Origin of the sequence: Bradyrhizobium sp. WYCCWR 13022, assembly GCF_030435535.1 — a bacterium.
Taxonomy (GTDB): domain Bacteria; phylum Pseudomonadota; class Alphaproteobacteria; order Rhizobiales; family Xanthobacteraceae; genus Bradyrhizobium.
In genome coordinates this window covers 621,131-675,916 of sequence record NZ_JAUIZJ010000002.1, presented here as the reverse complement: position 1 = coordinate 675,916, position 54,786 = coordinate 621,131, and the positions used below count along the sequence as shown (strand labels likewise).

Genomic DNA, 54,786 nt, shown 5'->3' with positions numbered 1-54,786 from the left:
AGTACTCGACGGTGCAGAACTGGTACCCCGGCAATTCGGAAGGCAAGGGCGGCATCTACAATTTCGTCACCAAGCGTGGCGACTGCCGCGGCAACAATTCCAAGATCTCCTGGACCCAGGTCGAAACAGGTTCGGCGATCACCTGGAAGTATCCGAGCTGCATCCTGCGTGGCGACAACTCGCGCGGCGAGTTCTACTCGATTGCGATCTCGAACGGCTTCCAGCAGGTCGATTCGGGCACCAAGATGATCCATCTCGGCAAGAACACGTCGAGCCGGATCATCTCCAAGGGCATCGCCGCCGGCAGGTCGCAGAACACCTATCGCGGCCTCGTCACCGCGCATCGGAAAGCGACCGGCGCCCGCAACTTCACCGCCTGCGATTCCTTGTTGATCGGCGACAAATGCGGCGCGCACACCGTGCCGTACATCGAGGCGAAGAACTCGTCGGCGACGTTCGAGCACGAGGCGACGACGTCGAAGATTTCCGAGGACGTGCTGTTCTACTGCATCCAGCGCGGTCTTTCGCAGGAAGAGGCCGTCGGCCTCGTCGTCAACGGCTTCGTCAAGGACGTGCTGCAGCAACTGCCGATGGAATTCGCGGTGGAAGCGCAGAAGCTGATCTCGATCTCGCTTGAAGGGTCGGTCGGTTAATTGCCGACCCTCGCGGTGCGCAACTCGCGCTCCAACATCATCTGAATAAACTGGATACCAAGATGGCTTTGCTTGAAGTGAAAGACCTCAAGGTTCGTGTCGAGGAGCGTGAGATCCTCCACGGGCTGACGCTGACCGTGAACGAGGGCGAGGTGCACGCGATCATGGGGCCGAACGGCTCCGGCAAATCGACACTCTCGCACGTCATCGCCGGCAAGCCCGGCTATGAGGTCACCGACGGCCAGATCCTGTTCAAGGGAGAGGATCTGCTGGAAATGTCGCCGGACGAGCGCGCCGCCAAGGGCGTGTTCCTGGCGTTCCAGTATCCGGTCGAGATCCCCGGCGTCGCCACCATGACCTTCCTGCGCACCGCGCTGAACGCACAGCGCAAGGCCCGCGGCGAGAGCGAATATTCGACACCCGATTTCCTCAAGAAGGTCCGCGAGGTCTCGAAGTCGCTGAACATCCCGCAGGACATGCTCAAGCGCGGCGTCAATGTCGGCTTCTCCGGCGGCGAGAAGAAGCGCAACGAGGTGCTGCAGATGGCGCTGTTCGAGCCCAGCCTGTGCATCCTCGACGAGATGGATTCCGGCCTGGACATCGACGCGCTGCGCATCGCGGCAGACGGCGTCAACGCGCTGCGCTCGCCGGGGCGCGCGATGGTCGTGATCACCCATTATCAGCGGCTGCTGAACTACATCGTGCCCGACGTGGTGCACGTGATGTCGAAGGGCCGCGTCGTGAAGAGCGGCGGCAAGGAACTGGCGCTGGAGCTGGAAGCGTCCGGCTACGCCCAGTTCGAGGATGCCGCGTAAGGAATTTTGCGATGAACGTTGCTGTGGCAAAGACCGGGAACGGCCGCGCGGTGAGCGATCTCTTCGCCAGCGCCGAAGGCCGCCTGCCGGGTTCGCCTGATGTGCTCGCGACGCGCCGCGAGGCGTTCGAGACCTATGAGCGTCTCGGCCTGCCGCACCGCCGGATCGAGGAATGGAAATACACCGATTTGCGCGCGCTGGTCGGCGAGGTGCTGCCGCTGGCAGCTGCGCCCGATGCCGCCGCGCTGAAGCGCGCCGCGGACGCCGTGAAGGCGCACGCGATCGAAGGCGCCCGCAAGCTGGTGCTGGTCGACGGCGTGTTCGCGGCTGATCTGTCCGACGTCAAGGCACTCGTCGTTGAAGCAGGCTTCAAGACGCTGCGTGAGGCGCTCGAGAAGGATGCTGGCCTGCTCGAGACCGCGTCCACCGATGCGGTGATTGCGCTCAACGCGGCGATGGCGACCGACGGCGTTGTGCTTGGTATTGCCGACGGTGCGCAGCTGTCTGCGCCGATCCAGATCCTCCACATCGCGACTGCGGCTTCCGCGTCCAGCTTCACCCGCTCGCAGGTCGCGATCGGGAAGGGCGCTCGCGCCACCATCGTCGAGAGCTTCGTCGCGGCCGGCGCCGAGGCCTATCAGGTCAATGACGCCGTAATTGTCACGGTCGGCGACGATGCCGATGTCGCGCATATCCGCCTGATGGACGATGCGCCTGACGCGGTGAACATCTCGTCGCATTTCGTGACCATTGGCGCCAATGTGAAGTTCAACTTCTTCAACATGACGACCGGCGCGGCCGTCAGCCGGCTCCAGGGTTTCATCACGCTGGCGGGCGAGGGCAGCGAGCTCTCGGCCAACGGCGTCAACCTCCTGCAGAAGACCGAGCACGGCGACACCACGCTGGTGGTCGACCACGCCGTGCCGAACTGCGTCAGCCGCGAAGTCTTCCGCGCGGTGATCGACGATCGCGCGCACTCGGTGTTCCAGGGTCGTATCATCGTCCGCCCCGACGCGCAGAAAACCGACGGCAAGATGATGACCCGTGCGCTGTTGCTCTCGGACGAAGCCGAGGCCGACAACAAACCTGAGCTCGAGATCTTTGCCGACGACGTCTCCTGCGGCCACGGCGCCACTGCCGGCGCGCTCGACGACAGCCTGCTGTTCTACCTGAAGGCCCGCGGACTGCCGGAGAAGCAGGCCCAGGCGCTGCTGATTCAGGCGTTCGTCGGTGAAGCGATCGAGCAGATCGCCGACGATGGCCTCCGCGATCACGTGATCGGCATTGCCGAGCGCTGGCTGGAGCGGCGGTCATGAGCACGCATCCCGCGGTCAGGAACGGCGCCTATGACGTCGAACGCGTGCGCCAGGACTTTCCTGCGCTTAGCCTGCAGGTCTACGGAAAGCCGCTGGTCTATCTCGACAACGCGGCCTCGGCGCAGAAGCCCAGCGCCGTGCTCGACCGCATGACGCAGGCCTATACGAGCGAATACGCCAACGTCCATCGCGGCCTGCACTATCTCGCCAACGCTGCGACGGAGGCCTATGAGGGCGGTCGCACCAAGGTCGCGCAGTTCATCAATGCGCCGCGCACCGAAGAGGTGATCTTCACCCGCAACGCGACGGAGGCGATCAATCTGGTCGCATCGTCCTGGGGCGGGCCGAACATCGGTGAAGGCGACGAAATCGTCATCTCGATCATGGAGCACCACTCCAACATCGTTCCCTGGCATTTCCTGAGGGAGCGCCAGGGCGCCGTGATCAAGTGGGCGCCGGTCGACGACGAGGGCAATTTCCTCATCGAGGAGTTCGAGAAGCTGCTGACGTCGAAGACCAAGCTGGTCGCGATCACGCAGATGTCGAATGCGCTCGGCACCATCGTGCCGGTCAAGGACGTCGTGAAGATCGCCCATGCCCGCGGCATTCCCGTGCTGGTCGACGGCAGCCAGGGCGCCGTGCATCTGCCCGTCGACGTCCAGGACATCGGCTGCGACTTCTACGTCTTCACCGGTCACAAGGTGTACGGCCCGACCGGCATCGGCGTGCTCTGGGCCAAGTCCGACCACCTCGTCGCGATGCGCCCCTTCAACGGCGGCGGCGAGATGATCCGCGAGGTCTCGCGCGAGACCGTCACCTATGGTGATCCCCCGCACAAATTCGAGGCGGGCACACCGGCGATCGTCGAAGCCGTCGGCCTTGGCGCCGCCATCGACTACGTCAACTCGATCGGCAAGGAGCGCATCGCCGCGCACGAGCACGATCTCACCGCCTACGCCCAGGAGCGCTTGCGCGAAATCAACTCGCTGCGGCTGATCGGCACGGCGCGGGGCAAGGGGCCGGTGATCTCCTTCGAGCTCAAGGGCGCGCATGCCCACGACGTCGCCACCGTGATCGACCGCCAGGGCATCGCGGTGCGCGCCGGCACCCATTGCGTGATGCCGCTTTTAGAGCGGTTCAACGTCACGGCCACCTGCCGTGCCTCGTTCGGCATGTATAATACGCGGGAAGAAGTCGATCATCTGGCACAGGCGCTGCTCAAGGCGCGGGATTTGTTCGCATGAGTGACACGGCCGAAATCAAAGCCAATCCGATGGAGACCCTCTCGGCGCTGCCGCCGGAGGAGACCGAGCGTCTGACCCGTGAGATCATCGCCGGGCTCAAGACCGTGTTCGACCCCGAAATTCCCGCCGACATCTACGAGCTTGGCCTGATTTACAAGGTCGAGATCAAGGACGACCGTTCGGTCGACGTGCAGATGACGCTGACGACGCCCAATTGCCCGGCCGCCGGCGAACTCCCGACCATGGTCGAGAACGCGGTCGCCAGCGTCCCCGGCGTCGGCGTGGTCGACGTCAAGGTCGTCTGGGAGCCGGCCTGGACGCCGGAACGCATGAGCGACGAGGCGCGCCTCGTCCTCAACATGTGGTGACGCGTAACCTCGATATTGAATTCGCTCCGCAACGGACCACATCAGTGACATGACCCAGATCTCGTCAGGCTCGACACCGGCATCCACTCCAAAACCGCGGCGCCCGCGCCCGCAGGTGATGCGGCTGACGGACGCCGCTGCCCAGCGCATCACCGAGCTGACCCAGCGTGCCGATTCCGAGATCGTGGGCCTGCGCGTCGGCGTGAAGAACGGCGGCTGCGCCGGCCAGTCCTACACGGTCGAATACGCCCACGAGATCCGCCCGACCGACGAGATCGTCGAGGACAAGGGCGTCAAGATCCTGGTCGATCCCAAGGCCGTGTTGTTCCTGCTCGGCACCGAGATGGACTACAAGGCCGACAAGATGCAGGCCCAGTTCGTCTTCAACAATCCCAATCAGATCTCCGCCTGCGGTTGCGGCGAGTCGGTCGAGCTGCGTCCGGCCAAGATCGACGGATAAGCCCAGCTCTCGCGTCTTACTCCGCTGTCGTCCCGGCGAGCGCCGGGACACATACCGCGTGATCCCCCCGGTGATGGGTGGTGCCGGTACCAAAGCTGGCGCGACTGAGAGTGTTCGCTAAACTCCTCCCTGTGGTTATGGATCCCCGCGTTCGCGGGGACGACATTGGGGAGAGAGTTGGGCCATGGACCGCGAATTCCTGATCGACCTGTTCGCCGATTTCGGCCCCGTCGCCATCCGAAAGATGTTCTCCGGCTACGGCATCTCCGCCGACGGCATCAATTTCGCGCTCGCCTTGCGCGCCGGCCTGTTCTTCCGCGCCGACGAGGTGACGATTCCGGACTTCGAGGCCGAAGGCTCAAAGCCGTTCCAGTACTCGACCCGCGCCAAGACAGTGCTGGTCAATTCCTACTGGGAACTGCCTGCGCGCCTGTTTGATGATTCCGAGGAACTGGCGCAATGGGCGAGGGCGGCGCTCGCTGCCGCCCAGCGCGCCAAGGTGAAGAAGCGGCCGAAGGGGAAGAAGGCGGCAACGAAGAAGGTCGCCAAGCCCGGGAAGATGCCGAAAAAGGCGACCAAAAAGGCGGTGAGAAAGCGCGCCAAGCGGAAGGCTTGAGGATCAATCCGCGGCCTTGGTCAGGCCAACCCGCATGTCCTTCGCCACGAAGACAGATACACCGTCTGCGACCACGCGGCCATCGGCAATGCCGAGCACCAGCTTGCCGCGCCGGACCATGCGCATCGCGACCTGATAGCGCACCGATCGCGTTTCCGGCGTGATGACCCCCGTCACCTCGACCTCGCCGACGCCGATGGCGCGGCCCTTGCCGGGCGAGCCCGACCAGCCGAGCCAATAGCCGACCATCTGCCACATCGCGTCCAGTGCAAGCGTCGGCGGCATGATGGCGTCACCGCGATAATGGGAATCGAAGAACCAGTGCGCAGGCGCAATGTCGAGCTCGCCGACGATATGGCCCTTGCCGAACTCGCCGCCATCGAGGCTGATCTCGGTGATGCGGTCCATCATCAGCATCGGCGGCGCCGGCAATTGCGCATTGCCCGGGCCGAAATAGCCGCCTTCGCTCGATCTCAGCAGTTCGTCCCTGGTGTAGGACGGCTGCGGCGCGTGAAAATCATGAGGATTGGGCACGACGACGAGTCCCCGATGCGAATTGGCGAGGAAGATGTCGTTCGTCAGATCAGGTTGTCAAGCATAGCTGGTTGCACTTGCAGGTCGAGCGGTCGTGGCCGCTACTTTTGCGCGCGGGAGGCCGAGGCCCGGCGCTTTGCAGGTTGGGGCCGCCCGTTCGCCGTTTTCATTTCCGGGGTGTTCGGCGGTCGTCGTATGACGGTGTCGCTGGGACCGAGAATGCGCCCGTCCTGCGCGCGCAATTCCAGCCGGCGTACGGGAAGAGCGGATTTCTTGTCCACCAGCAGCACGTGAGTCTCATCGGGTGCGAAGAAGAAGTCCTCACCCCACTGCCTGAGCGCTGCAAGAACCAGAAACAGCCCGCGTCCTTTCTCGGTCAACTCATACTCCTGATAGGGGCCTCCTTCTGCCGCGGGTACGGCGTCCATGATGCCGTGAGCGACGAGATTGCGCAGCCGGGCCGACAGGATGTTCTTGGCAAGCCCGAGGCTCTTCTGAAACTCGCCGAACCGCCGCGAGCCGCCGAAGGCATCGCGCACGACCAATAGCGACCACCAGTCACCGATCGCATCCAGGGGACGTGCGACGCCGCACAGCGAGTCTTTGTGGCTAACTCTCTTGCCCATCGTGACGGCCCGCCGCTCCTCTGCGCCTCGGTTCGTGCGCAGCCCGGTATAGTGGTTGCAAATTAAAACCTCAAGCGCTATGTGAATAGTGGTTGCAAAATGAAACCAAATGCCCTCGAGGAACCCATGATCCGGTCCGACGCCACATTCGGTGGCACCTTCGCCTTCGCGCCGTACTTCACCAATGCACCGGCTTTCCAGATGCATTTCGTCGACGAGGGACCCCGCGACGGCGAGGTCGTGTTGTGCCTGCATGGCGAGCCGACCTGGGGCTATCTATTCCGCCACCTGATTCCGGTGTTGAGCGCGACGCATCGCGTCATCGTTCCGGACCACATGGGATTTGGGAAGAGCGAGACGCCGGCGACGCGCAGTTACTGGCTCCAGGACCACATCGACAATCTGGAAAAACTCGTTCTCGGGCTCGACCTGACCGACATCACGCTCGTGATGCACGATTTCGGCGGTCCGGTCGGCATGGGGCTCGCTGCTCGGCATCCGGACCGGATCCGCCGGTTCGTCTCGACCAATGCTCCGACACCGTTCGGCCAGGCGGATCTGCTCGCGCGCGTCACGGGAAATGCTGCTGTTTCGCCCTGGTTTCGCTGGATTGCGCAGGCCGAAGCCGAGGGCAATCTCGAAGCCGTGCTCGGGCAGCTCGGCTTCAATATCCTGAGCACGTTAAAGCTGAATGGTTTCGAGAACAACGCGATCATCACCGATGACTGGCTTGCCGCCTATGGCGCGGCCTTTGCCAGCCCGGCCGAATGTCTCGGGGCGATCGGCTGGGCTAAAGGTTTTGCGATCGGCGCTCACCGGTTCGAGGCGCCTGACGCGGCGGCAGCTCGCGCTATCCGCCGCAGGCCTGCGCTGGCGATCTGGGGCGACGCGGACCGCACACTTCATGCGGCGCACTTCCTGCCGCTCTTCGACGCGGTTTTTCCCGGCGCGCGCGTCCATCGGCTCGCCGGAGTTGGCCATTATTGTCTCGAGGATGCTCCCGAGATCGTCAATCCCCTGATCTCGGCATTTCTCAGTCAGACCTGATCCTTGCCGGAGAAGCTCCGGCCGAAGGCACCCCTTATTGCGCGGGACGCGATCGCAAGAGGTTTCACGTCGAAACTAGGTTTGCGGCGATAACTCACGCCACGCGGTTGTGCGTCTCGACCGTGTATTCCGGATCGACCTCGCAGATCACGCGGTTGCGACCGTTGCGCTTGGCGGCGTAGAGGCAGGCGTCGGCGCGCTCGATCAGCGCGTCGGTGTCGTCGCCCTGCTTCAGCATGGAGACGCCGACGGAAATGGTGACGCGGCCGAGGATCTCGCCGGTCGACTTTTTCTTCAATTCCTTCGCCATCACCGCGCGGCGGATATGGTCGGCGACGGTGAGGGCCTGGCGCAGCGCGGTGTTGGGCAGCACCACAGCGAACTCCTCGCCGCCATAGCGCGCGGTGATGTCCTGGCCCTTGATGGTCTGCTTCAGCGACAGCCCGACGAGCCGGAGCACCTGGTCGCCGGTGAGATGTCCGTAGGAATCGTTGAACGATTTGAAATGGTCGATGTCGAACAGCAGCAGCGACAGCGGCTCGCCGCTCGCAAGCGCGCTCTGCACCGCCGTGCCGATCATGCGGTCGAAATATTTGCGGTTGCCGAGGCCGGTCAGCGGATCGGTCAGGCTCTCGGCGCGGATCGCCTCCAGGCTCTGCTGGAGATTGCTGATCTCGTTCTTCGACAGCGACAGCCGGTCTTCCAGCGCCTTGTTTGTCTCGCGCATTTCGCTGGTCGAGCGCAGCAGCGTTTCGACGATCGTCTTGAGCTGATCGCGGCTCTTGGCCGAGGACAATTGTTCGGTCGCGCCCGACAGGCTGGCGCCATAGGTACCGGTCATGCCGAGCGCGTCGCTCAGGACCCTCATCACGTCGTCGATTTCGCCGATGACGCGGGAGCCGACCTTGTCGATGCGGTCGGTCGTTTTGATGTGGGAGAGGTAGGTATCATAGATCTGCTCGAGATCGGCTTCGCTCAGCTTGCCGTTGCGTGCGAGCGTCTCGTTGATGATCTTGTTGAGCGGGGCGTTGTAGCCGGTCGCGTAAACGTACCAGATCTCGTAATTGCGGGGAATCGCGGTCTGCTTCAGCGATCGGATCTGACCGAGCGCCACCTCGGCGAACGCCATCGTGCGTTCGTGTTCGTCGAGAACCTTGACCACGGAACATACCCCACGACGGTCGATGCGCCGTCGACCGCAGCAATGCTTAAATTATGTTCGTAGGCTAATGGACGTTTGTGAACGGCCAGTAAATATACGGGGGGCGATGCCGCACAAAAAGTGTGGGGCGCCTCGGCTCGGACCTGAGGCGCCTTGCAGCATCAGGCGCCGGCGGGGGAGCGGACCGGCCGGAGAAGGAATGCCGGGAGGTGCGAGTGATCTCCGGGCTCGGTGTCGATCTCCCGCTGGCGGCGCGGCTCGGGGCGGCCTATCGACGGCACGTGCGAATTATTGGCCTGCGGACGAGAGCCGTGACGCGCCTCCGACCCCTGCCGGGCTTCGCGCGGAGGCCTTGCCTCGCGGGCCGGGCGCGCTTCCCGGGCAGGCCGTGCTTCGGCAGCCGGCTTAGCATCCGACGAAGGCGCTACATCGGCGGCGTGTCGCGCCTCGCGCGGCTCGTGGCTGCGCTCACGGTCGCGACCGCGCTGCGGCTTGCCGCGACCGCCGCGGGAACGATCGCGATCGCGGCCGCGCGATTCGCGCGGGCGATCACCCTGCTCGCCGCCGTCAGCATGCACTTCGTAATCGCCTTCGGCGCGGGGAATGCTCTGGCCAATCAGCTTTTCGATCGCGACCATCGATTTCTGGTCGAGCGGCGTGACGATCGAGATCGCAGTGCCGGTGCGGCCCGCGCGACCGGTACGGCCAACGCGATGGACGTAGTCGTCGGGATGGTGGGGGACGTCGAAATTGAAGACGTGGCTGACCTCGGGAATGTCGAGGCCGCGGGCGGCGACGTCGGAGGCGACCAGCAGCGGCAGCTCGCCCTTGCGGAATTGCTCCAGCGCTGCCATGCGCGCCGGCTGGTCCATGTCGCCATGCAGTGCGCCGACGCTGAAACCGTGCTTCTGAAGTGACTTGTGAACGATCGCGACCTCGCGCTTGCGATTGCAGAAGATGATCGCGTTCTTGAGGTCCTTGGCCTCGCGCAGCAGCCGGCGCAGCAGCTCGCGCTTCTCGTGCGCCTCGCGTCCGGCGGGTACCTGCGACTGCGTGACGGTGACGGCGGTGGTGGCGGGCTTGGAGACTTCGACCTTCTGCGGATTGTGCAGGAAAGCCTCGGTGATGCGCCGGATTTCCGGCGGCATGGTCGCGGTGAAGAAGAGGGTCTGCCGCGTGAAGGGGACGAGCTTGCAGATGCGCTCGATGTCGGGAATGAAGCCCATGTCCAGCATGCGGTCGGCTTCGTCGATGACGAGCAGTTCGACACCGGTGAGCAGCAGGCCGCCGCGCTCGGTATGGTCGAGCAGTCGGCCCGGCGTGGCGATCAGCACGTCGACGCCGCGCGTCAGCTTGGCATCCTGGTCGCCGAAGGAGACGCCGCCGATCAGGAGGGCGACGTTGAGTTTCTGGCCGGCGCCGTAGCGGTCGAAGTTTTCCTTCACCTGCGCCGCGAGTTCGCGGGTCGGCTCCAGGATAAGGGTGCGCGGCATGCGCGCCCGGGCACGACCCTTTTCGAGGATGGTGAGCATCGGCAGCACGAAGGCTGCGGTCTTGCCCGTGCCGGTCTGGGCGATGCCGAGCACGTCCTTGCGTGCGAGGACGTGGGGGATCGCCTGTTCCTGAATGGGGGTGGGGTTGGTGTAACCGGTGGCCGCCACTGCGGCGAGGACTTTTTCGGACAGTCCGAGATTGGAAAAGGACATTGAGCCTCTGGTCGAAACCGCCGTTCGGAATCGAGGGTAAAAAGGCTATCGCGTTCCACCCCGAAACGGCGCGCTCTCAAAGAAGCTGGGGGTGCTGACTCACGCGAACAAAGCGCCAGGCTCAGGAATCGCTTTTCGATCTGAACCGCGTCGACCCGGAACATAGGGCGGAATCGGCCAAAGTCAATGGAGCAGGCGCGGGAAGGCCCTAAAAACCCTCAGGTTTTTACCCAAACAGCGGGTACGGCTCGGCTTTTCGCCGCCGCGGCGAGCCGGGTGGTTAACGCCCACCTGCAGCTTGGGCCCGGAAATCGCCGGGCGCCATGCCATAGGCGGCGTTGAAGACCCGGTAATAGGTCGCCAGGCTCTCGAAACCGCATGCGGCGGCGATGTCGGCGATCAGTCGCTCCGGCGCTTCCCGCATCAGGCGGCGGCTTCTCTTCAGCCGCTCCTCCGTCACGGTCTGGGAGAAGCTGCGCTCGGCGACCTCGAACAACATGTGCAGGTGTCGCACGGAGACGCCGAGCAGGTCTGCCACCCGTCCCGGCGCCAGATCCGGGTCTTGTAAGTGGCGCGCGATCAGACGCCGCGCCAGCGACAGGCGGGCGGTCCGCAGCGCGGCCTGTCCGCGCCGGCTGCCCGGCCTGACGACACCGCGCTCGATCAGCGCGAGCTGCCCCAGCGCCTGCACCAACGGCACGGCATCGGGCGCCCCCTCGACCGCCGCAGCCTCGCCGAGCTCGGCAAAGCAGGCCTCGAGCAGCGGAGCCAGAGCGGGGTCGCTGAAGGGTCTGGGCGCGAGCTCGCGCATGCGCTTGTCCTGGGTCGCAAGACTGCTGACGGGGATCTTCAGGATCCGCAGGTGAAAGCCGTCATCGCCCAGCGGCTTGGTACGGTAGGGCAGGTCGGTGTGGCTGGTCGCGAATCTGCCATTGGCAATGGCGAAATCGCTCGAGCGCATGCCGCCGAACCAGCCTCCGCCGCCGAGCTGCTGGTAGACGCAGATGCTGTCACCCGGCGCGTAGCCGATGTCGGCCTGGCTGCGTTCGACCGCGTAGGAAGACGCCTTCAGCTCCACCAGGCCGCCATTGCCGACCTGGCTCAGCGAGAATTCGCCGTAGAAGGCGCCGCGCCGTTCGCGCTCGAGTTCCGCGGTGACACCGAACAGCCCCTTGGCGCGGACCTCGCGCCAATAGTCGAAGCGGTCGTGCGGCTCGACCTCGTCGGTGCACCAGCGATACACGGCAGCCCCTCGTCTCGAACGGAAATCCGCTTGAAAAAAGCAGATTCCACCGGAATCTGCCATAGGCCAGATGCTGGAATGCGAATGCCGGACCGGTTGAACCGCCGTTACGGCTGGACCGACTATCACATCGACGGCATAGAGTTCCGCATGGAGCCCATGGGGAGCCGTTCTGAAGCGGGAATATGAAGATGACGCGTCGGGTTTTCAGGATTTTGTCGGCGCTTGGCCTCGCAGCCTGCCTCAGCGGCTTCGCAGGCGCTGCACACGCCGAAAAGCGCGTAGCGCTCGTGATCGGCAACAACGACTACAAGAACGTTCCCAAACTGCTGAAGGCCGTCAACGACGCCCGCACCATGGGCGACACGCTGAAGCAGCTCGGCTTCCAGGTGATGGTCGCCGAAAACCAGAACCGTCGGCAATTCACCGAGACGCTGCTCGCCTTCGACCGGGTGATCGAGCCCGGCGACACCGCGTTCTTCTTCTATGCCGGCCATGGTTTCGAGATCGCGGGCCAGAACTACCTGCTGCCGACCGATGTGCCGGCGGCGACCGAGGGCCAGGAAGAGCTGGTGCGCGATGCCTCCATTCTGGCTGACCGCGTCGTCGAGCGTCTCCAGAACAAGAAGGCGCGCACCTCGATCCTGGTGTTCGACGCCTGCCGCAACAATCCGTTCGAACGATCAGGCACGCGCGCAGTCGCAGGCGGCGGCGGCCTTGCGCCGATGACGCAATTGCCCGAGGGCGTGTTCTCGGTATTCTCGGCAGGACCGCGTCAGACCGCGCTCGATCGTCTCTCCAACGAGGACGCCAATCCCAATTCGGTGTTTACACGCACCTTCGCCAGGGAGCTGCTCCAGCCCGGCGAAAACCTCGTGCAGGTCGCGCAGCACACGCGCCGCTTGGTCAGCGAGATGGCCGACACCGTCAAACACAAGCAGGTGCCTGTCTATTTCGACCAGATGGTCGACGACGTCTTCCTCAGCGGCGCCGCGAAGGACGCGGCGGCGGCCGCAGCGCGTCCGGCCGATCCGCCGTCGCAGAAGGTCGCAGCGCTGCCGCCGGTCTCCGTGCCACGCGTGCCGAAGGAGGAGACCACCAATGCGCCGATCGCGAGCTTTTCCCGTCACAACGGCGGCTGGAGCGTGATGTTCTCCTTCGCCGATCCCACCATCGGCATTTCCTGGCGCATGGCCGGCAGCGGCGATTTCCGCGAAACCGGCTTCATCGACACGCTCGATCCGCGCACGCGCAAGCGGATGCCGAACCCGTCGATCGAGCTGCCCCCGGACGCGCAGGCCGGCACCATCGAGGTGCGCTACGTCGACGCCTCCGGTGACATGCAGGGCCCGTTCCCGATCAAGTTCGACCCGGAAGCGGCGCTGATACGCGACCAGCGCAAGATCCTCGACATGACCGCGACGAGTTGGTTGTCGTTCCGTCAGTTCAACGGGCTCCTGGTCTATTATTCCCATCTGGTGTCGTACCGCTGCGCGATCCGCGAGGCACGGATCGGTATCGATACGGCGGTGCCGGACAAGGTGCTGAAGCTGCCGCCCTGCGATCTCCGCGATCCCTCCGCCATCACGGCCGGGATGCTGCTCTACGAGAAGCTTCCCCCTGCGACGCAGTTCATGTCCGTCGAATTGACTTACCGTGACGGCAGCGTGTCGGAGGTGAAGAGTTTCCGCACGTCCAACCGCAGCAACAATTGAGCGGTTCCCAAGATTGAACATGCTCCCGATGCGCGGCAGCGCTACAGTCGCTCGACATAGATCGATGCCGCAGCGAGAGTCGGGTCATGGAACCAGCCAGGTCAGATCAAGCCGCGTCGCGCGTGCGCAAAGTCCGGTGCTGCGTCGTTGGCGGCGGTCCCGCCGGCATGATGCTCGGCTATCTGCTGGGGCGCGCCGGCATCGATGTCGTGGTGTTGGAGAAGCATGCTGATTTCTTCCGCGACTTTCGCGGCGACACGGTGCATCCCTCGACGCTCCAGGTGATGGACGAGCTCGGCCTGATCGACGGCTTCCTGAAGCTGCCGCATCAGCGCTTGCAGACGATGGATGGCATGGTCGGCGGCGCCAGGGTGCGGATCGCCGATCTCAGGCGGCTGGATACGAAGTACCCGTTCATCGCCTTCATGCCGCAATGGGATTTTCTCAATTTCCTGCGCGAGGCGGGCAAACGCTTCGCCTCGCTCGACGTGCTGATGAGCACGGAGGCCGTCGACCTGATCCGCCGCGGCGAGGCCATCGCCGGCGTGCGCGCCAGGACGCCTGACGGCGTCATCGACATCGAGGCCGATCTCACCATCGCCTGCGACGGCCGGCATTCGACGGTGCGCGAACGCGCTGGCCTTGCCGTCGAGGAGATCGGCGCGCCGATGGACGTGCTCTGGTTCCGCGTCGGCCGCAAGGCCGACGAGACCGAGAACCTGTTTGCCCGCATCGAGCCCGGCAGAATGATGGTCACTTTCGACCGCGGCGATTACTGGCAATGCGCCTACGTCATCGCCAAGGGGCAGTACGATGCGGTGAAGGCGAGGGGATTACAGGCGCTGCTGGACGATGTCGTGCGCATGGCGCCGGTCCTCAAGCATGGGATCGGCGACGTGAAGAGCTTTGACGACGTCAAGCTCCTTACCGTCGCGATCAACCGCCTGCCGCGCTGGACGCGGCCGGGCCTGCTCTGCATCGGCGATGCCGCGCATGCGATGTCGCCCGTCGGCGGCGTCGGCGTCAATCTTGCCGTGCAGGATGCGGTCGCGACCGCAAATCTGCTCGCGGACAGGCTGGGGCGCGGCTGTCCTTCCGAGGACGAACTCGATGCCGTCAGGCGCCGCCGCGCGTTCCCGGTGAAGATGACGCAGGCGATGCAGGTGATCGTGCAGAACAACATCATCAGCGGCGCACTGAAGGGCGCAGATCGGCCGCTCAAGGTGCCGCTGATCCTGCGTCTGATCTCCGCATGGCCGTGGCTCCAGGGCATTCCCGCGCGCTTCATCGCCATCGGCGTGCGACCCGAGCACGTGCATTCGAAAGCCGCGTCGGCGCCCTGAGGCAGCCAACTGATAGGGATAATGCCGCGTTAAATTGCGGCTTCCGCGTTGCGCGCGTGCAACAGCGCGGACGGATTCAAAGACAGCCATCGGCCATTCCGGCGCCTTAACTTTCTTGATTCAAATTTGAGTAAGAACTGCGTGTGAGCGTGCGCCCATCAAAGGACACGGGGTGTACCATGCGTAACAAGTTGATTGCCGCCTTCGCCTGCACGACCGCTCTGGTTTCGACCGGCGCTGCTTCCGCCGCCGATCTCGCCGCGCGCCCGTACACGAAGGCGCCCGCCTATATCGAGCCGCTGTTCAACTGGACCGGTTTCTATGTCGGCGGCCATATCGGCGGCGCATGGACCAACGAGCAGTTCATCAACAATGGCGTCGGCGCGGCGTTCGGCGATCTGACGCCGGGCCAGGGTTATCGCCAGCGCAACTCCGGTGTCATGGGCGGCGCCCAGATCGGCTACAACTGGCAGGCCAACAACTACGTGTTCGGCATGGAAGGCACGATCTCCGGCCTCGACAACAAGGGCTCGTTCACGAACACCGCTTTCGGTGCAGCGAACGACGTGTTCTCCTGGCGCGCCAATGTTCTTGCGACCGTCGTCGGCCGCGCCGGCTTCGCAGTCCAGAACAACCTGTTCTACTTCAAGGGCGGCTACGCCGGCGTCAACAACCGGCTCTCGGTCACGGATCCCGTTGTAACGGGTACGGGCGGTCAGACCCACTGGGCCAACGGCTGGACCGTCGGCGCCGGCTGGGAATACGGCATCACCCGCAACTGGATCGTCGGCCTCGAGTACAACTACGCGGCCTTCGGCAGCCAGACCTATCAGCTCGGCGGGACCGCGGGCAACTACACGTTCGATGCCAAGCCGCGCGACATCCAGTGGGCTGTCGTTCGCGCCAGCTACAAGTTCGACGCGCCTGTGATCGCGCGCTACTGAGCAACAAACGACCAATCAAAGAAAAGATCACGATCAATTCAAAAGCCCCGGTTTCCACCGGGGCTTCTTTTTGCGTGCAGCCGTGGCGGCGCCTCAGGCCATGACCGAGAAGCCGCCGTCGACGGGGATCGCGGTGCCCGTGACGAAGTTCGAGGCTGATGAGGCGAGGAAGACGGCGATGCCGGCGAAGTCGTCGATGTCGCCCCAGCGCCCCGCGGGCGTCCGCGCCAGCACGCGCTCGTGCAGGCCCGAGACCTCTTTGCGCGCGCCGCGGGTGAGGTCGGTGTCGATCCAGCCCGGCAGGATCGCATTGACCTGGATGTTGTCCGGTGCCCAGGCATTGGCGCAGGCGCGCGTGTACTGCACGATGCCGCCCTTGCTTGCCGCATAGGCGGTCGCAAAGCTCGCGCCGAAGATCGACATCATCGAGCCGATGTTGATCACCTTGCCGTTGCCCGATGCCTTGAGGGCCGGGTAGGCCAGCTTCGAGCAGACGAAGGCGCTGGTGAGGTTGGTGTCGATCACCTTGTTCCACTCGTCGAGCTCGAGCTCGTGCGGCGGCTTGCGGATGCTCATGCCGGCGTTGTTGATCAGAATGTCGATGCGACCGAGCTCCTTGACGACGCGGTCGATCATGGCTGCGACCGCGGCCTTGTCGGTGACGTCGGTGGTGACCGATATCGCCTTCACGCCGCGCGCTTTGAGATCGGCGACGGCCGCGGCCGACTTGGCTTCGTTGCGCCCGATCACTGCGATATCGGCGCCGGCGTCGGCGAGCCCGTGCGCGAGGCCAAGCCCGATGCCGCCGTTGCCTCCCGTGACGATCGCGACCTTGCCGCGGAGATCGAACCGGTTGGATGTCATGCTTTCACTTCCTGGTTTCTTCTATTGGTTGCTTTGCCAGATCAGGACCAGGCCGAGGCCGGCCATGGCGGCGCCATAGCCGGCCCATTGCAGCTGGTTGATCATGAAGCTCGATCGGGGCCACGCGACGGTGCCCGTGCCCTGTCCGATCCAGAGCAGCCCAACAGCGAGGGCAATCAGGCCTGCGACAAGCAGAAATCTGCGCATGCATTCCTCCCCATTGGACTGCTTTGTCGTGACCCACGGCAAGAACGATCGCCGCGGGCCGCGAAAACTTGTCGCAAGACTAGCCGCAGGTTCGGCTCAGATACAATGGCTGCGGACGCAAGGCCGCGGGGAGGACGCATGTCCGTGCGCAAGGGTGATTGGTCACCGCGGCTCGAGACCGCGATGTGGCGCGTCGGCGTTACGCGCCAACAGGCCTCACAACGAAAAAGCCCCGGGGATGCCGGGGCTTTGACGTCTGAGGTCGAGTTCAGATCGTATCAGTACTTGGCGACGACCGGGCCGGTCCAGTTGAAGCGGTAGACCAGCGAGGTCGAGATCGTCTGGTTCCAGCTGTTGGCACGGACGCTGTTCACACCGGTCGGCAGGTTGGTCGCGTCGGAGATTTCATCCCGGGTCTTCTGATCGTAGAAGGCCGAGCGGTATTCGGTCTTCATGAACCAGCCGGGCGAGGAGATGCCGAAGATGTTCAGGCTGTTCTCGACGCCGCCGCCAACGAACCAGCCGTTGCGGTTATAGCCGTTGAGGTGCAGTCCGGTCGGACCGCCAGCCAGGGTCGTGAAGGAGGTGCTGCCGAAGTGGGCGCCGGAGTAACCGCCGTTGACGTAGGACAGAACGTTCGGGGCGACCAGCCAGCCGAGGCGCACGCCGGCGGCCCAGGAGTCTTCCAGCTTCTGGCTGCCGGTGATCTGATTGATCGGATCCTGCACGGTGGCGCGGATGCTGCCGAACTGACCGTCGGCGAACACGCCGGCGACCCAGGTGCTGCTGAACTGCCAGTCGTAGCCGAGACCGACGGTGCCGAACCAGCCCGAACCACCCTGACGCTGGGTGATCGTGAGGGGCGTGCCGGTCGTCGTCGAAACGATGCTCTGGTCGGAGTTCGAGAGACCGCCGCCGGCGCCACCGAACACGTAGAAGCCGGTCCAGTTGGCAACCGGTGCAGCCATCGGAGCCTTCACGTACGGACGGGCGGCAAGGTCGGCGGCCGAAGCCGAACCGGTCATCGCCGCAATCGCGGTCAGTGCGAGAACAATCTTCTTCATGATAAAATCCCCAACCTTCGTTCGTAGCAGGCGCGAGCGCACTGAAGTCCGTGTGTTCTGATGCCCGGACTATAGACGGTTCTCGCCGAAATGCTGTTGCAGGGCAGGCACAGTCGCCGGAAAACGCCCCTCGGGCGGGTTTTTGAGTACTGTCACCGAACTTAGATAAAACCGTGCAAATTCAATGCATTGCGAGCTTTCTAGGTTCTTCTTTTTGGGTAAGTTTTCGTTAGGAATTCGGCTTTGTCTGAAATGGAGGCAATCCTGCCCCAGCCTTGGCGGCCGCACCGCCCGCTGTGAGTCGTTGGCCGAGTCGCGCTTTCGAGAGGCGGATCGCCCGGATCAGGCGCCGGAACACGGTCATCCTATCCCCAAAATGACAAAGCCCCGGCGTCGGGCCGGGGCTTTTGAGCGGGGATCGCGGCCTCAGACGTCGAGCAGCTCGTCGCTCGCGAACTCGGCCTTGTCGGAGATGAAGGCGAAGCGTGCCTCGGCCTTGGTGCCCATCAACCGCTCGACCGAATCTGCAGTGGTGTCGCGGTCGTCGGGCAGCAGCACCACCTTGAGCAGCGTGCGCTTGCTCGGGTCCATGGTGGTTTCCTTGAGCTGCGCCGGCATCATCTCGCCGAGGCCTTTGAAGCGGTTCACCTCGACCTTGGCGTTGGCGTTGAAGGCGCTCTTGATCAGCTCGTCCTTGTGCTTGTCGTCGCGTGCGTAGACCGACTTCTGTCCGTGGGTCAGCTTGTAGAGCGGCGGCACCGCGAGGAAGAGATGTCCTTCGTCGATCAGCTTGGGCATCTGCCGGTAGAAGAAGGTGATCAGCAGCGAGGCGATGTGCGCGCCGTCGACGTCGGCGTCGGTCATGATGATGATGCGCTGATAGCGCAGATCCTCTTCGCGATAGTGCAGGAGCTGGCCGCAGCCGATCGCCTGCACGAGGTCCGAGAGCTGGGCGTTCGCCGTCAGCTTGTCCTTGCCGGCGGAGGCGACGTTGAGGATCTTGCCGCGTAGCGGCAGCACGGCTTGAGTCTTGCGATCGCGTGCCTGCTTGGCGCTGCCGCCGGCCGAGTCGCCCTCGACGATGAACAGCTCGGAGCCTTCGGTGCCGGGGTCGGTGCAGTCGGCGAGCTTGCCGGGCAGCCGCAGCTTCTTGCCGGCGGTTTTCCGCGCGGTTTCCTTTTCCTGACGACGGCGCAACCGCTCTTCGGCGCGGTCGATCACGAAATCGAGCAGCCGGTTGGCCATGTTCGGATTGCCCGACAGCCAATGGTCGAACGGATCCTTCATCGCCTGTTCGACGATGCGCTGAGCTTCGGCAGTCGCGAGGCGATCCTTGGTCTGGCCCTGGAATTCGGGCTCGCGCACGAACACCGAGAGCATCACGGCCGCGCCCACCATCACGTCTTCCGAGGTGATGGACGAGGCGCGCTTGCCCTGGCCGACGCGCTCGGCGTGATCCTTCAGGCCGCGCAGCAGCGCGCTGCGCAGGCCGGATTCGTGCGTACCGCCATCGGGCGTCGGCACCGTGTTGGTGTAGGAGGAGAGGAAGCCGTCGGCGTCCGCGGTCCACGCCACGGCCCATTCGCAGGCGCCATGCGCGCCGTTGCGGCCCGACTTGCCGGAGAAGATGTCAGGATGCACCAGCGTGTCGGCATGGATCGCCGCCGCCAGATAGTCCTTGAGGCCGCCGGGGAAGTGGAAGGTTGCCTCCGCCGGCACGTCCTCGACGCCCTTGAGCAGCTCGGGCGCGCAATTCCAGCGGATCTCGACGCCGCCGAAAAGATAAGCCTTCGAGCGCGTCATTTTGAACAAACGCTGCGGCTTGAACGCGGCCTTGGCGCCGAAGATGTCGGTGTCGGGCTTGAAGCGCACGCGCGTGCCGCGGCGGTTGCTGACCTTGCCGAGATCCTCGAGCTTGCCCTTGGGATGGCCGCGCTCGAACGTCATGCGATGCAGCTTCTGGCCGCGCGCGACCTCGACCTCGAGGTGCGAGGAGAGGGCGTTCACCACGGAGATGCCGACGCCGTGCAGACCCCCTGATGTCTCGTAGACCTTGCTGTCGAACTTGCCGCCCGAATGCAGCGTGCACATGATGACTTCGAGCGCCGACTTCTTCGGAAATTTGGGGTGCGGATCGATCGGTATGCCGCGGCCGTTGTCCGTGACGGTGAGGAAGCCGTCAGCGCTGAGCTCGACGCCGATGAAGGTCGCGTGTCCCGCAAGCGCCTCGTCCATCGAGTTGTCGATGACCTCGGCGAAGAGGTGATGCAGCGCCTTTTCGTCGGTGCCGCCGATATACATGCCGGGCCGGCGCCGCACCGGTTCCAGGCCTTCGAGCACCTCGATGTCGGCGGCCGTGTAATCGGCCTCGCCACCGCTCGCGCGCGGAGCGGCTTTCGCGCGTCCCTTCGGCTCGTTACCCTCGAACAAATCGTCTTTGGCTTTCATCTTCAATTGCTTGGACATATATCTTGATGCGCCTTGAGGGCCGCGCGGGCGGCGAATCGGTTGCTGCGACTATGCCACGGCTGGCCGGCAAAGGTCACCGCCGGGCCGGCCCCGCGGCGTCGTTGGGAGCCAATCCCGGCGATTTTACGCCGCAGCCTGGCCAATTCCCGGCAATTTGACGCTGCCGTCTGCTCGGAGCCGGACTTTGTGACTTGATGTCACACAAGTCCCTGGCTTACCAGTGTTTTTCATCGAGCAGCACCTCACGGCGGGGCGGGAAGGCATTCTGGAATGGAGCAGTACGCGCACGCACTGGCCGATTTCGTGCGCCTTCACCAGGCCTGGGCTGCCCCGATCGTGTTCGTGCTGGCATTCGGGGAATCGCTCGCCTTCATCTCGTTGCTGATCCCGGCCTGGGGCGCACTGGTCGCCATCGGCGCGCTGATCGGTGCGAGCGGCATCAGCTTCTATCCGATTTGGATTGCCGGCGCGTTCGGCGCTGCCCTCGGCGACTGGGTCTCCTACTGGTTCGGCTATCGCTACAAGGAACACGTCGCGCAAATCTGGCCGCTGTCGCGCTACCCGGAAATCCTGCCCAGGGGCGAGGCGTTCGTGCGCAACTGGGGCGTGCCTAGCATTTTCATCGGCCGCTTCTTCGGCCCCTTGCGTGCCTCCGTGCCGCTCGCCGCCGGCATTTTCGAGATGCCTTACTGGAGTTTCCAGGTCGCCAATTTCGTCTCCGCGCTGGTCTGGTCGGCGGCGCTCCTGCTGTTCGGCGACGTGATCGCGAAGGTCATGGAATGGATCTGGCGCGTCATCTGACGCCGCAAACCTTGACGGGAACCGGATCTCGCTCTATAGCCGCGCGCCATGATCAACGCCGCGACCATCCTGTTCGCCCGTCGCCGCCGCCGCTCTTTAGCGGTTTGGGCGGTCGATCGCGTTTGAGATCATCGTCTTTGCCGCTGGACCCGATCCGCGGCATTCTCTCTCCTGTCAGCGCGATCTGATCCGGCGGCCCCCCAAGGAGGCCCAGCAGGAGACCACGATGTACACGCCACCCTTTTTCAAGCCGGATCGCGCCGCGAGCCTGAAATTCGCCGAGGAACGCGGTTTCGGCACGATGTGCGCCTTCGACGGCCACAAGCCGGTCGCCTCACCGCTGCCATTTTACTTGACCTATGCGGCCGATGGCACGCCGCAGGCCGCCTTTCATGTTGCCCGTCACAATCCGCTGGTAAAGCTTGCGGACGGCGCGACGTCCTGGCTGCTCGCGATCAACGGGCCCGATGCCTATGTCTCGCCCGACTGGTACGTATCGCCGGATCAGGTGCCGACCTGGCTCTATCAATCGGTGCATCTGGGCGGCCCGGTGCGGCCGATGTCGGACGATGAGCTGGCGGTTCAGATCGACACGCTCAGCGACATCTTCGAGAGCTGGCTGTTGCCGAAGACGCCGTGGACGTCGGCGAAGATGACGGCCGGCCGGTTCGAGACATTGAAGAAGGCGATCGTGGGTCTGGTGATGACCGTTGACGAGGTCGAAGGCAGCTTCAAGCTCAACCAGCACAAATCGGACGCCGACTATGCGGCGATCGCGACTGCGCTGGGCGAGCGCGATGCCGACGCCAGGCAGATTTCACGATTGATGCGGCAGGCAAGGCCGCAAGCGTTCGAAGATCAAGCGTTCGAAGATCAAGTTTTTGCGGATACGAACAAGCTCGAAAGGAGCGTGTCATGAGCCTCACCGAAACCACGAAAGCCCCGACATCAGGCGCGGCCAAGAAGCCCGCCAGCGTCTTCGTCGACGGCGGCTCCGGCACCACCGGGCTCGGCATCAACGAGCGCCTCAAGCTTCAGAACGATGTCGTTGTGAAGACCATCGCCGACGACAAGCGCAAGGATCCCGCGGCCAAGAAGGCGCTGATGGAGGAGGTGGATCTCGTCATCCTCTGCCTTCCCGACGACGCCGCCAGGGAAACCGTCGCGTTGGTCGACAGCATGGGCGCAGCGGGCCCGAAGGTGCTGGACGCCTCGACCGCGTATCGGGTCGCGCCCGACTGGGCCTATGGTTTTCCGGAAATGACGCCGGACCAGGTCGGCAAGATCAAGGCCGCGAAGAAGGTCTCCAACCCCGGCTGCTATCCGACCGGCGGCATCGCGCTGCTCCGGCCGATCGTCGACGCCGGCCTGTTGCCGCCTGACTATCCCATCACCGTCAACGCGGTCAGCGGCTATTCCGGCGGCGGCAAGTCGATGATCGCAAGCTTCGAAGACGGCAGCGCGCCGTCGTTCGAACTCTACGGCCTCGGCTTCGAGCACAAGCATCTGCCGGAACTGCAGCTCTATTCGAACCTGACGCGGCGGCCGATCTTCATTCCCTCGGTCGGCAACTACCGGCAGGGCATGCTGGTCTCGGTGCCGCTCCAGCTCGACACGCTGCCGGGCAAGCCCAGCGGTGCCGATCTGCAGGCCGCCCTTGCCAAGCGCTACGCGGGTTCGAAGTATGTCTCGGTGATGCCGCTTCAGAACGAAGCGACCAAGGGCGGCCGGCTCGAGCCGGAAGCCCTCAACGAGACCAACATGCTCGAGCTGTACGTCTTCGCCAGCGACAAATACCACCAGGCGGTGCTGGTCGCGCGGCTGGACAATCTCGGCAAGGGCGCCTCGGGCGCAGCCATGCAGAACATGCGGCTGATGCTGGGCCTGCCGGAAGAGTAGGGTAGTCTCGTGCCCCGGACGCAGCGCAGCACTTCTTCAGTGGTGCGCTGCAGATCCGTGGCCCATGCTTTCTCTATTTGGTGTTCCCTGGGGCCCGGCTCGCGCTTCGCGCGTCCGGCACACGAGACTTCATTACTTCGCGACGACCGGGCCGCCGAAGCGGTAGTTCTAGAACACCTTGAAGATCGCCAGCGCCAGCACGGCCTGGGCGGCAAAGCCGACGACGAAGGCGAGGGTGCGGAACACCGGTAGTCCCATTGCGTAGACGATGAGATGGGCGACGCGCGACCAGAAATAGACCGCGCAGGCGAGCACGGTCCATTTCGAGGAATAGTCGATCGCGTTCAGGATCAGCACCAGCGGTGCGAAGATCACGAGGTTCTCGACCGCGTTGTCGTGTGCGAACATCAGGCGCGTCGCCCACGGCGATTGGGGCTTGTCGCCGCGCGAGGGGTTGGCCATCGCGCCGGAGAGGCCGCGGACCTGGCAACGGTCGAGAATGTAGGGGACCCACAGGATGCCAGTGAAGATCACCGTACAGGTCAGCCAGAACAATTCGCGCGTCATAACCCGGTCCCCTCTAGAGTCGATGTCGTGAGCTTATACGAAAACCAGCGCTACGCGCGAACCCTGACGTAGCTGCCGGGGGCATCCTCGATCGGGGGCAGCGCCTCGGTGCCGACGCTACGCGCCGGCACTTCCTCCGGATCGAGCCCGCCCAGCCATTCGCGCCAGTCCGGCCACCACGAGCCCTTGTGCTCCACCGCGCCCTTCATCCACTGGGCGACGTTGACGTCCTTGATGTTGTCGTTGGTCCAGTACTGGTACTTGTTCGACGCCGGCGGATTGACGACGCCGGCGATGTGGCCCGAGCCTGACAGCACGTATTTCACGGGCCCGCCGAAGAATTGCGAACCGTAAAGCACGGACTCCGCCGGCGCGATGTGATCCTCGCGCGTGGCGAGGTTGTAGACGGGCACCTTGACCTTGGAGAGGTCGAGCAGGGTGTTGTCGAGCACCATCGTGCCGGTCGACAGCCGGTTCTCCAGATAGCAGTTGCGCAAGTAGTAGGAATGGTTCGCCTGCGTCATCCGCGTCGCATCGGAATTCCAGTGCAGCAGGTCGAACGCGCTCGGCTGCTGGCCCTTCAGATAGTTGCTGACCACGTAGGACCAGATCAGGTCGTTCGAGCGCAGCATGTTGAAGGCCATCGCCATCTTGGAGCCTTCGAGCACGCCGGATGTCTTCATGTCCTGCTCGAGCGCTGCGATCTGCTCCTCGTCGACGAAGACGAGGAGATCGCCGGCATGGGTGAAGTCGACCTGTGCGGCAAAGAAGGTCGCCGAGGTCACGCGCTGGCGCCGCTTCTCGGCGAGCCAGGCCAGCGTGGTCGCGAGCATGGTGCCGCCGACGCAATAGCCGGCGGTGTGCACCTTCATCTCGCCGGTGACCTTCTCGATCACGTCCATCGCCGTGAGCGGGCCTTCCTTCATGTAGTCTTCCCAGCTCTTGCCGCCGAGCTTCTTGTCGGGATTGACCCATGAGATCACGAACACGGTGATGCCCTGATCGACGCACCACTTGATGTAGGATTTCTCCGGCTTGAGATCGAGGATGTAGAATTTGTTGATCCAGGGCGGAATGATCAGCAGCGGCGTGCGCAGCACCTTCTCCGTGGTTGGCGCATACTGGATCAGCTGCATCATCTCGTTCTGGTAGATCACCTTGCCCGGCGTCGTCGCCATGTTGACGCCGACGACCATGTTGTCCGGGTTGGACTGGCGGATCTTCAGCATGCCCTTGCCGGCGGAGATGTCCTCCGCCAGCATGGTCAGGCCGCGCGCGAGGTTCTCGCCGCTGCTGGCAACGGTCTCGCGCAGCACCTCGGGATTGGTCAGCACGAAGTTCGACGGCGAGATCGCGTTGGTGACCTGCTGCACATAGAACTCCGCCTTGCGGCGGGTCGCCGGGTCGAGCTCGGCGTCGTTCACGAGCTCCTGCGCCCATTTAGCCGTGAGCAGATAGAGCTGCATCACGAAATCGAAGAACTGGTTCGACTTCCATTCCGGATCGGCAAAGCGCTTGTCGCGCGGCGAGGGCGCGATCGCGGGTTGCGCCTCCTGGCCGGCCATTCGCCGCGCCGCCGAGCCCCAGAGATCGAGATAGTCCTTGGCGAGCTTGGTCTGGAGGTCGGACGCACGCGACTGGTCCGACAGCCAATATTCGGCGACCGAGGTGAAGGTCTTCACCACCTCGGTGAGCTCGGCCGGCGGACGGTCCTGCACCTCGCCGCTTTCGCGCGGCTTCAGATACGCGGCGAGCGCCTTGCCGCCGCTCTCCATCGCCCGCGCGACATTCATCGCGAAGGCTTCCGCATTGAACTTCGTTTCGGGCTTTGACGTGGGCGTGTCGGTCGTGGCGGTACTCATGAAGGCAACACTACCGATTGATTCCGTATTCGTCACCGCGAAGCTCGCTGGTTTCGTGCCAAACAGGCGCGAAGATGTGCTGCACTGCGACAAGCCTTCTTGCTTTCGTCACAATCGGCGGGCACGTCTTGTGCCGTGGGCCTTGGATGATTTCTCGCTCGTACCATTTGTGGGCAGCAATGGTTTGAGCTTGGGCAGGTTGTTGGTTAAGTTGCCGGCAGCCTTGCGTTGGGACGGGTAGGGGATTTCCCAAGTGTTGGCGTTGTGGGACCTGCAAAAGTCGCTGCCGATTGCTGGCGCGCTGCTGATCGCGGCGCTCGCCTTGGGAGGGTGTTCGAGTCAGTTGGCTGACTACACCCCCACCGACGCGCAGGCCCATTCCAGGGATTCCGGCGGCTACCTTCCGGTACACGATCTGCCGCCGGATCGCGATGAGGCCATCATCCCACCGGACCAGCGTGCCAAGATCGAAGCCGAGCTTGCCGCAGCGCGCGACCGCCAGGCCGTCGCCGCAAAAGACGCCAAATAGGGGCGGCAAAAGGGAAGAGGACGGCCGGAGAGAGCCGCAAGGTAATCGCTGGCGCCCCCGCCACTCCGTGCTAAAAAGACTTCAATTCAGCCGAGAGTCAGGGCGAAGGAGTTCAGTCCTTGTCGCCGTAAATCGCTCCAAGTGTTTGATTTCGAGCGATTTTCGTGCGTCGGGCGCTGTCTCCTCGAAGGGGCGGTCATCTCCCCTCGATTCTGTCCTGACCGGTTGCCCGGAGCCCAGAGAGCCATGGAAGATTTTTACCGCATCCGCCGCCTTCCGCCTTACGTGTTCGAGCAGGTCAACCGGGCCAAGGCGGCCGCGCGGAATGCCGGCGCCGACATCATCGATCTCGGCATGGGCAATCCCGATCTGCCGGCGCCCCCGCACGTGCTGGAGAAGCTCAAGGAGACTCTGGGCAAGCCGCGCACCGACCGCTACTCGGCGTCCCGCGGCATCCCCGGCCTGCGCCGGGCTCAGGCCGCCTATTACGCCCGCCGCTTCGGCGTGAAGCTCAACCCCGACACCCAGGTGGTGGCGACGCTGGGCTCGAAGGAAGGCTTTGCGAACGTGGCCCAGGCGATCACCGCCCCTGGTGACGTCATCCTCTGTCCGAACCCGAGCTACCCGATTCACGCCTTCGGCTTCTTGATGGCGGGCGGCGTGATCCGTTCGGTGCCCTCGGAGCCGACGCCTCAATTTTTCGAAGCGGTGGAGCGGGCGATCGTGCATTCGATCCCCAAGCCCCTCGCGCTCGTGGTCTGCTATCCGTCGAACCCGACCGCCTATGTCGCGAGCCTCGACTTCTACAAGGACCTCGTCGCTTTCGCGAAGAAGCACGAGATCCTGATCCTGTCTGATCTTGCCTATGCCGAGGTCTATTTCGACGAGAACAACCCGCCGCCCTCGGTGCTCCAGGTGCCGGGCGCCATCGACGTCACCGTCGAGTTCACTTCGATGTCGAAGACTTATTCGATGGCCGGTTGGCGCATGGGCTTTGCGGTCGGCAACGAGCGCGTAATCGCGGCGCTCGCCCGCGTCAAATCCTACCTCGACTATGGCGCATTCACGCCGGTGCAGGTCGCCGCGACCGCGGCGCTGAACGGCCCCGACGATTGTATCAAGGAGATGCGCGACACCTATCGCAAGCGCCGCGACGCGCTGGTGGAATCGTTCGGCCGCGCCGGTTGGGAAATTCCGCCGCCGGAAGCCTCGATGTTCGCCTGGGTGCCGCTGCCGGAAGCGTTCCGCAGCGTCGGCAGCATGCAGTTCGCGACCCTCATGGTGGAGAAATCAGGTGTCGCGGTCTCGCCCGGCGTCGGATTCGGCGAGCATGGTGAAGGATATGTCCGCATCGCCATGGTGGAAAACGAGCAACGGATCAGGCAGGCCGCGCGCGGCGTGCGCCGCTTCCTTGAAAGCGGCATCGAAACGTTGCACAACGTCGTTCCGCTCGCCAACAGGCGCTAATTCTCTTCTGCAGGTTCACTAAAGCATCATGGTTGCACCCCTGAAAGTGGGCATAGCGGGGCTCGGCACCGTGGGCGCCGAAGTTGTCCGTTTGATTGAAACACAGGCGCGCGTGCTCGCGGGCCGCAGCGGCCGCGGCATTCGGGTCGTTGCCGTCACCGCGCGCTCGAAGGCAAAGAAGCGCGGTATCGATCTGCGCGGCGTCGAATGGGTGAGGGATCCGCTTGCGCTCGCCACGCATCCCGGCATCGACTGCTTCGTCGAACTGATGGGCGGCGCCGGCGACCCCGCGCTCTCCGCCGTCGAAGCTGCGCTCAACGCCGGCAAGTCTGTCGTCACCGCCAACAAGGCACTGCTCGCCAAGCACGGAATCAAGCTCGCCAAGGCCGCCGAAAAGCATGGCGGTGCGCTGAATTTCGAGGCAGCCGTCGGCGCCGCGATCCCTGTCATCAAGACCTTGCGCGAAGGTCTTGCCGGAACCGGCATCAATCGCGTCTACGGCATCCTCAACGGCACCTGCAATTACATCCTGACCCGGATGGAGCAGGAGGGCCTGTCGTTCGCCGAGTGTCTCAAGGATGCGCAGCGGCTCGGCTATGCCGAGGCCAACCCGTCCTTCGACGTCGACGGTCACGACACCGCACAAAAGCTCGCCATTCTCGCCAGCCTTGCCTTCGGCACGAAAGTTGCTCAAGGCGCAGTGTATGTCGAAGGCATCTCCTCCATCGCGCCTGAAGATCTTCGCGCGGCCGCCGATCTCGGCTACCGCGTCAAGCTGCTCGGCGTTGCCGTTCGCACCGCCAAGGGCATCGAGCAGCGCGTGCATCCGACCATGGTTCCCAAGACATCCTCGATCGCGCAGGTGATGGGTGTCACCAATGCGGTCACGATCGATGGTGAGGGCATTCCGCCGATCACGCTGGTTGGTCCCGGTGCCGGCGGCGCTGCAACCGCATCCGCCGTCGTCGCCGATATCGCCGATGTCGCGCGCGGCATCCGAGCCAATCCGTTCGGCCGGCCGATCGCGCATTTGCGCGACACCAGGAAGGCGCCGATGGAGCGACACGAGGGCGGCTACTACATCCGCCTATTGGCACGCGATTTCCCGGGTACTGCGGCTGCGATCGCGACCCGGCTCGCGGAGCAGAAGATTTCGATCGAGTCGATCGTGCAGCGTCACCCCAACGGCGGCGCTGCGCCGGCCGACGGCAAGGCGGTGCCCGTGCCCGTCATCCTGATCACGTACGCGACCCATGAAGACGCGGTGCGCCGCGCGCTCGCGGCCGTGCAAAAGGACAAGGTGATCAGCGGACGGCCGCAGGTCATCAGGATTGAGAAGAACTGAGCGAGAAAGACACGAAGCGGTTCGAACGAACTGCTGATGTTACGAGTTGATGCGGACGGAGATTTCCGTCCCAAACGTTTCGAAGGAGTGAGCCGATGTCGACCCATATTTCAGTGCCGCCGCAGGCGTTGCTCGAGCGTATTCTCACGCTGGAGATCGTGCGTGTGACGGAACGGGCGGCGGTGTCGTCGGCGCGGCTGCGCGGGCATGGGCAGGAGAAGGCGGCCGACCAGGCCGCCGTCGACGCCATGCGCCGCGAGCTCAACAAGCTGCCGATCCAGGGCACCATCGTGATCGGCGAGGGCGAGCGCGACGAGGCGCCGATGCTCTATATCGGCGAGCAGGTCGGCATGAAGGCGGGCCCCGAGGTCGATATCGCGGTCGACCCGCTCGAAGGCACCACGCTGTGCGCCAAGAACATGCCGGGTTCGATTGCTACCATGGCGATGGCTGACGGCGGCACGCTGCTGCACGCCCCCGACGTCTACATGCAGAAGCTCGCCATCGGTCCGGGCTACGACAAGGGCGTCGTCGAGCTCGACGCGAGCCCTGCCGACAACGTCCGCCGCCTCGCCAAGGCCAAGGGCGTCAAGCCCGACGGTATTACGGTTCTCGTGCTCGACCGTCCGCGCCATGCCAGCATCATCGAGAGCGTGCGCTCGACGGGAGCGGCCGTTCGCCTCATCACCGACGGCGACGTCGCCGGCGTGATCCACTGCGCCGACCCCGACAACACCGGCGTCGACATGTATCTCGGCACCGGCGGCGCGCCGGAAGGCGTGCTCGCTGCGGTCGCGCTGCGTTGCATCGGCGGCCAGATGCAGTGCCGGCTGATCCTGGATTCCGACGAGAAGCGCGAGCGCGCGGCCAAGATGGGCGTCAACGATCCCAAGATGATCTACGGCATCGAGGACATGGCCCGCGGCGACTGCCTGTTCGCCGCCACGGGCGTCACGACCGGTTCACTGCTGTCGGGCGTCAAGTTCCGCAAGGACGGCGTGATCGAGACCGAGACCGTGGTGATGCGCTCGGTCACCGGCACCGTGCGCTACATCAAGGCCGAGCACCGCGAGCTCGCGAAGTTCCACCTGGACTAACGTTTGCCGTCATTCCGGGACTAGCGAAACGAGAGCCCGGAATCTCGCGCCACAACTTCTGCATTCCGGGTTCGCGCTTCTGGCGCGCCCCGGAATGACGACAAGAACAATCAGGGAAGCGCCATGTCCGATCTCTCCGCCGTCAAAGCCCTGATCTTCGACGTGTTCGGCACGGTCGTCGACTGGCGCACCAGCCTGATCACCGATTTCATGTGGTGGGGGAAGGGCCGCGGCATCAGCGCCGACTGGACAGCGCTCGTCGACGGCTGGCGCGGCATGTATGTCGCCTCGATGCAGGACGTGCGCGAGCATCCCGAGCGCGGCTATGTCATGCTCGACGATCTGCATCGGCGTTCCCTCGAAAAGCTGGTCGAGAAGTTCGCGATCAAGGGCCTCACCGATGCCGATCTCGACCACCTCACCAAGGGCTGGCACCGCCTCAACCCCTGGCCCGACAGCGTCGCCGGCCTGACGCGGCTGAAGACGAAGTTCGTGATATCGCCGCTGTCGAACGGCAACGTCGCGCTGCTCACCAACATGGCGAAGTATGCCGGCCTGCCGTGGGACCTGATCATGTCGGCCGAGCTTTTCGAGCACTACAAGCCCGATCCCGAAACCTATCTCGGCGCTGCAAGGCTGCTCGGCCTCAAGCCCGAGCAGGTGATGATGGTCGCCGCCCACAATGGCGATCTCGCCGCCGCGCAGAAATACGGTCTGAAAACCGCCTTCGTCGCACGGCCGACCGAATACGGCCCGCTTCAGAAGGTCGATTTCGACGCCACCGGCAACTGGGACATCGTCGCCAGGGATTTCGGCGGCATCGCCGACAAGCTCGGCTGCTAGCCGAGCCGCGCCCTCACGCAATCCGTAGCGCGGGCTCGCTCCCGTCCGTCTCCGCGAAACCCGCCTGCAGGACCTCGTCGCGCTTGTGGCGCAGATGGGCGCGCAGGATGTGCGAGAGGCCGACGCCGTCGCGGCGCTGAAGTGCGTTCAGGATAGCTTCGTGCTCGCTGACGGCGAACGCCCAGCGCTGCGGCGTCATCGGCGTGACGTAGCGGGCGCGGCGGATGCGCGCGGTCACGGACGCATAGAGTCCTGACAGTACGGGATTGCCCGCGGCATTGACGATCCCCTCGTGGATGGCGCGGTTGCCGCGATAATACTGGAGCAGATCGCCTTCGCGATAATGCTGCACCATCGCGACGTGCGCGGCGGCGATCTCGGCGATCTCGCGATCGGTGATGCGCTCGCAGGCGAGTTCGCCGGCCAATGCTTCGAGGCCCTGGCAGACTTCGAAGAGGTCGCGCATGTCCTTGTCGGTCAGTTTGGCGGCACGCGATCCGCGATGGGGCAGGAGCTGCACGAGGCCCTCTGCAGCCAGCACCTTGAGCGCCTCACGCAGCGGCGTGCGCGAGATCTCGAGCCGCTCGCACAGCTCGCGCTCGGGAATCCGCGCGCCCGGCGGGATCTCGCCGTCGAGCAGAATGTCGCGGATACGGCCGACGACCTCTTCGTGCAGCATGGGCTATCTCTATTTTTGAATGCAAAAATGGTCCAATAGACGAAAGTTAGGTAATTATATCTTGAAATTCCCAAATTTTGCATTCAAAAATTCAAAAAACAGACGGGATCGAGGAAATGGACCAGGCCCTGGCGGCGGACGACCTCGTTTTTGAATGCAGCGACGGAATCGGGCGGATCACCTTCAATCGCCCGCAGGCGCGCAACGCCTTCACCTTCGCCATGTACGAGCGGCTCGCCGCCATCTGCGCGCAGGCCAACGACGACAGGTCCATCCGGGTGCTGGTGCTGCGCGGGGCCGGCGACAAGGCGTTTGCCTCCGGAACCGACATCAACCAGTTCCGCGAATTCAGGACGCCGCAGGATTCCATCGATTACGAGAACCGGATCGACCGGGTGCTGACGACGCTCGAGCAATGCCGGGTGCCGACCATCGCCGCGATCAACGGCTTCTGCACCGGCGGCGGGGCGGGCATCGCCGCGGCCTGCGACCTGCGCATCGGCACGCGGAGCGCCAGGATCGGCTTTCCCATTGCGCGGACGCTCGGCAATTGCCTGTCGATGTCCAATGTCAGCCGTCTGACCGCGCTGATCGGGGCAGCGCGCGTCAAGGATCTGATCTTTACCGCGCGGCTCGTCGATGCCGCGGAGGCTGCGGGAATCGGGCTGCTCGGCGAGGTCGTCGACGATCTCGCAGCGCTCGACAAGCGTGCCGACGAGGTCGCGCGCCTCGTGGCCAGCCACGCGCCGCTGACGCTGAACGCGACCAAGCAGGCGGTCGCGCGCCTGCAGAAGCGGCTGACGCGGGACGAGGGCGAAGACCTTATCCTGATGTGCTACACGAGCCAGGATTTTCGCGAAGGGCTCGATGCTTTCCTCAGCAAGCGCGCCCCGCAGTGGCGCGGTCAATAGGACGCCCCGATGCAGAGCGATCGATCGCAATCGACGTCCCGCCGCGCAGGCCCGCTCGCCGGCCTCAGGGTCATCGACCTCACTCACGTCATGGCGGGGCCGACCTGCACCCTGATGCTCGCCGACATGGGCGCCGACGTCATCAAGATCGAGAAATGGCCGAATGGCGACGACACCCGTCACTCGGTGCCGCCGAAGATCGGCGACGAAGCCGCCTCGTTCCTGATGATGAACCGCAACAAGCGCGGCATCGTGCTGGATCTGAAGACCGACGGCGGCAAGGCGGTGCTGCGGCGCCTGATTGCGGATGCCGACGTGCTGGTGGAGAATTTTGCGCCGGGCGCGATGGAGCGCCTCGGCTTCGGCTATGAAGAGCTGCACGAGACCTTCCCGGCGCTGATCTATTGCTCGCTGTCGGGTTTCGGCCGCACCGGTCCCTACAAGCATCGCCGTGGCTTCGATCTCGTTGCGCAGGCCATGAGCGGCATCATGAGCTTCACGGGCGAGCGCCCGGATGGTCCGCCGGTGAAATGCGGGCCGCCGCTATCGGACATCACCGCGGGCCTGCTCGCGAGCATGGGCATCCTCGCCGCCTACACGCATCGCCTCAAGACCGGCGAGGGGCAGTGGGTCGAGACCTCGCTCTTCGAGGCCGCGCTGGTGCAGACCTATTGGCAATCGACCATCGCGCTCGCCGCCGGGACGGCACCGCGCGCGATGGGCTCTGCGCATCCGCTCAATGCGCCGTATCAGGCCTTCGCGGCCTCGGATGGCTGGCTCGTCGTCGGCGGCGCCAACAAGAAGCACTGGCTGCTGATGCTGGAGGCGCTCGGCGCGAGCGAACTCGCCGCCGATCCGCGCTTCGTCACCGGCGCCGACCGCATGGCGAATTTGAAGGAGCTCGAAGCCGTCCTGAGCGAGCGCTTCCGCACCCGGACGCGCGCGCATTGGCTTGCGGCGCTCGACGAGAAGGGCGTGCCCTGTGGACCGGTGCACGACATGCTGGAAGCCTTGAGCGATCCGCAGACGCTGGCACGCGAGATGGTCGTCGAGGTCGAGCATTCCACCCTCGGCCCGGTCAGGACGATCGGGCTGCCGGTCAAATTCTCGGAGACGCCGGGCAAGGTCGCCTCAGGCGCGCCCGTTTATGGCGAGCATACGCGCGAGGTGCTGGCCGAGCATGGGTTCGACACGGCGCAAATCGAAGCGCTCGAGAAGGAAGGCGCAATCGTCTCGGCATCCAGGGAGCGCAAGGAACGCGTCGCCTGAGCGGACGTCGAGACGGCTGATCGAACAAAACAGAAAAGTCAGTTGGAGGAAATCATGCGTGCGACGTCTCTACTCCTGTTGTCCGTCGGTACAGCCGTGCTTGCAGGCAGTGCGCCTGCATTGGCGGCCTGGCAGCCGCAAAAACCGATCGAGTTCGTGGCGACCGCCGGGCCCGGCGGCGGCACCGACAACCTCGCCCGCGCGGTGCAGAACATCGTCACCAAGTACAAGCTGACCGAACAACCCATCGTCGTCGTCAACAAGGGCGGCGGCAGCGGCGCGGAAGGCTATGTCTACGGCAAGGCCTCGGCCGGCGATCCCTACAAGGTGATCTTCGGCACCTCGAACGCCTGGCAGCAGCCGCTCGTCTCCAAGGTCGCCTTCAACTACACGGACCTGACCCCGATCGCGGCGATGGCGCAGGACGAGTTCCTGCTGTGGGTCAAGCAGGACGCGCCCTACAAGACTGCGGGCGACTATCTGAAGGCGGCTGCATCGGGCGAATTCAAGATGGGCGGCGCGCAGTCCAAGGACACCGATGAGGTCCTGACGCGCATGATCGAGAAGATCGGTCATGTGAAGCTGACCTACATCCCCTTCAAGAGCGGCGCCGAGGCTGCGGTGCAGCTCGCCGGCGGGCATCTCGATTCCCACGTCAACAATCCCAGCGAAAGCCTGGGACAGTGGCGCGGCGCCACGCAGCGCCCGCTCTGCGTCTTCAGCCCGAAGCGCCTGCCGGCCGGTCCCAAGATCACCGCAACCGAAGGCTGGAGCGACGTTCCGACCTGCGCCGAGCAGGGCCTCGACATCAAGCAATATGAGCAGCCGCGGACGGTGTGGCTGCCCGGCAAGGTCACACCCGAGCAGGCGGCCTACTATGTCGATCTCATGAAGAAGGTGCAGGCCACGCCGGAATGGAAGGACTACATCGAGAAGACGTCCCAGGTCGACACGTTCCTGACCGGTGCAGAGTTCGACAAGTTCATCAAGCAAGACCTCGAGCACGTCAAACAGGTCGCGAGCGAGCAGGGCTGGCTGGTCAAGTGAGGCGGTGCTCGCCGCAAACTCCGCGGTCGTCCCGGCATTCGTCGGGACGACATTGGATGTCGGGTCCGCTGCTCGACTGGAGCCTTCGATGATCTCACGCCGCGCGCTCGAACTTGCGACCGCCATCCTCACCGGCAGCTTTGGCGTCGCGGTGGTGGTCCAGAGTCTGGACAACGGCATCGGCTGGTCGAGCGAGGGTGTCGATGCCGGCACGTTTCCGTTCCTGACCGGCATCATCATCATCGCCGGCAGCCTCTACAATCTGGCGCGCGGTGTTGTTCCGGTGGGGACGCTGGCGAACGTCCCGGTCGCGATCACGTCGGTTGAGCTGCGGCGACTGGCGGGCCTGTTCGTGCCGGCCGCGATCTTCGTCGCCGCGATCCCGCTGCTCGGGATGTATGTCGCCTCGGCGGCATACGTCTTCGCGGTGCTCGCGATCCCCCGGCATCAATCCGTCCTGCGTTCGGCGGTCACGGCGGCGGCAACGGCGCTCGCGCTCTACGTCGTGTTCGAGCGCATGTTCCAGGTGAGCCTGCCGCACGGCGCGCTCGCCGCCGCGCTCGGATTCTGAGGGAGAGGGCGATGGACAATCTCTCGGAACTCCTCCACGGCTTCACCATCGCGGTCACCGTGCCGCATCTGGCCTTGATGGCGGTCGGCGTGCTGCTCGGCATTCTCGTCGGCGTGCTGCCGGGGCTGGGCGCGCCGAACGGGGTTTCGCTGCTGCTGCCGCTGACCTTCGGCATGCAGCCGGTCTCGGCGATCATCCTGCTCTCCAGCATGTATTGGGGCGCGCTGTTCGGCGGCTCCGTCACCTCGATCCTGTTCAACATCCCCGGCGAGCCCTCTTCGGTCGCAACCACATTCGACGGCTATCCGATGGCGCGCGACGGTCGTCCGACCACGGCGCTTGCGACCGCGTTCGGCTCGGCCGCGTTCGGCGCGCTGATTGGCGTCATCCTCATCACCTTCCTGGCCTCCTGGGTGGCGCAGGTCGCGCTCGCCTTTGGGCCGGCGGAATATTTCGCGGTCTACTTCCTCGCTTTCGCAAGCTTCGTCGGCATGGGCGGCGCGGCGCCGATCAAGACCGTGGTCGCGCTCGCGATCGGCTTTGCGATTGCCGCCATCGGCATCGACACCGTGTCAGGCAGCGTCCGCCTCACCATGGGCATCGACGAACTGGTCAAGGGCGTGAACTTCGTCGTCGCGGTGATGGGCCTGTTCGGCATCGGCGAACTCCTGGTCGCGGTCGAGGAGGAATTTCACGCCCGCGCCGTCTCCTCCAAGATAGACTGGCGCGAGGTGTTCCGCGCCGTCGGCCGCCTGCCGCGCCACAGCGTTGCGCTGCTGCGCAGCGCTGCGATCGGCTGCTGGATGGGGATCACTCCGGGCGGCCCGACCGCGGCCTCCTTCATGAGCTACGGCATCGCCCGCCGCTTCTCGCGCCGCGGCCGCTATTTCGGCACGGGCGAGGTCGAAGGCATCATCTCGCCCGAGACCGCCGATCATGCCGCCGGCACCAGCGCGCTGCTGCCGATGCTCTCGCTCGGCATTCCCGGCTCGGCCACCGCGGCCGTGATGATGGGCGGGCTGATGATCTGGGGCCTCAACCCCGGACCGATGCTGTTCGTCGACCAGAAGGACTTCGTCTGGGGGCTGATCGCCTCGATGTATGTCGGCAACATCGTCGCGGTCGCGCTGGTGCTGCTGACCGTGCCCGTCTTCGCCGCACTGATGCGGATCCCCTTCGTGGTCATCGCGCCGCTGATCGTGATCATTTGCGTCGTCGGCGCCTATTCGGTGTCGAACTCCTATCTCGACGTGGTGATGATGCTCGGCTTCGGCGTGGTCGGATATCTCTTCAAAAAACTGTTCTATCCCCTGGCGCCGTTGGTGCTCGCGATCGTGATCGGGGACAAGGCCGAGGATGCGTTCCGGCAGTCGATGCTGATGTCCAAGGGATCGCTCGGCATATTCTTTGCCAACAAGCTGGTGACGAGCCTGGTGGTGGCGGGCATCGCGCTACTTCTGCTTCCGCTCGTGCTGCAACTGTTCGCACGGATCTTCCGCAAGTCCGCCAGCCATGAAACGACGAGCCAGGAAAAGGTGATCATATGACTGCGAAGCCGCTGATTGCGCTGGCGATGGGGGATCCAGCCGGCATCAGCCCGGAGCTGACGGCGAAGCTCGTGGCGCAGGACGATATTCGCGCACGGTGTCGGCTCGTGGTCATCGGCGACCGCCGCATCTTCGACGAGGGCGCGAAGGTCGCAGGTGTCTCGCCGCACCTGACGGCGGCGGCGCAGGACGCCGATTTCGATGAGCTGCCAGGCGATACGCTGTTCCTCGATCTCGGTCACCTCGATCCCGCGCGGGTGGAGCGCGGCGTCGCGGGCCTTGCGGGCGGGCAGTTCGCGCTGGCCAACTACAAGCGGGCGCTCGAATTCGGCAGGGATGGCCGGGTCGATGCCGTCTGTTTCACGCCCTTCAACAAGGCGGCGATGCGGCTCGCACGCTCGGATTATGACGACGAGATCGCCTTCTCGGCGGAGGTGGTCGGGCTGAGGACGCCGGCCAGCGAGTTCAACGTGCTGGGCGAACTCTGGAATGCCCGCGTCACCTCGCATATTCCGCTCAAGGACGTCGCGGAAAAGCTGTCCAGCGAACGCATCCAGCGCGCGCTCAAACTGACCGATACATGCATGCGAAATGCCGGCTTCGCGCGTCCGCGCATCGCGGTCGCGGGCCTCAATCCGCACGCCGGCGACGGCGGCAATTTCGGCCGCGAGGAGATCGATGTCATTGCGCCGGTGGTCGAAGCCGGCCGGCGCGACGGCATTGCCGTGGAGGGGCCGTTTCCCGCCGACACCGTGTTCCTGCGCGCCAAGGCCGGCGCCTTCGATGCGGTGCTGACGATGTACCACGACCAGGGCCAGATCGCGATGAAGCTGATGGGCTTCGATCGCGGCGTCACGCTGCTCGGCGGCTTTCCGTTCCCGATCTGCACGCCCGCGCACGGCACCGCGTACGACATCGCGGGGCAGGGCGTCGCGTCGACGGGCGCCAGCCGCGCCGCGGTGCTGCTCGCGGCGGAGATGGCGGCGCGCCGGGCCGGCTGACTGGGCCGGCGCGCCCGCCGGGAAAAACCGGAAACCTTCGCGGTCTCACCGAGTTGCCAATCCGACGAACGTCTCCACGTCGGAGTTGGAACATGGCGGCAATGAAAATTGCTCTCGCCGTCGGACTCTTCGCCCTGACGGCCGCGCCAGTGTTTGCCGCCGGAATGGACGCGGCCGCGATCGCTTCCGCCGAGCCGTCGAAGAAGACCCTCTCGAACGAGAAGCCGACCGCGGCTGGAGTGCGTCTCCAGGTCCTGCTGGACAGAGCGCACTTCTCGCCCGGCGAGATCGACGGCAAATTCGGAGAGAACGCCAAGAAGGCGCTTCGCGCTTATGCCGAAGCGCGGCAATTGCCGAACTCGGATCAACTGACGGATGACGTCTGGAAGGCGCTCCAGGCGGACGATCGGCAGCCGACGACGACGTACACCATCACCGACAAGGACGTCGCGGGTCCGTTCCTGCACAAGCTTCCGTCGAAAATGCAGGAGATGAAGGACATTCCTCATCTCGGCTACACCAGCCCGCGCGAGGAACTGGCCGAGAAATTCCACATGAGCGAGCAACTGCTGGCGGCGCTCAACCCTGGGCGCCATTTCGACCGCGCCGGCGAGACCGTCGCCGTCGTCGACACGAGCGATGGCGCAAGCGCGACCCCAGCCAAGGCCGACCGGGTCGAGATCGACAAGGTCAGGCAAACCGTAAAACTGTTCGACAAGTCGAATGCGCTGATCGGCTTCTACCCGGCGAGCGTCGGCAGCCAGGAGAAGCCGTCGCCTTCTGGCACGCTAAAGGTCACCGAGATCGACCGAAATCCGACTTATCGCTATAACCCAGCCTATCACTTCAAGGGTGTGCATTCCCAAAAACCCTTCAAGATCAGGCCCGGCCCGAACAATCCAGTCGGAATCGTATGGATCAACCTGTCCGCTGATGGCTACGGCATCCACGGTACGCCGTCGCCGCAGAACATCTCGAAGGGGCAATCGCATGGCTGCGTGCGTCTGACGAATTGGGACGCGGAGCGGGTCGCAGCCAGCGTCGCGAAAGGCACGCCGGTGGTGTTTACGGAAGGCGTCTCTCCGGCGGCCGCCAGATAGAGCTGCGCTTCGTCTGCTTCCTCTTTTGGGCTCCCTGAGAAAGGATGGTGCTTGATTGCGTCAAATGATTTCCTTTTGCGCACGCGGGTATCCGAACATTCGTCGAATGTGATGTGCAGTTTGTGCCAATGCGGGCGAGGTTATGGCACAGACTCGATAATCAGTGCCCCCCTGAGTTCGGCGTAGTGCAGCGATCTGGTGCCGGATTTCGATAACGTTCGTCGCAAATCGCGAAAGCAGATCGTTGCGCCGGATGCGGATCATGGTGGTATCCTGCTGCCGACTGCCCCAGAATTGTCGCGCTTCACCAACAGGGTACGGCCATGGGCCAATTCCTTCTGGTTGATTCGAAAAAACTGGATGGCTTTGAAGGTCTTCATCAGGCCGTCCATGGATCGCATGTCGACGTGATGCAGCTCGGTCGTGGGCGATTGCACGGGACGTTGTCGCATATCGGCATCGGCGATTTCTCGCTCAGCATCGGCGCCTTCAACGTCGGCATGCGCACGCAGCGCGTCTCCAGCGATGACAAGCTGATCATCGGAATGTTGCTGGCGGCCGAAGACCGCGTCGCACACTGGTCGTTCGACATGCAGCTCAACGACGTGCTGGTGATCCCGCCGCTGCTCGAGCATGACGGGGTCTTTCACGGCGGGTCGGCTTACGCGGCGATGCGCCTCGATATCGACGACGTTGCCTCGCTGTTCGGCGGCGATGCGCGGTTGAGCGATCCCGACACATGGCGCACCCGCGGCCATTTCAAGGCAGACCTCGAGACCGGCGCGATCGCGAGCCGCCGCCTGGTCCGGATCATGTCGCATCTGCGGACCCGGAACGGCAGCCTGACCCCGTCGACCGCCGAATACTGGAGGCGGGCGATCGCCGAGTGCATGGCGATCAACGTCATGTCGTCGCTTCCCCCCGATGACAGCGGCTGGCTGCCGTCGGCGCGGCGGCTGATCCGCAAGGTGGAAGACTATCTCGATGCGATGGGCACGCGCCCGGTGCATGTGTCGGAAATCTGCGCCGTCCTGGGCGTGTCGCGGCGGACCTTGCATCGCGCCTTCCAGGAGGTTTTCGGTCTCGGCCCGGTCAGCTTCCTCCGGCACAAGCGGCTCTGCACGGTGCATTCCGTCCTGCGCCAGAGCGCGCCCGGCTCGACAACCGTGGCGTCGGTGGCGATGGAGCAGGGTTTTTACGAGCTCGGTCGCTTCGCGCAATATTACCTGGCGATGTTCGGAGAGCGCCCGTCAGAGACGCTCGGGGCCACGACAGGGCAGATCGAAGGCGATGGCATCGGCGGAGCCTAGCGCCGCCGCGGCCATTGCAGCGCGCGTGTGCCAAGTCGTTCGACGAGGCCGAACAAAGTGCCATCAGGAGTCTGGACCAGGAATCCGCACTGCGGCTTCCTGGTCAGCGGTTACTCTTACGAAGGCGGGATTTGTCAGAGCCTCGCGAGCCATGTCGCGAGCGACGTCTTTCCGAGCCGGGCTTCACCAAGCGGGACCAGCGACGTGTCGTCAATGGTGGCGCCGTAATAGTGCGCCTTCGGGTCTCCCACCACAGTACGCTTGTCACCGGCCGCCTTCAGACGGCGCGCGACGAATTCGTTGAAGGGCGCCTTCTCGGGGCCCGCGAGATCGATCGTGCCATTCAGCGGTGGTCCCGTCGCGATGTCCGCGAGGCAATCAGCCACGTCGTCGGAGGCGATCGGCTGAAACGACGCCGATGGAACAACGATCCCGTCTCCGGAGACGCCAGCTTCGCCGATTGCGCCGAGGAATTCGAGGAACTGGGTGGCGCGAACGATCGAGTAGGGCACCGAGCCGGCCTTGACGATGCTCTCCTGTGCCAGCTTGGCACGGAAATATGCGATGTCGGGGGAGCGATCGGTCCCCACGATCGACAGCGCGACGTGATGCTTGACGGCCGCGGCGGCCTCGGTCGCGACGAGATTCTTGCTCGAACGCTCGAAGAACTCGAGCACGGCGGCAGGCTCCCAGGACGGCGCGTTGGCGACATCGACGACAACATCGGCGCCATCAAGTGCCGGAGCGAGGCCTTCCCCGGTCACGGCGTTCACCCCCGATCTCGGCGAGGCCGACACGGCGTCGTGGCTTTGCTGCCTGAGTTGCGCCACGAGCTTGGAGCCGATCAATCCGGTTCCGCCGATCACGACAATCTTCATGACAAGGTCTCCTGAGCATGTGCCGAACGTGACGTGATCAAGATCGTCAGCCACCACGTCACGCCGCTAAGCGTGATGCCAAGTGCAGCTTACCAGAGTAATGAGGCGAGCTCTTGCCGGAACATGCCTGCATGTGTCGGAAAATGGCTTTGGACGGCCGGTCGTCGCAAGCCGAGGCATGAAGACGCGCTGCGTCACAAGGGGGCCGCGTTCCCAGGGGTTCGACGAAGCGGATGGGTTAGGGAATGCCGAGGCAGCTGCGGGACGGTTGCCCGAAGCCTGCCGGTTAGAACACGATTCCAAGCAGCTTCTTGAGGAGATCCTCGAGCGGCATCATGGTCAGCAGGAGCGGGGCGATCGGCAAAGCCGTTCCGACCGCCAGCTGGATGATTGTTTGCTTGGTGAATGGGACGAGGCGCATTGTCCGGACCACCTCAAAGCTGTTGCCTAGATCGGCAAGCGACTGAATGTCGCTGCTGCCGACGAGCTGATCGTTCGAGGACGTCCCGCACCGCAACCATTTTGCGTCGAACTCGCGCACGTATCGTTCGGCGAGCGTGCCGTACTCCCGGAGGCCCGTCCGCTTGGCTTGGGCGAGTTGCGGCGCGAACACCAGCAGCGGCCCCAGCGCAACACACTCGAGAAAGACGACCAGCAACAGGATTTCGAGCATGAAGTCAGGCAGCTTGGCGCCAAGGTGATAGATGCGGTTGCCGAGAACGCCGGCAAGCAATGCGCCATGGGCCAGGAGGAGCGGGACGAACGCATATGCAATGTCCGACAGAAATCCAAGGCCCGCGACGCGATCCGGGTGCGTCGGCATCAGGCTCAATTCGAGGCGCGATACCTGCCAGAGAAAGCGCGCCCAGATGAACATCCGAAAGTACCATCGGCACAGCAGAAATTGGAAGATCGGCAGGCTCACATAGCTGAGCCACATCCCCGCGAGTGAAAACCGTGCACCGTCATCCGTGGGTCTCGCGTACCAGGTGACCGTGTCGATCGCGATGTAGTGTCGCCAGACGACCAGGATCCCGATCACGTACACGAACACGAACAGCAGGATTTCAGCAAGCATGGAGTTGCGCAGCCGAACGACCGATTCGATCGCCGAATTGAACCGCGACATCTGGTCTTCCGGAACCAAATTGCGCTCCAGAAACTGCTTCACGATCAGCCGCATGCGCTGGTGCACGATGAGCTCTGCTTCCAGCAGCAGCGGAATGGCGAGCAGGAATCGTGTGTAGACCTCCGCGTCGAACAGGAACGGAATCGCCACGCGGCCATGAAGCGCGGATCCCTCCAGAAGGGAAAGCGCAAGAAGTGGAAACCAGCAAAACAACGAGATCGCCAGCGTGCGCCGCGGCGCAAGTTCGAGCGTGTTCCCGGACAAATGCGTCCGACGCAGGAGTTGGAAGAGCGGACCTCCGAGGACCAGTGAAAAGTCCTGCGGATGATCGCCGAGAATTCCGCTACCGGGAGTCGAGCGAGTAGGCATCATCGGCTCATTGCGTCAGGATGGACCGGCTCATCAGCGAGCGTGTTAACCGACCTGATTGTTCAGCGTTACGGAAGCGAAGCAGCGCCCAGGGACATCTATCGGTGCCTTGCACGCATCCCTGACCTTGAAATTGGGCTTGATGATTGCAGGTGCCAGTGCGGGCCTGAGGTCGCGCGCGTGAGGTCCGGTCGGCCTCGTGGGCAGTCTGTCGCTCTTGCCGGCGCGAAACACGGTCTCATGCGTGTGGTTTGGAGTTTCTGCCGAACTCCAATGGGCGTTCTGGTGGACCGCAATCGAGCTGGAAATTCCGACCAGATAGGTGAGGGAGTGCAATGTGAGCGTCTTGATGAGCATGACCATTCCTCCCGTTGGCATTGCAAGAATCTATTGGGCTCACGCCGGCAGTCAGTGATTCAGCTTGGTCGACCGTGGCAAAATCAGGCGTCCAGCTGCGAAAGTCGATCACGGTCGAGGATCTCGACCCGACGTTGGGTCGGTCCCTCAAATCGCAAAATGTGCTCGTCTCGCAAGGTCGACAGCGAGCGCGAGACGGTTTCGAGGGTTAGTCCGAGATAGTCTGCGATGTCACGGCGTGTCATCGGCAAGTTCAGGACATCAGGCTGCGCCAGCCGCTCGTCCATTTCACGCAGGAATGCGGCCACCTTCTCCAATGACGTCTTCCGACCCAGGAGCAGCATGTGGTTCTCGGCATGCTGAAGATTCTGAGTGACGAAGCAGATGAGGTTTCCTGGTCCCGCCGCTTGACCCGGCATCGCTCCCAGGAGGTTGCTTTGCGTCATGATGCGAACGTCGGTTTCGGTGATGGCTTCAGCGGTGAAGCGATGCGCTTCGTTGTTCTCGAAGCCGAACATGTCGCCGGGCAAATGAAACGAGTTGATCTGGCGCCGGCCGTCCGGAAGCAGCTTGTAGGTGCGCACGGCTCCAGAAGTGATCTGGTAGACGAATTCCGCGTCCTCGCCCTCGCCGAAGATCTCGCTGCCTCGGCGATACCTGAACTCGCTGCAGCGCGCGCGATCACCTGCAACGGCGGCCAGATGACCATCGATAGGACGGCGGTGTGCCGAATTGATCCTCACCAGCATGGACGGACCTCCCGCTATTTTCGGGAAAATTAGGCAGGGACGGCCGGCGTGGATTTGATCGGGCGCAAATAACAGCGCGACTACGTATTTTCCCGAAGGTGGGCCGCGCTGTGCGCCAGTTTGGGGCCGCCGCGGCAAGAAGGGCCGCCGGTTCCTGCGGAACAGGGGGCTTTGGCGGCCCTTGATGTTTGCTCAATTGTCGGACTTCGGAGCAGCCCTATCCGGATAAGGAAGATTACCTCTTTCTAGCGATGGGCAAAGACAGGTGCGCACTCGATCTCGAGGGTCCAACTCAGGAATGTTCTCACAATAACGAAGCCAGCGAGAAGGCTCGGGTTCGCAAAAGTCAGCTCAATGGCAATCGTCTTCGCGATATCCGCCGCGACCAGGACTTCCGAGCCCGAGCAGCAGAGGGCGGGGGGGGGGGAGGGGTCGACGCCAGAACTCATGACTCTGACCTTCTCTTCGTCGTCGCGCATGATTGCGGCCTTGCTTGCGGGAACTGGCTATCCGCGTTCTGGCGCCTGCAACTTCGTCGGCCAGGCCCCAGCAACACCGGGGCCCGTCGTTGCCGCTGAGCAGCGGTGCGCCTATTGGCAGCGATGCATCCTGCCGTCATCCATCCTTGTCAGCGCGCCAGGTACACAGGTAATGCCGTTTCGCTTCCGGTATTCATCTGGAGACCATGCGTAAGCTCCATATGGGCCGCTCGCATCGTAGCCGCGATTTGGATAGTAAGGACCGCTCCCCCATCCAGCATAGGGTGAAGTTGCCGCGATCGCGGCCGCGGTGCCGACCGCAGCCGCGCCGACGCCGATGGCGCCCGCTCCGTATATGGCTCTTCGCGTTTGCCGGCGCGCGACTCCGGCAACGCTTACCGGGGTTAGAGGGCGCCCAACTCTTGCTTGCGCACTCTGGACCGACAGCGAGATACCGGCGGACTCCGACCATCCGATCGAGAACATGGCCGCACATGAGAAAGCACAAGCGGCCAAGACAATCTTTGGCGTATGTTTCATGATGGTTCTCCGTTTGATCAGAACTAACCTCCAAAAACTAAAGATGCTCAATTCGACGATGCTTGATCCGCATCAAGGATCTGAACACGTCGCTGCGCAAGCTGGGCTTGCCATCGCCGTCTGCTTGAGTGCGGATCTCGACGAAGGCGCGTTTGCGTGGAGGCTTTCATGCCCGTGGCGCGATACTTTCTATGCGTGGGGGCAGCTCTGATGTTGCTGCTCTTTCTGGTTGATGCATTGTGGCCGAAGCCTCGTGCGATCGAGAGCTATGAGGCGAACGCTGCCGCCGTGCCGACCCGCATTCACAGTGATCGGAAATGGCCGGAACGCATCGTGCTCGATACAAGGGATCGCAATCCAGTCGTTGCTGCCATGGTGGCGGAGACGCCCGCGCCCGAAGACGTCCCCAGCACTCCGATTCAAGCGCCGGAGCGCGAGTCTTTCGCGATGCTGCGACCAGGCCAGGCCGAGCCGTTGCAGTCGTCTCTGGTCAAACCCCAGATCGTGAGGGCCAAGGGGCAACGCCACGCCAAGCGACGAGTCCAGCCACATCGTTCGCTGTTTGCACAGCGCCTGCCGCCGCAAGGCTGGTTCGGCAACATGATGTGGTGAGATTTGCGGACCTGCATCCGCTCACGCTTGTTCGTCATATCGCGACGATTGTTCTGACTCGCGCTTTTGCAAACGGCGCGATCGTAACATGATGTCAGTGTTTTGCCCGACGTGTCAAACGGCTTTGCCCGACGTGTCACATGGCAAACGAAAAATCTCTCGTGAAAACAATCCTTCCGCTACTGTGCATGGGGTTGTTTTCGCGGATGGCATCGAGCCCTACGGGGAGCAGACGATCACGCCGTACCAGCCGAGCCCGCGATAGGTCTCGTAGCCGGGTGTCGCGTGGAACGCGACCATCGTGCCGGAGCGGTCGTGGTAGAAGCCGGAGCGTTGACCGTCCAGCGAGAGCGAGATGCGCTCGCTCAGGATGCCCTGGCCGTCGGAGGCGGCGATGACGCGGAAATGCGAGTCGACCAGCAGCACGCGGGCCTTGTCGTTGTCGCCGACGCGCACGCCTTGCACGATCGCGCGCGCCTGCGGCTCCCAGTCGAAATGGATGGCGAGCACGCCGACCGGCGCCCCGTTGGCCTGGCCGCCGGCGCGGACGCTGGCGCAGTAGGTCGCGACCTGGGCGTTGCCGAGCAGCGGCTGGTTCTCGATGTCGCCGGCGACGTAGTCGTCGCCCGAGCGCAGTGTCTTCGCTTCGCGAAACCATCTGGTGTGGGCGACGTTCTGGCCGACCACGCGAAAACGATCCGCGCGGCCGTTGGCAATGACGTTGCCGTCGAGGTCGCAGAGCCAGAGGTCGAGATAGACGGTGTAGGCGCCGAGGATGACGCCGAGCCGCTGCGAGGCATAGGTGACGGCCGCCTGAGCCGGCGAGGCCGCGCAATCGACTACGGCGGAGTCGGTCGCCCACCAGCGGACGTCGCAGGTGCGCTCATAGAGGTTGCGGTCGATCAGCTCGACGGCGTTGAGCGACAGGTCCATCATGCGCTCGCCGCGCGAGCGCTGGCTCATGCGCTCGATCGAGGCGACGAGGTCGCCGGTACGCTTGGTCAGCTGCGTTTCGAGTTCGCGAGCGATGGTCTCGACCTGCTGGCCGACGCCGCGCACCTCCTGCGCCACCACGGCGAAGCCCGCGCCTTGTGCGCCGGCGCGCGAGCTCTCGATCAGCGCGTTCAGCGCCAGCATCTTCATCTGGTTGGTGATCTGCTGTATCGACTTGGTCTTGTCGACCGCGATCTGGTTGACCTCCGCGGTCAGGCGGTTGATCAGCGCGGAGATGTCGGAATCGTCGTCGGCGGGTTCGGTGGTGACAGGCTTGGTTTTCAGACCCAGCGCAGCAGACATCGGGGGCTTCCCTTGGCAATGAGGTCTGATCTGCAATGAACCCGGAACAACGACTTACAGATCGAATAAGACTCGTTTTCGAAGATTCCAGCTAACGCTCGCTTAATTTGCTGTCCGCGCCGCTGCTCAAATGGTAGTCAACCCGCTCGGCATTTCAGCAATCCACCGTTTTCTGGGCCGCTGACATTGCAAATGGCCAGGGATTCCCGGTGAATCCCGCAATCGAAGGCGGCTGGTTGCGCCGCTGCTTGTGCCGGTCCACTCGAACCCTCGAATCATGACGCCGCCCGCCACCGCCTTGCCCGTCGAAATGCCCCAGGCCTTCCTGGGCGTGGCGCGCTCGCTCACCGACAAGCTCTGGCGCAGCCGGCTGGATGCGCGCGGTGCCGCGACGGCGCTCGCCATCGTGCAGCGTCACCAACTGCCGGAACTGCTGGCGCGGGTGCTGGCTGGCCGCGGGGTCGAGATCGACGCCGTGCCCGACTTCCTCGATCCGACCATCCGCAAGCTGATGCCCGATCCGTTCACGGTGACGGAGATGGAGGCCGCCGCAAAGCGCATTGCGGACGCCGCCGCCAGCAGCGAGACCGTCGCGATCTTCGGCGACTACGACGTCGACGGGGCGACCTCGGCGGCGCTGCTCGCCTGGCATCTGCGCCATTGCGGCCTCGATCCGCTGATCCACATTCCCGACCGCATCTTTGAGGGCTATGGCCCGAACGTCGAAGCTGTGCGCGGGCTGGCGGCAAAGGGCGCGACGCTGCTCGTCACGGTCGATTGCGGCACCACCAGTATCGAGCCGCTGGCCGAGGCCAAGCGCCTCGGCATGTCCGTCGTCGTGATCGATCACCACCAGGCCGGCACCGAGTTGCCGGAGGTGGACGCACTGGTCAATCCGAACCGGCTCGACGATCTCTCGGGCCTTGGCCATCTCGCCGCCGTCGGCCTCGTGCTGGTCACGCTTGTCGCGGTCAACAGAGAACTGCGCCAGCGCGGCTTCTGGACCGCGGAGATGCCCGAGCCCGATCTGCTCGGCATGCTGCATCATGTCGCGCTCGGGACCGTCGCCGACGTCGCCCCGTTGATCGGTCTCAATCGCGCCTTCGTCGCCAAGGGGCTGATCGCGATGCGGCGGCGCGACCATGTCGGCCACACCGCGCTGATGGACGTGGCGCGGCTCAATGGCCCGCCGGAGGCCTGGCATCTCGGCTTCATGCTGGGCCCGCGCGTCAATGCCGGCGGCCGCATCGGCCGCGCCGATCTCGGCGTGCGGCTTCTGCTCGAAGGCGACAGCGTCGAGGCGGCGCGGATCGCCGCCGAGCTCGACCGCCTCAACAGCGAGCGCCGCGTCATCGAGCAGGCCGCCGAAGCGCAGGCTGAGGCGGAAGCGCTGGCGTCGATCGGGCTGGAAGACAAGCTCGGCGTCATCGTCACGGCGTCCGAAGGCTGGCATCCCGGCGTGGTCGGTCTCGTTGCCTCACGGCTGAAGGAGAAGTTCTCGCGGCCCGCTTTTGCCATCGCGCTGGAGCCCGGCGGCATCGGCACCGGCTCGGGCCGCTCGATCGCCGGCGTCGATCTCGGCAAGGTGGTCCGGCAGGCGGTTGCCGACGGCATTCTGCTCAAGGGCGGTGGCCACGCAATGGCCGCGGGCGTCACGTTGCGGAAAGAGAAGCTCGCTGAATTCCGCGCCTATCTCGAGAACGCGCTGGCGCAGGCCGTCGCCGAAGCGCGCCACGTCAACGAGCTCTACATCGACGGGGCGGTCTCGGCGCGCGCGGTGACGACGGAGCTTGCAACCACGCTAAATCGCGCCGGGCCCTTCGGCAGCGGCAATCCGGAGCCGGTGCTGGCGCTGCCGGCGCATCAGCTCGTCTTTGCCGACGAAGTCGGGCAGGCGCATCTGCGTCTTCGCTTCAAGTCGGGCGACGGCGCCATCGTCAACGGCATCGCGTTTCGCTCGGTCGGCCAGAAGCTCGGCAACGCACTTGTGGCCAATCGCGGCCAGCAGCTGCACGTCGCAGGCTCCCTGTCGGTCGACCGCTATCAGGGTGCCGAGCGCGTGCAGTTTCGCGTCATCGACGTCGCACTACCGGACCAGGGGCCATCCGTGATTAGATGACGGAACGAAACAAACAAAAAGAAAGGGAGTGAACATGGCGGGGCAGGTTGAAGGCAAGGTCGCGCTGGTGACGGGCGGTGCCTCCGGCATCGGTGAGGCCATCGTCGAGTTGTTTGCGCGCGAAGGCGCGACTGTCGTCATCACGGACATCGACGAATTGCGCGGGCCCGAACTCGCCAAGCGGGTGGCAAAGGCCGGCGGCAAGGCGATATTCCTGGAGCAGGACGTCACCAGCGAGGAGCGCTGGATCGAGATTGTCGCCGAGATCGGGAAACGTTACGGCCGGCTCGATATCATGGTGTCCAATGCCGGCATCGGCATTGCCGTGCCCTCGATCACCGACATGACGCTCTCTGACTGGCGCAAGCAGAACGCCATCAACCTCGATGGCGTGTTCCTCTCGGTCAAGCATTGCCTGCCCTTGATGCGCAAGACCGGCGGCGGCTCGATCGTGATGATGTCCTCGCTCGCGGGCTTGCGCGGCGCGCCGGGTCTCTCGGCCTATTCGCTGACCAAAGGTGGTGTGCGGTTGTTCGCCAAATCGATCGCGATGGAGTGTGCTGCCGCCAGCGACGGTATTCGCGTCAATTCGGTGCATCCGGGGATCATCGACACGCCGATCTGGGGCAAGATCCCGACGGGCGCGACCGGTGCAGGCCAGAACGCGCCGATTGATCCGGAGGAGCGCGCCAGGGTCGCGACCCCGCTTGGCCGCGCCGGCCAGGCCGCGGAGATCGCCTCCGGCGTGCTGTATCTGGCTTCGGACGCCTCGCGCTACGTCACCGGCAGCGAGCTCGTCATCGACGGCGGCATGAATGCCGGCGGCGTGCCGCGGCGGGCGTGAGACGCGCAGGGCAGGGTGGCGGCCACTGGGGCTGACGCGCGGGCATCGGCCCTGTAGAACGCTGCCGTCTCCTGCCCGAAAGAGGTCTCCTTCGCCATGGCGCACAGCCTTCACGCCTCCTCACCTGCGCCCGTCCGCTCCAACCGGCCGGACCTCGCGACCGACGCGATCCGCACCGCACGCGAAGATCTCGCCGCTTGTTTCCGCATGGCTGCGCGCAACGGCTTTGAGGAAGGCATCTGCAACCATTTCTCGGCTGTCGTGCCTGGCCATGACGATCTCTTCCTGGTCAACCCCTACGGCTATGCCTTCCGCGAGTTGACGGCATCAAAGCTGCTGATCTGCGACTTCCACGGCCATGTGCTCGACGGCGAGGGCGAGCCCGAAGCGACCGCGTTTTATATCCATGCCGAAATGCACAAGCGCCTGCCGCGCGCCAAGGTCGCCTTCCACACCCACATGCCCTATGCGACGGCACTGTCGATGACCGAGGGCGATCCCTTGATCTGGGCCGGGCAGACCGCGCTGAAATTCTACGGTCGCACGGCAGTGGATCGCAACTACAACGGCCTGGCGCTCGACACCAGCGAAGGCGCACGCATCGCGTCGGCCGTCGGCGATGCCGACATCGTCTTCATGAAGCATCATGGCGTCATGGTGCTGGCGCCGACGATCGCGGAAGCCTGGGACGATCTCTACTATCTCGAGCGCGCAGCCGAAGTGCAGGTGCTGGCGATGTCGACGGGACGAAAAGTTCTGCCGGTCGATCCAGCGATCGCGGCCGCGACCTACAAGCAGATGCGCGAGGGCGATTCCGAATCCGCACGGCTGCATCTCGCCGCGATCCGACGGCAACTCGATGCGGAGGAGCCGCAGTACCGGCACTGAGGCTGCTTAAGATCCCTGCCGTAGCTTCGCCAGCACCTTCAGCCCGCCATATCCATCGGCGGGCGCGATCCCGGCGCGCTGCTGAAAATCCTTGATCGCCTTCATCGTGTCGTTGCCGACGCGGCCATCAGTGCCGCCGGTATCAAAGCCGGCCTTGGTCAGCCGCGTCTGCATTTCCTGCACTTCGGCGAGTGTCAGGATGCGCTCGGAGCCGGGGAAGGGCTGGATGAAGGGCGGAGCGCCAAGGCAGCGATCGCCGAGATGGCAGATCGCGAGCGCGTAGTTCATGGAGGGATTGTAGCTCTTCACCGAATAGAAATTCGGTCCCAGCAGGAAGGTCGGCCCGCCCGCGACCGGCGTCCACATCCGCGCAGATGCGTTGGGCTGCGGGAACGGCTGGCCGTCGGCGCGGGTGATGCCAGCTGCCTGCCAGGCCGCATAGGTCCGGCTGCCGCTCATTTCACTGGGAGAGCGCACCTCGTAGCCCCAGTGCTCGCCACGGCGCCATTTGCCGCGATTGACGAGATATTTTGCCGTCGACCCCAGCGCGTCGTCGGGCTTGCCGAACGGCGAGACCTTGCCGTCGCCGTCGTAGTCGATGCCGACATTGAGCCACACCTCCGGCATCCATTGCGAATTCCCCATCGCACCGGCCCATGAGCCGCGCATCTCCTCGGGCGTGCTCCAGCCCTTGTCGACGATGCGTAGCGCATTGAGCAGTTCGGCCTCCCAATAGGCCTTGCGTCGCGGTTCGTTCCAAGCGAGCGCGGCGAGCGACGGGAACACCGGCGTCATGTGATTCTGCTGCACCAGGGGATCGCCGTAGGCGGATTCCACGCCCCACAGCGCCAGCAGCGTGCCGCGCTCGACACCGAAATCGCGCTCGATACGCGCAAACAGCGCTTGGTTGTTCTTCAGCGCGATCTTGCCGTTGATGATGCGCCAGTCGGAAACGCGGCGGTTGACGTATTGCCAGAGCTGTTCATGGAATTCGGGCTGGTTGCGCATTTGCTTGAATACGCTCATGTCGGGCTCGACCCGCGCCATCGCGCGTTGCCAGGTCGCAGCCGAAATGCCCTTGGCCATTGCGCGCGCACGAAAGCCTTCGCGCCATTCATCGAAGCCGGGAGGCGATGCGAGGGCGAACGTCGGGGCCGCAAACAGCGCGCTTGCGCCAACCGTGGATCGAAGCAGGGCGCGGCGGGTGACGCGATTGGCCGAGGAATCAGCTTGTTTCATCGCGGCATTGTAGCCGGAATCCTGCACATGTGGGGCGGTTCCTGGAATATGAGCGACTCTCCAGTCCTACGTTCCATCCGGAACAAAGTGTCGCATGTCCGCATTCTCTCCGCACAACATCGAGGAGGACAATATGAAGAAATATCTGCTTGCGGCTGCCATGGTCACTGCTATTGCGGCCCCCGCTTTCGCGGATGAGGTCGGTGTTCACGTCGGTCCGGTCGGCGCCGGCGTGACTGTCGGCGAGTCCCATGAGTATCGTGACCGCGATCGCGATCGGACCACGGTCATCAAGGAGCGTGCGCCCGCCGACCGGACAACGGTCATCAAGAAGGAAGATGGATTCGGCAACCGCAGCAAGACCGTGATTCATCACGACAACGATTGACGGAGCAGGGCCCCGGCTGATCGCCGGGGCCCGTCTTCAGCAAGATTTCGGGGTAGAATGAAGATACGCGCGCATGCGGAAAGCCATGTCGTCGAACTCGACGACGGATCGTGCTGGCGGATTTTCCCCGGCGATCTCGCATCGACGCTGAGCTGGAAACCTGAAACGGATTTGCATCTGGAGCCGAGCGGCGACCGGATGAGTTCGCATGTGCTGGTCAATGGCACGGACCGCAGCCGCGTCCGTGTCATCGCGGCCGGCGAGACTTGGCCGGACGGTGAAGTTGAAAAGGCGTTGAAGGGCGGATAGGGCAGCCAACAAGAATCTCAACTTGAGGGCTCTCTGACGGTGGCGATGGAGGAGGCGACTAGGCCCCCGTCCTGCAGATCCGTTGCGATGCCGGCAAGCCAGCGCCGGACAGTAGCTTCGGCCTTGCCGTCGAGCCTTGTTACCAGACGCGTCTCCAGGTCGATCACGCGTTCCCTGCAAGCTTTCAGCAGTGTCGATCCGCGCGGCGTCAGCGTCCATTGCTGGATGCGGCCGTGAACGGGATGCGGCGTCATCACGATCGCGCCGTCGCGATCGAGGTTGCGGATGATCACGCCGACGGTCTGCGGCGTCAGGAAGGTGAGGCGGGCGACGTCGGCACCTGACAATCCCGGATAGGCGTTCAGCATGGTCAGCACGGCGAATTGCGGCGAGGTCACGCCGAGATCGGCGAGCGTGCGTTCCATCTTCAGCCGGACGGCGGCGTGGGCTTGGCGCAGGAGATAGCCGAGATAGCCTTTCTCGCCGCGCTTGCCTTCGCCGGGGGCGGGTACACGTGTCGCAACCTCCCCCCTGAACGCCCTCTGCTCCGGTTTCGATTTCGTGATGCCGGTCGGCTTGCGCATAATATAAGGACTCTTATAAGATGTAAGTGGCCTTACAATAGCACGAGGTGAACGGCAATGTCACACCCCCGCAGCGAATACGAGGATTTCAAGCGGATCGCGCCCGATGCGTATGATCTGGTACTGGCGCTCGGACAGGTCGCGGCCAAGGCCGGGCTCGACAAGCAGCTGCTCGAGCTGGTCAAGCTGCGTGCCTCGCAGATCAACGCTTGCGCCTTCTGCGTTCAGCATCATGTGCTTCTCTCGGAGCGGCTCGGTGTGCCCGCCGACAAGCTGCATTTGGTTGCAGTCTGGCGAGAGGCGCCGATCTTCTCATCGCGCGAGCGTGCGGCGCTGGCTTGGGCCGAGGCATTGACCCTGCTGCCCGATGGTTTTGGCGAGGAGGTTTATGCCGAGGTGCAGCGCGAATTCTCCGAGACCGAGCTGATGTACCTGACGTCGGCGATCGCCTCGATCAACGTCTGGAACCGTTTTGGGGCCGCCTTTCGCTGGACGCCGCCGAAGCGCCAGGTGACGGCGAATGCGGCGGCATCTCGATAGCAACAAGGGGAAGGCCATGATCGCCATGGGTTTGGCGCCTGCTTCACGTCAATCGCGTTCGATGGCGCTCGCCGTCATCGGCGGGCTGGCTTGCGCGTTTGCGATCGGCAAGGTGCTGCCGGTCACTATGGACACCGTATCGGGCGCACTCGCTCCACTCTGCGCCACGGCCGCGGAGAGTTCGCCGCTCGACAAGGTCGAGCCGATCGGTTCCTACGCTTTGCCCAACGTTCCGGGAAAGCGCGTCACCATCGTGCGCGTGTTTTATGGCCCGGGCGGGTTTTCGCGGCCGCATCGGCATGCCGGCTCGGTGACCGCTTACATCACCAAGGGCGAGATCCGCTCCCAGCTCGCCGGTGGTCCGGTCGAGACGTTCGGTGTCGGTCAGTCCTTCTTCGAGCCACCGGGCGCCACGCATCTGGTCTCGGCCAATGCCAGCACCACCGAGCCGGCCGAATTGATCGCCGTGTTCGTGGCTGATGAGGGCGCGCAGCTCACGACCTATCTGGAGTGACTGGCCAATCGTATCCCGAATGTCGCTTCGCTCATCCGGGATACGCGAGCGGGTCAGCTTTGAGCAATGCCGCTTCAGTTCTCTTCGCTGCTCGATCCCTCGCGCAGATCCGGCTTGACCACATCTTCGGGCAGCGCATGCGCGACCGGTTGCGGGGTGCCTGCGATCTCCGTGCCGATCTCGTGCCCGCGAGCACGGATCAGGCGCTCATAGGCCGAGACCAGCGTGGCGTAAGGGCTGACCCAGATCCAGCCGTCGCGCGTGAACACCTGGACGTCGAAATGCAGGTGCATCGACGTACCCGCGGGATGGTCAAGGTAGTTCGAGATCACGCCGATCTTCTCGCCCTCAGTGACGATGCGGCCGTTGAGGATCCCGTCGGCGTTCAACGCCTGCGGATTCATGTGCATATAGCGAAAGCGGATGTGCTCGGTGCGGCTGTTGACCTCGAGCGTCGCGGCCTGATCCTTGGCGGCCCGGATCACAATTGCGTCGCGCACGGCAACGACACCACGCTGCTTGGGATCGCAGGGCTCTCGGGCATCGCCGGGCGAAGGACAGTCCGCAGCGCGGATATCCTCACCCTGGTGGCCGTAGCCGCCGCCGCACTGCCAGACCTCGAAGCTGCGGGACTCACAGAAATTGTCGCGCCAGGGATAGGCGGTCGGGCCGTCATCCTTGTCGCGCTTCGCGTAGGATTGCGAGTGCACG

Annotated in this window: 57 protein-coding genes (2 of these 57 only partly in view); 36 read left to right on the top strand and 21 right to left on the bottom strand. The window is 64.2% G+C overall.

Annotated features, from left to right (window positions below):
- The 7 genes from sufB to QY049_RS04320 form a co-directional block, all read left to right on the top strand.
- Positions 1 to 653, top strand: the end of a protein-coding gene (sufB, locus tag QY049_RS04350; RefSeq protein ID WP_301269046.1) for a Fe-S cluster assembly protein SufB. Its footprint begins 844 nt before the window's first position; 653 of the gene's 1,497 nt are visible here — the last part of the coding sequence; its start codon lies off the left edge, out of view; it ends in the stop codon at positions 651 to 653.
- Positions 654 to 715: 62 nt separating this feature from the next.
- Positions 716 to 1,468: a Fe-S cluster assembly ATPase SufC gene (sufC, locus tag QY049_RS04345; RefSeq protein WP_194476092.1), complete on the top strand. Its 753-nt coding sequence runs from the start codon at positions 716 to 718 to the stop codon at positions 1,466 to 1,468.
- Positions 1,469 to 1,479: 11 nt separating this feature from the next.
- Positions 1,480 to 2,784 (top strand): Fe-S cluster assembly protein SufD, encoded by a 1,305-nt coding sequence (gene sufD, locus QY049_RS04340; RefSeq protein WP_301269045.1) that lies wholly within the window; start codon positions 1,480 to 1,482, stop codon positions 2,782 to 2,784.
- The gene (locus QY049_RS04335) at positions 2,781 to 4,028 is read left to right on the top strand and encodes a cysteine desulfurase (RefSeq protein WP_301269044.1); all 1,248 of its coding nucleotides are present in this window, start codon (positions 2,781 to 2,783) and stop codon (positions 4,026 to 4,028) included. The genes sufD and QY049_RS04335 overlap by 4 nt, the downstream gene beginning before the upstream one ends.
- Positions 4,025 to 4,396, top strand: coding sequence for an SUF system Fe-S cluster assembly protein (locus QY049_RS04330; RefSeq protein ID WP_194476089.1), 372 nt, complete (start codon positions 4,025 to 4,027; stop codon positions 4,394 to 4,396). Before QY049_RS04335 ends, QY049_RS04330 begins: the two co-directional genes overlap by 4 nt.
- Before the next feature lie 49 nt (positions 4,397 to 4,445).
- A complete protein-coding gene (locus QY049_RS04325) occupies positions 4,446 to 4,856 on the top strand; it encodes an iron-sulfur cluster assembly accessory protein (protein WP_301269043.1) in 411 nt (136 codons plus the stop codon).
- A 184-nt stretch (positions 4,857 to 5,040) separates the two neighbouring features.
- Positions 5,041 to 5,472: a TfoX/Sxy family protein gene (locus tag QY049_RS04320; RefSeq protein ID WP_258761755.1), complete on the top strand. Its 432-nt coding sequence runs from the start codon at positions 5,041 to 5,043 to the stop codon at positions 5,470 to 5,472.
- A gap of 3 nt (positions 5,473 to 5,475) precedes the next feature.
- On the opposite strand, the gene fabA is transcribed toward QY049_RS04320, so the two are convergent.
- Positions 5,476 to 6,006: a bifunctional 3-hydroxydecanoyl-ACP dehydratase/trans-2-decenoyl-ACP isomerase gene (gene fabA, locus QY049_RS04315; protein WP_258761754.1), complete on the bottom strand. Its 531-nt coding sequence runs from the start codon at positions 6,004 to 6,006 to the stop codon at positions 5,476 to 5,478.
- Positions 6,007 to 6,107: 101 nt separating this feature from the next.
- Positions 6,108 to 6,632: a helix-turn-helix domain-containing protein gene (locus QY049_RS04310; RefSeq protein WP_301269042.1), complete on the bottom strand. Its 525-nt coding sequence runs from the start codon at positions 6,630 to 6,632 to the stop codon at positions 6,108 to 6,110.
- Positions 6,633 to 6,758: 126 nt separating this feature from the next.
- Between QY049_RS04310 and QY049_RS04305 the strand changes: the two genes are divergently transcribed.
- Positions 6,759 to 7,679 carry an alpha/beta fold hydrolase gene (locus QY049_RS04305; RefSeq protein WP_301269041.1) on the top strand — a complete coding sequence of 307 codons (921 nt, stop codon included), beginning with the start codon at positions 6,759 to 6,761 and terminating at the stop codon, positions 7,677 to 7,679.
- Between the two features lie 94 nt (positions 7,680 to 7,773).
- Here the strand turns inward: QY049_RS04305 and QY049_RS04300 are convergent, their stop codons facing one another.
- From QY049_RS04300 to QY049_RS04290, 3 genes are all read right to left on the bottom strand, one after another.
- On the bottom strand, positions 7,774 to 8,841 hold the full coding sequence (locus tag QY049_RS04300) for a GGDEF domain-containing protein (RefSeq protein ID WP_258761752.1): 1,068 nt from the start codon (positions 8,839 to 8,841) through the stop codon (positions 7,774 to 7,776).
- 161 nt (positions 8,842 to 9,002) lie between these two features.
- The gene (locus QY049_RS04295; RefSeq protein ID WP_301269040.1) at positions 9,003 to 10,547 is read right to left on the bottom strand and encodes a DEAD/DEAH box helicase; all 1,545 of its coding nucleotides are present in this window, start codon (positions 10,545 to 10,547) and stop codon (positions 9,003 to 9,005) included.
- A 280-nt stretch (positions 10,548 to 10,827) separates the two neighbouring features.
- Positions 10,828 to 11,790, bottom strand: coding sequence for a helix-turn-helix transcriptional regulator (locus tag QY049_RS04290; RefSeq protein WP_301269039.1), 963 nt, complete (start codon positions 11,788 to 11,790; stop codon positions 10,828 to 10,830).
- Between the two features lie 191 nt (positions 11,791 to 11,981).
- On the opposite strand from QY049_RS04290, the gene QY049_RS04285 reads away from it, so the two are divergent.
- From QY049_RS04285 to QY049_RS04275, 3 genes are all read left to right on the top strand, one after another.
- Positions 11,982 to 13,505: a caspase family protein gene (locus QY049_RS04285; protein ID WP_301269038.1), complete on the top strand. Its 1,524-nt coding sequence runs from the start codon at positions 11,982 to 11,984 to the stop codon at positions 13,503 to 13,505.
- Positions 13,506 to 13,591: 86 nt separating this feature from the next.
- The gene (locus tag QY049_RS04280) at positions 13,592 to 14,848 is read left to right on the top strand and encodes an FAD-dependent oxidoreductase (protein WP_301269037.1); all 1,257 of its coding nucleotides are present in this window, start codon (positions 13,592 to 13,594) and stop codon (positions 14,846 to 14,848) included.
- Positions 14,849 to 15,027: 179 nt separating this feature from the next.
- A complete protein-coding gene (locus QY049_RS04275) occupies positions 15,028 to 15,792 on the top strand; it encodes an outer membrane protein (protein ID WP_258761748.1) in 765 nt (254 codons plus the stop codon).
- Between the two features lie 93 nt (positions 15,793 to 15,885).
- Here the strand turns inward: QY049_RS04275 and QY049_RS04270 are convergent, their stop codons facing one another.
- From QY049_RS04270 to parE, 4 genes are all read right to left on the bottom strand, one after another.
- A complete protein-coding gene (locus QY049_RS04270; protein ID WP_301269036.1) occupies positions 15,886 to 16,656 on the bottom strand; it encodes an SDR family NAD(P)-dependent oxidoreductase in 771 nt (256 codons plus the stop codon).
- 21 nt (positions 16,657 to 16,677) lie between these two features.
- A complete protein-coding gene (locus QY049_RS04265) occupies positions 16,678 to 16,863 on the bottom strand; it encodes a hypothetical protein (RefSeq protein ID WP_301269035.1) in 186 nt (61 codons plus the stop codon).
- 278 nt (positions 16,864 to 17,141) lie between these two features.
- Entirely contained in the window at positions 17,142 to 17,927 is a 786-nt protein-coding gene (locus QY049_RS04260) for an outer membrane protein (RefSeq protein ID WP_301269034.1), read from the bottom strand.
- A 426-nt stretch (positions 17,928 to 18,353) separates the two neighbouring features.
- Positions 18,354 to 20,393 (bottom strand): DNA topoisomerase IV subunit B, encoded by a 2,040-nt coding sequence (gene parE / locus QY049_RS04255; RefSeq protein ID WP_301269033.1) that lies wholly within the window; start codon positions 20,391 to 20,393, stop codon positions 18,354 to 18,356.
- 273 nt (positions 20,394 to 20,666) lie between these two features.
- Here parE and QY049_RS04250 point away from each other — a divergent pair, with 273 nt between their 5' ends.
- The 3 genes from QY049_RS04250 (at position 20,667) to argC (ending at position 23,096) form a co-directional block, all read left to right on the top strand.
- On the top strand, positions 20,667 to 21,197 hold the full coding sequence (locus tag QY049_RS04250) for a DedA family protein (protein ID WP_301269032.1): 531 nt from the start codon (positions 20,667 to 20,669) through the stop codon (positions 21,195 to 21,197).
- Between the two features lie 226 nt (positions 21,198 to 21,423).
- The gene (locus QY049_RS04245; protein ID WP_301269031.1) at positions 21,424 to 22,116 is read left to right on the top strand and encodes an FMN-binding negative transcriptional regulator; all 693 of its coding nucleotides are present in this window, start codon (positions 21,424 to 21,426) and stop codon (positions 22,114 to 22,116) included.
- Complete coding sequence (argC, locus tag QY049_RS04240) at positions 22,113 to 23,096, top strand: N-acetyl-gamma-glutamyl-phosphate reductase (protein ID WP_301269030.1); 984 nt, start codon at positions 22,113 to 22,115, stop codon at positions 23,094 to 23,096. Before QY049_RS04245 ends, argC begins: the two co-directional genes overlap by 4 nt.
- Positions 23,097 to 23,264: 168 nt before the next feature.
- Here argC and QY049_RS04235 read toward each other — a convergent pair whose 3' ends face one another.
- Both QY049_RS04235 and QY049_RS04230 read right to left on the bottom strand, forming a co-directional pair.
- Positions 23,265 to 23,663 (bottom strand): MAPEG family protein, encoded by a 399-nt coding sequence (locus tag QY049_RS04235; RefSeq protein ID WP_301269029.1) that lies wholly within the window; start codon positions 23,661 to 23,663, stop codon positions 23,265 to 23,267.
- A gap of 50 nt (positions 23,664 to 23,713) precedes the next feature.
- Positions 23,714 to 25,525, bottom strand: a complete 1,812-nt coding sequence (locus tag QY049_RS04230; RefSeq protein ID WP_194476070.1) for an alpha/beta hydrolase — start codon at positions 25,523 to 25,525, stop codon at positions 23,714 to 23,716.
- 253 nt (positions 25,526 to 25,778) lie between these two features.
- Here QY049_RS04230 and QY049_RS04225 point away from each other — a divergent pair, with 253 nt between their 5' ends.
- The 5 genes from QY049_RS04225 (at position 25,779) to QY049_RS04205 (ending at position 30,806) form a co-directional block, all read left to right on the top strand.
- Positions 25,779 to 26,054, top strand: a complete 276-nt coding sequence (locus QY049_RS04225; RefSeq protein ID WP_194476069.1) for a hypothetical protein — start codon at positions 25,779 to 25,781, stop codon at positions 26,052 to 26,054.
- A 246-nt stretch (positions 26,055 to 26,300) separates the two neighbouring features.
- On the top strand, positions 26,301 to 27,521 hold the full coding sequence (locus QY049_RS04220) for an LL-diaminopimelate aminotransferase (protein WP_194476068.1): 1,221 nt from the start codon (positions 26,301 to 26,303) through the stop codon (positions 27,519 to 27,521).
- A 28-nt stretch (positions 27,522 to 27,549) separates the two neighbouring features.
- The gene (locus QY049_RS04215; RefSeq protein WP_194476067.1) at positions 27,550 to 28,866 is read left to right on the top strand and encodes a homoserine dehydrogenase; all 1,317 of its coding nucleotides are present in this window, start codon (positions 27,550 to 27,552) and stop codon (positions 28,864 to 28,866) included.
- A 95-nt stretch (positions 28,867 to 28,961) separates the two neighbouring features.
- Entirely contained in the window at positions 28,962 to 29,963 is a 1,002-nt protein-coding gene (gene glpX / locus QY049_RS04210; RefSeq protein ID WP_194476066.1) for a class II fructose-bisphosphatase, read from the top strand.
- 123 nt (positions 29,964 to 30,086) lie between these two features.
- The gene (locus tag QY049_RS04205) at positions 30,087 to 30,806 is read left to right on the top strand and encodes a haloacid dehalogenase type II (RefSeq protein WP_301269028.1); all 720 of its coding nucleotides are present in this window, start codon (positions 30,087 to 30,089) and stop codon (positions 30,804 to 30,806) included.
- A 13-nt stretch (positions 30,807 to 30,819) separates the two neighbouring features.
- Here the strand turns inward: QY049_RS04205 and QY049_RS04200 are convergent, their stop codons facing one another.
- The gene (locus QY049_RS04200; protein ID WP_301269027.1) at positions 30,820 to 31,485 is read right to left on the bottom strand and encodes a GntR family transcriptional regulator; all 666 of its coding nucleotides are present in this window, start codon (positions 31,483 to 31,485) and stop codon (positions 30,820 to 30,822) included.
- Between the two features lie 116 nt (positions 31,486 to 31,601).
- Here QY049_RS04200 and QY049_RS04195 point away from each other — a divergent pair, with 116 nt between their 5' ends.
- The 8 genes from QY049_RS04195 (at position 31,602) to QY049_RS04160 (ending at position 40,241) form a co-directional block, all read left to right on the top strand.
- Positions 31,602 to 32,396 (top strand): enoyl-CoA hydratase/isomerase family protein, encoded by a 795-nt coding sequence (locus tag QY049_RS04195; RefSeq protein WP_301269026.1) that lies wholly within the window; start codon positions 31,602 to 31,604, stop codon positions 32,394 to 32,396.
- A gap of 9 nt (positions 32,397 to 32,405) precedes the next feature.
- Positions 32,406 to 33,665, top strand: coding sequence for a CaiB/BaiF CoA-transferase family protein (locus tag QY049_RS04190; RefSeq protein ID WP_301269025.1), 1,260 nt, complete (start codon positions 32,406 to 32,408; stop codon positions 33,663 to 33,665).
- 54 nt (positions 33,666 to 33,719) lie between these two features.
- Positions 33,720 to 34,712 carry a tripartite tricarboxylate transporter substrate binding protein gene (locus QY049_RS04185; protein WP_258761739.1) on the top strand — a complete coding sequence of 331 codons (993 nt, stop codon included), beginning with the start codon at positions 33,720 to 33,722 and terminating at the stop codon, positions 34,710 to 34,712.
- An 88-nt stretch (positions 34,713 to 34,800) separates the two neighbouring features.
- The gene (locus QY049_RS04180) at positions 34,801 to 35,283 is read left to right on the top strand and encodes a tripartite tricarboxylate transporter TctB family protein (protein ID WP_301269024.1); all 483 of its coding nucleotides are present in this window, start codon (positions 34,801 to 34,803) and stop codon (positions 35,281 to 35,283) included.
- Between the two features lie 11 nt (positions 35,284 to 35,294).
- Entirely contained in the window at positions 35,295 to 36,830 is a 1,536-nt protein-coding gene (locus QY049_RS04175; protein ID WP_258761737.1) for a tripartite tricarboxylate transporter permease, read from the top strand.
- Positions 36,827 to 37,831: a 4-hydroxythreonine-4-phosphate dehydrogenase PdxA gene (locus tag QY049_RS04170; RefSeq protein WP_301269023.1), complete on the top strand. Its 1,005-nt coding sequence runs from the start codon at positions 36,827 to 36,829 to the stop codon at positions 37,829 to 37,831. The genes QY049_RS04175 and QY049_RS04170 overlap by 4 nt, the downstream gene beginning before the upstream one ends.
- A gap of 92 nt (positions 37,832 to 37,923) precedes the next feature.
- Positions 37,924 to 38,931, top strand: coding sequence for a L,D-transpeptidase family protein (locus QY049_RS04165; RefSeq protein WP_301269022.1), 1,008 nt, complete (start codon positions 37,924 to 37,926; stop codon positions 38,929 to 38,931).
- 323 nt (positions 38,932 to 39,254) lie between these two features.
- Positions 39,255 to 40,241: a helix-turn-helix domain-containing protein gene (locus QY049_RS04160; RefSeq protein ID WP_301269021.1), complete on the top strand. Its 987-nt coding sequence runs from the start codon at positions 39,255 to 39,257 to the stop codon at positions 40,239 to 40,241.
- A 134-nt stretch (positions 40,242 to 40,375) separates the two neighbouring features.
- Here QY049_RS04160 and QY049_RS04155 read toward each other — a convergent pair whose 3' ends face one another.
- From QY049_RS04155 to QY049_RS04135, 5 genes are all read right to left on the bottom strand, one after another.
- The gene (locus QY049_RS04155; protein ID WP_301269020.1) at positions 40,376 to 41,119 is read right to left on the bottom strand and encodes an SDR family oxidoreductase; all 744 of its coding nucleotides are present in this window, start codon (positions 41,117 to 41,119) and stop codon (positions 40,376 to 40,378) included.
- A 286-nt stretch (positions 41,120 to 41,405) separates the two neighbouring features.
- On the bottom strand, positions 41,406 to 42,512 hold the full coding sequence (locus QY049_RS04150) for a hypothetical protein (RefSeq protein ID WP_301269019.1): 1,107 nt from the start codon (positions 42,510 to 42,512) through the stop codon (positions 41,406 to 41,408).
- Positions 42,513 to 42,662: 150 nt separating this feature from the next.
- On the bottom strand, positions 42,663 to 42,974 hold the full coding sequence (locus QY049_RS04145) for a hypothetical protein (protein WP_301269018.1): 312 nt from the start codon (positions 42,972 to 42,974) through the stop codon (positions 42,663 to 42,665).
- An 83-nt stretch (positions 42,975 to 43,057) separates the two neighbouring features.
- Entirely contained in the window at positions 43,058 to 43,723 is a 666-nt protein-coding gene (locus QY049_RS04140) for a helix-turn-helix domain-containing protein (RefSeq protein ID WP_301269260.1), read from the bottom strand.
- Between the two features lie 245 nt (positions 43,724 to 43,968).
- Positions 43,969 to 44,202, bottom strand: coding sequence for a DUF1622 domain-containing protein (locus QY049_RS04135; RefSeq protein ID WP_301269017.1), 234 nt, complete (start codon positions 44,200 to 44,202; stop codon positions 43,969 to 43,971).
- A 484-nt stretch (positions 44,203 to 44,686) separates the two neighbouring features.
- Between QY049_RS04135 and QY049_RS04125 the strand changes: the two genes are divergently transcribed.
- Together QY049_RS04125 and QY049_RS04120 are read left to right on the top strand one after the other, a co-directional pair.
- A complete protein-coding gene (locus tag QY049_RS04125; protein ID WP_301269274.1) occupies positions 44,687 to 44,953 on the top strand; it encodes a hypothetical protein in 267 nt (88 codons plus the stop codon).
- Complete coding sequence (locus QY049_RS04120) at positions 44,953 to 45,354, top strand: hypothetical protein (RefSeq protein ID WP_301269016.1); 402 nt, start codon at positions 44,953 to 44,955, stop codon at positions 45,352 to 45,354. The genes QY049_RS04125 and QY049_RS04120 overlap by 1 nt, the downstream gene beginning before the upstream one ends.
- Positions 45,355 to 45,573: 219 nt before the next feature.
- On the opposite strand, the gene QY049_RS04115 is transcribed toward QY049_RS04120, so the two are convergent.
- A complete protein-coding gene (locus QY049_RS04115; RefSeq protein ID WP_301269015.1) occupies positions 45,574 to 46,650 on the bottom strand; it encodes a methyl-accepting chemotaxis protein in 1,077 nt (358 codons plus the stop codon).
- A 277-nt stretch (positions 46,651 to 46,927) separates the two neighbouring features.
- Here QY049_RS04115 and recJ point away from each other — a divergent pair, with 277 nt between their 5' ends.
- From recJ to QY049_RS04100, 3 genes are all read left to right on the top strand, one after another.
- Entirely contained in the window at positions 46,928 to 48,769 is a 1,842-nt protein-coding gene (recJ, locus tag QY049_RS04110; RefSeq protein ID WP_301269014.1) for a single-stranded-DNA-specific exonuclease RecJ, read from the top strand.
- Between the two features lie 34 nt (positions 48,770 to 48,803).
- Complete coding sequence (locus tag QY049_RS04105) at positions 48,804 to 49,613, top strand: SDR family NAD(P)-dependent oxidoreductase (protein WP_301269013.1); 810 nt, start codon at positions 48,804 to 48,806, stop codon at positions 49,611 to 49,613.
- Between the two features lie 96 nt (positions 49,614 to 49,709).
- Positions 49,710 to 50,501, top strand: a complete 792-nt coding sequence (locus QY049_RS04100) for an aldolase (protein ID WP_258761726.1) — start codon at positions 49,710 to 49,712, stop codon at positions 50,499 to 50,501.
- 6 nt (positions 50,502 to 50,507) lie between these two features.
- On the opposite strand, the gene QY049_RS04095 is transcribed toward QY049_RS04100, so the two are convergent.
- A complete protein-coding gene (locus QY049_RS04095; RefSeq protein WP_301269012.1) occupies positions 50,508 to 51,740 on the bottom strand; it encodes a lytic murein transglycosylase in 1,233 nt (410 codons plus the stop codon).
- A 133-nt stretch (positions 51,741 to 51,873) separates the two neighbouring features.
- Between QY049_RS04095 and QY049_RS04090 the strand changes: the two genes are divergently transcribed.
- Both QY049_RS04090 and QY049_RS04085 read left to right on the top strand, forming a co-directional pair.
- Positions 51,874 to 52,128, top strand: a complete 255-nt coding sequence (locus QY049_RS04090; protein WP_194482743.1) for a hypothetical protein — start codon at positions 51,874 to 51,876, stop codon at positions 52,126 to 52,128.
- A gap of 57 nt (positions 52,129 to 52,185) precedes the next feature.
- Entirely contained in the window at positions 52,186 to 52,437 is a 252-nt protein-coding gene (locus QY049_RS04085; RefSeq protein ID WP_301269011.1) for a hypothetical protein, read from the top strand.
- A 17-nt stretch (positions 52,438 to 52,454) separates the two neighbouring features.
- Here the strand turns inward: QY049_RS04085 and QY049_RS04080 are convergent, their stop codons facing one another.
- Entirely contained in the window at positions 52,455 to 53,024 is a 570-nt protein-coding gene (locus tag QY049_RS04080) for a MarR family winged helix-turn-helix transcriptional regulator (protein WP_301269259.1), read from the bottom strand.
- A 54-nt stretch (positions 53,025 to 53,078) separates the two neighbouring features.
- On the opposite strand from QY049_RS04080, the gene QY049_RS04075 reads away from it, so the two are divergent.
- Together QY049_RS04075 and QY049_RS04070 are read left to right on the top strand one after the other, a co-directional pair.
- Entirely contained in the window at positions 53,079 to 53,561 is a 483-nt protein-coding gene (locus QY049_RS04075) for a carboxymuconolactone decarboxylase family protein (RefSeq protein WP_301269010.1), read from the top strand.
- Between the two features lie 16 nt (positions 53,562 to 53,577).
- Positions 53,578 to 54,075: a cupin domain-containing protein gene (locus tag QY049_RS04070; RefSeq protein ID WP_301269009.1), complete on the top strand. Its 498-nt coding sequence runs from the start codon at positions 53,578 to 53,580 to the stop codon at positions 54,073 to 54,075.
- Between the two features lie 74 nt (positions 54,076 to 54,149).
- Here the strand turns inward: QY049_RS04070 and QY049_RS04065 are convergent, their stop codons facing one another.
- Positions 54,150 to 54,786: the end of a M23 family peptidase gene (locus tag QY049_RS04065; RefSeq protein ID WP_301269008.1), read on the bottom strand. Its footprint extends 986 nt past the window's final position; 637 of the gene's 1,623 nt are visible here — the last part of the coding sequence; its start codon lies off the right edge, out of view; the stop codon is at positions 54,150 to 54,152.

What these genes read in the sequence shown, in the direction of transcription:
- sufC (WP_194476092.1), top strand. Translation starts at nt 716, where the DNA reads ATGGCTTTGCTTGAAGTGAAAGACCTCAAGGTTCGTGTCGAGGAGCGT.
- sufD (WP_301269045.1), top strand. Translation starts at nt 1,480, where the DNA reads ATGAACGTTGCTGTGGCAAAGACCGGGAACGGCCGCGCGGTGAGCGAT.
- QY049_RS04335 (WP_301269044.1), top strand. Translation starts at nt 2,781, where the DNA reads ATGAGCACGCATCCCGCGGTCAGGAACGGCGCCTATGACGTCGAACGC.
- QY049_RS04330 (WP_194476089.1), top strand. Translation starts at nt 4,025, where the DNA reads ATGAGTGACACGGCCGAAATCAAAGCCAATCCGATGGAGACCCTCTCG.
- QY049_RS04325 (WP_301269043.1), top strand. Translation starts at nt 4,446, where the DNA reads ATGACCCAGATCTCGTCAGGCTCGACACCGGCATCCACTCCAAAACCG.
- QY049_RS04320 (WP_258761755.1), top strand. Translation starts at nt 5,041, where the DNA reads ATGGACCGCGAATTCCTGATCGACCTGTTCGCCGATTTCGGCCCCGTC.
- QY049_RS04310 (WP_301269042.1), bottom strand. Translation starts at nt 6,632, where the DNA reads ATGGGCAAGAGAGTTAGCCACAAAGACTCGCTGTGCGGCGTCGCACGT.
- QY049_RS04305 (WP_301269041.1), top strand. Translation starts at nt 6,759, where the DNA reads ATGATCCGGTCCGACGCCACATTCGGTGGCACCTTCGCCTTCGCGCCG.
- QY049_RS04295 (WP_301269040.1), bottom strand. Translation starts at nt 10,547, where the DNA reads ATGTCCTTTTCCAATCTCGGACTGTCCGAAAAAGTCCTCGCCGCAGTG.
- QY049_RS04285 (WP_301269038.1), top strand. Translation starts at nt 11,982, where the DNA reads ATGACGCGTCGGGTTTTCAGGATTTTGTCGGCGCTTGGCCTCGCAGCC.
- QY049_RS04280 (WP_301269037.1), top strand. Translation starts at nt 13,592, where the DNA reads ATGGAACCAGCCAGGTCAGATCAAGCCGCGTCGCGCGTGCGCAAAGTC.
- QY049_RS04275 (WP_258761748.1), top strand. Translation starts at nt 15,028, where the DNA reads ATGCGTAACAAGTTGATTGCCGCCTTCGCCTGCACGACCGCTCTGGTT.
- QY049_RS04270 (WP_301269036.1), bottom strand. Translation starts at nt 16,656, where the DNA reads ATGACATCCAACCGGTTCGATCTCCGCGGCAAGGTCGCGATCGTCACG.
- QY049_RS04265 (WP_301269035.1), bottom strand. Translation starts at nt 16,863, where the DNA reads ATGCGCAGATTTCTGCTTGTCGCAGGCCTGATTGCCCTCGCTGTTGGG.
- QY049_RS04260 (WP_301269034.1), bottom strand. Translation starts at nt 17,927, where the DNA reads ATGAAGAAGATTGTTCTCGCACTGACCGCGATTGCGGCGATGACCGGT.
- parE (WP_301269033.1), bottom strand. Translation starts at nt 20,393, where the DNA reads ATGTCCAAGCAATTGAAGATGAAAGCCAAAGACGATTTGTTCGAGGGT.
- QY049_RS04250 (WP_301269032.1), top strand. Translation starts at nt 20,667, where the DNA reads ATGGAGCAGTACGCGCACGCACTGGCCGATTTCGTGCGCCTTCACCAG.
- QY049_RS04245 (WP_301269031.1), top strand. Translation starts at nt 21,424, where the DNA reads ATGTACACGCCACCCTTTTTCAAGCCGGATCGCGCCGCGAGCCTGAAA.
- argC (WP_301269030.1), top strand. Translation starts at nt 22,113, where the DNA reads ATGAGCCTCACCGAAACCACGAAAGCCCCGACATCAGGCGCGGCCAAG.
- QY049_RS04235 (WP_301269029.1), bottom strand. Translation starts at nt 23,663, where the DNA reads ATGACGCGCGAATTGTTCTGGCTGACCTGTACGGTGATCTTCACTGGC.
- QY049_RS04230 (WP_194476070.1), bottom strand. Translation starts at nt 25,525, where the DNA reads ATGAGTACCGCCACGACCGACACGCCCACGTCAAAGCCCGAAACGAAG.
- QY049_RS04220 (WP_194476068.1), top strand. Translation starts at nt 26,301, where the DNA reads ATGGAAGATTTTTACCGCATCCGCCGCCTTCCGCCTTACGTGTTCGAG.
- QY049_RS04215 (WP_194476067.1), top strand. Translation starts at nt 27,550, where the DNA reads ATGGTTGCACCCCTGAAAGTGGGCATAGCGGGGCTCGGCACCGTGGGC.
- glpX (WP_194476066.1), top strand. Translation starts at nt 28,962, where the DNA reads ATGTCGACCCATATTTCAGTGCCGCCGCAGGCGTTGCTCGAGCGTATT.
- QY049_RS04205 (WP_301269028.1), top strand. Translation starts at nt 30,087, where the DNA reads ATGTCCGATCTCTCCGCCGTCAAAGCCCTGATCTTCGACGTGTTCGGC.
- QY049_RS04200 (WP_301269027.1), bottom strand. Translation starts at nt 31,485, where the DNA reads ATGCTGCACGAAGAGGTCGTCGGCCGTATCCGCGACATTCTGCTCGAC.
- QY049_RS04195 (WP_301269026.1), top strand. Translation starts at nt 31,602, where the DNA reads ATGGACCAGGCCCTGGCGGCGGACGACCTCGTTTTTGAATGCAGCGAC.
- QY049_RS04190 (WP_301269025.1), top strand. Translation starts at nt 32,406, where the DNA reads ATGCAGAGCGATCGATCGCAATCGACGTCCCGCCGCGCAGGCCCGCTC.
- QY049_RS04185 (WP_258761739.1), top strand. Translation starts at nt 33,720, where the DNA reads ATGCGTGCGACGTCTCTACTCCTGTTGTCCGTCGGTACAGCCGTGCTT.
- QY049_RS04180 (WP_301269024.1), top strand. Translation starts at nt 34,801, where the DNA reads ATGATCTCACGCCGCGCGCTCGAACTTGCGACCGCCATCCTCACCGGC.
- QY049_RS04175 (WP_258761737.1), top strand. Translation starts at nt 35,295, where the DNA reads ATGGACAATCTCTCGGAACTCCTCCACGGCTTCACCATCGCGGTCACC.
- QY049_RS04170 (WP_301269023.1), top strand. Translation starts at nt 36,827, where the DNA reads ATGACTGCGAAGCCGCTGATTGCGCTGGCGATGGGGGATCCAGCCGGC.
- QY049_RS04165 (WP_301269022.1), top strand. Translation starts at nt 37,924, where the DNA reads ATGGCGGCAATGAAAATTGCTCTCGCCGTCGGACTCTTCGCCCTGACG.
- QY049_RS04160 (WP_301269021.1), top strand. Translation starts at nt 39,255, where the DNA reads ATGGGCCAATTCCTTCTGGTTGATTCGAAAAAACTGGATGGCTTTGAA.
- QY049_RS04155 (WP_301269020.1), bottom strand. Translation starts at nt 41,119, where the DNA reads ATGAAGATTGTCGTGATCGGCGGAACCGGATTGATCGGCTCCAAGCTC.
- QY049_RS04145 (WP_301269018.1), bottom strand. Translation starts at nt 42,974, where the DNA reads ATGCTCATCAAGACGCTCACATTGCACTCCCTCACCTATCTGGTCGGA.
- QY049_RS04140 (WP_301269260.1), bottom strand. Translation starts at nt 43,723, where the DNA reads ATGCTGGTGAGGATCAATTCGGCACACCGCCGTCCTATCGATGGTCAT.
- QY049_RS04135 (WP_301269017.1), bottom strand. Translation starts at nt 44,202, where the DNA reads ATGCGCGACGACGAAGAGAAGGTCAGAGTCATGAGTTCTGGCGTCGAC.
- QY049_RS04125 (WP_301269274.1), top strand. Translation starts at nt 44,687, where the DNA reads ATGGCCGCACATGAGAAAGCACAAGCGGCCAAGACAATCTTTGGCGTA.
- QY049_RS04120 (WP_301269016.1), top strand. Translation starts at nt 44,953, where the DNA reads ATGTTGCTGCTCTTTCTGGTTGATGCATTGTGGCCGAAGCCTCGTGCG.
- QY049_RS04115 (WP_301269015.1), bottom strand. Translation starts at nt 46,650, where the DNA reads ATGTCTGCTGCGCTGGGTCTGAAAACCAAGCCTGTCACCACCGAACCC.
- recJ (WP_301269014.1), top strand. Translation starts at nt 46,928, where the DNA reads ATGACGCCGCCCGCCACCGCCTTGCCCGTCGAAATGCCCCAGGCCTTC.
- QY049_RS04105 (WP_301269013.1), top strand. Translation starts at nt 48,804, where the DNA reads ATGGCGGGGCAGGTTGAAGGCAAGGTCGCGCTGGTGACGGGCGGTGCC.
- QY049_RS04100 (WP_258761726.1), top strand. Translation starts at nt 49,710, where the DNA reads ATGGCGCACAGCCTTCACGCCTCCTCACCTGCGCCCGTCCGCTCCAAC.
- QY049_RS04095 (WP_301269012.1), bottom strand. Translation starts at nt 51,740, where the DNA reads ATGAAACAAGCTGATTCCTCGGCCAATCGCGTCACCCGCCGCGCCCTG.
- QY049_RS04090 (WP_194482743.1), top strand. Translation starts at nt 51,874, where the DNA reads ATGAAGAAATATCTGCTTGCGGCTGCCATGGTCACTGCTATTGCGGCC.
- QY049_RS04085 (WP_301269011.1), top strand. Translation starts at nt 52,186, where the DNA reads ATGAAGATACGCGCGCATGCGGAAAGCCATGTCGTCGAACTCGACGAC.
- QY049_RS04075 (WP_301269010.1), top strand. Translation starts at nt 53,079, where the DNA reads ATGTCACACCCCCGCAGCGAATACGAGGATTTCAAGCGGATCGCGCCC.
- QY049_RS04070 (WP_301269009.1), top strand. Translation starts at nt 53,578, where the DNA reads ATGATCGCCATGGGTTTGGCGCCTGCTTCACGTCAATCGCGTTCGATG.